Source organism: Fusobacterium sp. SYSU M8D902 (assembly GCF_040199715.1).
GTDB lineage: Bacteria > Fusobacteriota > Fusobacteriia > Fusobacteriales > Fusobacteriaceae > Fusobacterium_A.
Window position 1 is genome coordinate 240,974 of record NZ_JBEFNA010000001.1, and the last position, 45,681, is coordinate 286,654.

Below are 45,681 nucleotides of genomic sequence, written 5' to 3' on the forward strand. Positions count from 1 at the left end.
GTCCTTCATCTCCATCCATTTGGATTAAAAGTTCTGTAGCTACATCTCCAAATAATTGTAACATTCTTGCACCATCTACAAGATTTCCTCCATAGTGTGCATCGTGTGAACTCATTCTCATTCTAATCATTGACTTCATTTTTCTTCCTCCTGACTTTTTTTCAAATTAATCTACCAAAAAAATTAAAAAGTGCATGTTTAAATTTGTAAGGTATAATTGCAGCACAATATTTATGTAAAAAGAAAATAGCTCTCCACAAAAACTGTGACAGTGATCATATATTCATATAATCCCCAAGAAAAAAGTCAAATAAGCTTACTTTGTTTCTTTCGGCAATTATGCCCTTCGTATAAAACATTGGGAGCTTCTTCCCTTAACATTTTTATACTACCTCTCATAAATGCACCTCTATTTTTAAAATATTAAATTGTCAGTTAGCTTTTACCTTATTTATTTTACTATATATTTTTTAAATACATAGTATTAATAAACATTACTTTCAATATAAGTATATTACATACAATATTAATTGTCAAGAGATTATTTTTTTATATAAATTATATCACATTTATCAATTTTTATTGTTTTTTTTTAAAGTATCGTATTTTCTTATTTTACACCAACGTGCACTCTATAAAAAAATAATTTTTTAGAAAAAAATTATCATTTTGTAATTTTTTAGTTGAAATATTATCAAAATTGAACTATAATTAGCATATAGATTAAAGTGATATTCATTATTAATTGTTATCATCATCATTATTAATATTATCATTGTAATCATCAAACTAATTTTAAAATTTAATTTTACTAGTATTCACCTACTTAATTAAATTTAATTTTGGACCAAACAAAATATTTAGGAGGGTAAATTATATGGTCGAGTTTATTAAATTAATGCCAGTTTTTATTTTAGCTGCACTTATGATGTCAGGATTTGATGCTTTGCTTGCTGCACCTTTAGCAACAGTTGCTGCAGCAGTAGCTGCAATGGTTACAGAAAAAAGAAAATTTTCTGAAATCCTTGATGCTGCTTTAGCAAATGTTAGAGAGATTACTGTTGCTCTATTTATTCTAATGATGGCTTATGCTATGGCTGAGGTATTTATGGCTACTGGAGTTGGAGCTGCTATCATCAATGTGGCATTGAAGTTAGGTATTACAGGAAAAACTGTTGCATTAGTGGGAGCAATTGTTACTTCTATTCTTTCAATAGCTACTGGATCAAGCTGGGGTACTTTTGCTGCTTGTGCTCCAATATTCTTATGGTTAAATCATATTGTTGGGGGAAATATTATGTTAACTATGGGAGCTATAGCTGGAGGAGCTTGTTTTGGGGATAATATAGGACTTATTTCAGATACTACTATAGTTAGTTCTGGTATCCAAGGTGTTGAAGTTGTTAAAAGAATTAGACACCAAGGTGTTTGGTCAGCTTTAGTTTTAATCTCTGGTATTATCTGTTTTGGACTTGCTGGAATATTTATGGGATTACCATCAGTAGTTGGAGATGGAGCTGCTGCTATTAACGAAATTCCAGCTGAAGTTTGGACAAAACTTGCTGAAGAGAGAGAATCAGCTGTAACTCTATTAAACCAAGTTAGAGATGGGGTTCCAGTTTATATGATAATTCCTTTAATATTAGTTCTAGTATTTGCATTTAAAGGATATCAAACATTTATCTGCTTATTTATAGGTATTATTTCTTCTTATATCCTTGGATACTTTGCAGGAACTGTTACTAGCACAAAAGCTTTCCTTGAAGATCTAATCTTTGTTGGATTTGAAGGTGCAGGAGCTTGGGTTATAGTTATGATGATGTGGGTTTCAGCTTTTGGTGGAATAATGAAATTGATGGACGCATTCAAACCTTTATCAACATTACTAATTAAGATTTCTAAAAACGTAAAACAACTTATGTTCTGGAATGGAGCTTTATCAATATTTGGAAATATGGCTCTAGCTGATGAGATGGCACAAATAGTTACAATAGGACCAATCATTAGAAACCTTGTTGAGAAAAACGTAGAAGGTGCTCCAGAAGATATTGAAGTATTAAGACTTAGAAATGCTACATTCAGTGACGCTATGGGAGTTTTTGGATCTCAATTAATTCCTTGGCACGTATATATTGGATTCTATTTAGGAATTGCAACTACAGTATATCCATTAGAGGCATTCTCTCCAATAGATATTATCCAGTACAACTTTATAGCATTCATAGCTGTAATAAGTATGTTACTTCTAACTTTAACAGGTTTTGACAGATTCATTCCTAGATTTGCATTACCTAGAGAACCAAAAGTAAGATTGAGAAAATAATTAGATTTTAATGGTGAATACATAAAAAAGAGAGCAATATTGCTCTCTTTTTTATGTATATTTATGTTATAATATAATAAAAAATATGAGGTGACATATGATTAGATTTCAAAATTTCTACAAGAAAAATTTTAATACTTTAACCAAAACTGAAAAAAAAATCTTAGAATACCTGATTAAAAATCCTAAAAATATCATTACTCATTCAGCTTTAGAAATTGGAAAAGAACTCAACATCAGTGATGCTTCTGTTTTAAGATTTTCAAAAACTCTTGGTTTTGAAAAATTTAATGATTTAAAAATATATATCACTTCTAATTTAACCTCCTCTAATCCTAGCGAAAGAATTATTAAAAATTGGAATAATTTTAGTTCAGAAAATGATATGATTACTAAAATAGTTAATGCTGATATCACAAACATTAAAGAGTTTATTGAAACGTTAGATTTAAATCAATTAAACAAAGCAATACATATCTTAGAAAATTCTAATAAAATTTATTTTTTAGGTCTTGGATCAAGCAAAGGAATTTCACAGTTTATGTTTTGGTATATGAGACGTCTAGGATTCAATACTGAGTGTATTAATGAAGGTGGTCTCGGGCTTTATGAAACTTTATCACATATAAAGAGCAAAGATACTATTTTTATTTTTTCATTTCCTAGAATATTGGAAGATGAAATAAGAATACTTGAACTAGTAAAGAAAAAAGGAAGTAAAATCATCGCTATTACAAGCACAGAGTTTTCCGAAATCTCTCTACTCAGTGATATATTATTCCAAGTTGAGGTAGAAAATTTAGGTTTTTTCAACTCTTATGTTGTTCCTATTCAACTATGTAACTTAATATTGACAATGCTATTTGAAAAAAATAAAGATACTTTATATAAAGAAATTAAAGAAAATAGTTTTGTTCAAGATTTTCTATTCCATAATTTATAATTAATTTTATTAATACATTATTTATATTATAAATATACTAATCTATTGTATTTATATTTATGTTTTATAAATGATGTATTTTTATTTTTTTGATACATAAAATATAAATTTCATTACATATTTTATTGACTTTACTACATTTTAAGTGTATAATGTAGTATAAACTACAAAAGGGAGGATTTTTATGACTAAACCTATAATTGGGATTACATCTGCATATGAGATTGAAGATGGACTTCGTAATTACCATAGGACGACTGTTAGTATTGATTATTCTAAGTCAATTATAGCTGCTGGTGGTGTTCCTATAGTTTTGCCTGTAACATCTGATTTAGAAACTATTAAAAACCAATTATCACTTCTTGATGGTCTAATCTTAGCAGGAGGAGCTGATATAAACCCTTTATACTACAATCAAGATTTCAAAGAAAATATGGGAGTTATCTCTCCTGAGAGAGATGAAGGTGAATTAATTGTTTTAAGAGAATTTTTTAAAACTGGAAAACCTATTCTTGGTATATGTAGAGGACACCAACTTTTAAATGTATTTAGAGGTGGAACTTTATATCAAGACCTTAAATATTTTGGAAAACCTGTTCTAAAACATAGACAAGATTTTTATCCTGAATTAGCTATACACAATGTCAAAATAATTGATTCAGATAATATATTGTCACAATTATTTGGTAACAGTATTTTAACAAACTCTTTTCACCATCAATCTATTGATAAAATAGGGGACGGATTGACTACCATCGCAACTACTGAAGATGGAATCGTTGAAGCTATTCAGATGAAATCACATAAATTTTTGTACGGAATACAATGGCATCCAGAAATGATGACAGCTAGAGGAAATGAGGATATGAAAAAAATCTTTATTGAATTTATTAAACACTGTAATAAATAAAGTAAATTAAGTGGGGGGGATTTAAATGTTACAATATTTTGAAGCGTTAGTAAATTTTTTATGGGGATTACCTATAATAGTTATCATCCTTGGTACTGGAATATACTTTACAATAAAAACTAAGTTTTTCCAGGTATTTCATCTTAAACACATATTTTCTGAAACTATATTAAAAATTATAAGAAAGGGAAATAAAGCTGAAAGTAATGGTGAAGGCCTTATTACACCTTTTGAAGCTGTTGCTACTGCTATTGGCGGATCAGTAGGAGTAGGAAATATCGGTGGAGTTGCTACTGCTATGGCTGTTGGTGGTCCGGGCTCTTTATTTTGGTTATGGATTGCTGCTTTTGTTGGAATGATACTCAAAATGGCTGAAGTTTCATTAGGGGTTTATTACAGACAAAAAGATGAAAAAGGAGAGCTTTACGGTGGTCCTACTTATTATATGGAAAAAGGATTAGGAGAAGAAAAAGGACATAAATGGTGGATTATTCCTGCTGTTATTTTTGGAGGTGGTATTTTTTCTACATTTTTTATTACAGTTCAAAATTATACTGTCTCAGAAGCTGTAAGTTCTGCATTTGGAATAAAAATAATATATGCTAGTTTTATTTATATCCTTTGTAATTATATTTTAATTATAGGTGGTATTAAATCACTTGGTAAATTAGCTGGAAAAATAGTTCCTTTTATGTGTATATTTTATATTGGTGCTGCTTTATATATAATTTTAATCAATATTAATAACCTTCCTGAAACTTTCAAACTAATTTTTTCTGGTGCTTTTACAGGAACTGCTGCTGTTGGTGGATTTACTGGAGCTGCTTTTAGACAAGTTATGAGAATTGGTATGGCGAGATCTGTGTTCAGTAATGAAGCTGGTTGGGGAAGTTCTCCTATGATACATGCTTCTGCACAAACTGATCATCCTATAAAGCAAGGGCTTTGGGGAGCTTTTGAAGTATTTGTTGATACTGTTATTGTCTGTACTTTAACTTGTTTAGTTATTATTATTACTGGAGTATGGAATAGTGGTGCTACTGGGGCAACTTTAACTCTTAGTGCTTTCGAAACTGGGATGGGAACAGCCAGCAAAATATTCATAGCTACTGGTATTTTCTTATTTGGTGTTACTACTTCTTCTGGTTGGTATGCATACTATGAAATAATTTTAAGACATCTAATGAAATCTTCACCTAAATTAAAAGATGGTATTCTTAAGTTTTATAAAGTATTTTATCCTGTTCCTGGTTTTATAATGGTTGTAATGGCTACTACTATTGGAATGCCTGGCTCAACAGTCTGGCTATTTGCTGATTTTACTACTGCCGTGCCAACTTTTATAAATGTTGCTGTTATTCTTTATTTAAGTGGGACTTTCTTCAAATTATTTAAAGATTATAAAAATAAGTATATTTTAAAAAAGGAAATAAAACTAGAGGATAGAATCCCTATATTTTATGAAGATAAAAATAATTAAATAATTACTAAAAAGGAGAGCACACACCTGTACTCTCCTTTTTCATAGAATATCTATATCAATTATTTATTTTATCAATTCTTTTAATTCTTCCTCTAAAGCTTCCCATTCTTCCATAACTTCCATAATTTGTACATCATAATCTTCAAGCTCCTGTTGAATAGTCAGAAGTTTGTCCAAATCATTAATTTTTCCAGCTTCGTTATACTCCACTTCTTTTTTAGCTTTCTCACTCTCTAACTTTTCCAATCTCTCTTCAGATTTTACAATTTTTTTCTCTAGAGATGATATTTTATTTTTATTTTTCTTCTGTTCTTCATAACTTAATACAGCCTTATCTTTATTTTCATCCTTCTCTTTTACATTATCTCTCTGTTGTAAATAGCTATTATAATCTCCTTTAAACATAATAGCTCCCTCTTTTTTTACCTCATATATATTATTTACAACATAGTCTAAAAAGTTTCTATCATGTGATACTACTAAAATAGTTCCTGTATAATCCTCTAAAGCCTCTACCAATATCTCTCTTGAATATATATCCAAGTGGTTAGTTGGCTCGTCTAATATTAAAAAGTTAGGTTTTTCAAGCATAAGTTTCATAAAAGCAACTCTTGCCTTCTCTCCTCCACTCAAACTTTTTATCTCTTTATATACATCATCTTCACTAAATAAAAATCCACCACAAATATTTCTAGCTTCCTCTTCACTCAAAGTAAAATTATACATAAGCTCTTCAATTATAGTCCTATTTAAATTTAGTCCTTGATGATTTTGGTCATAGTAACCAATCTTTACTCTATCTCCTATTTTAAACTCTCCACTAGAAGCATTTTCCAAAGAGTTAACAATCTTCAATAAAGTTGATTTTCCAACTCCATTTTTTCCTATTATTCCTATTCTTTCTCCTCTATATACATCTAAGTTAATATTAGAAAATATCTTATGACCATCAAAAGACTTAGACAGATCTTTTATTCTTAAAACTAAATCCACACTCGTTACATCTGTTTCAAACTTAAGCTTCATATTCTTTCTACTTATTACTGGATTTTCCATCTTTTCCATTCTATTCAGAAGTTTCTCTCTTCCTCTTGCCTGTTTAGATTTTACCCCAGCTTTGTATCTTCTTATGAATTCCTCCATTTTTCTAATCTTATCTTGCTCTTTATCAAAAGCCTTTACAGCACCTGAAATATATGCTTCCTTTTGAATAGTAAAATCTGTATAGTTTCCATTATATGTTTTAAGTGTTTTTCCTTCTAATTCAAAAACTCTATTTACTACATTATCTAAAAAATATACGTCATGTGATATTACCATAACAGCTTTTTTATAATCTTTTAACATTTTTTCCAACCACTCTATAGCATTTAAATCTAAGTGGTTAGTTGGTTCGTCCAATATCAAAAGTTCGGGCTCTTCCAATAAAATTTTACCTAAAGCTACTCTAGACATCTGTCCCCCAGATAGATCTCCAACCTTATTATTCCATAACTCCTCTGCCAAACTCAAACCATTTAATATCTGTTTTACCTTGTACTCAATAGCATAACCTTCATTTTGCTCATATCTAGCTGTAACTTTTCCCAACTCTTCCATAGTTTTATCAAAGTCATCTAAATTTTCAGCTAGTATAATATTCAGTTCCTGTATTCTATGATAATCTTGTCTTACATTATCAAACACTGTCATCAATTCTTCAAAAATTGTATTTTCTTTGTTTAATTTAGGATTTTGTGAAAGATAACCTATCTTCAATCCACCTTTTTTAGCAATTGTACCTCTTTGATTAGTTGCTGGATCTACCTCATCATACTCCAATCCCAATAAGATTTTTATAAGTGTGGATTTTCCAGCACCATTTATCCCTATTACTCCTATTTTATCTTTTTCATCTACTGAAAAGCTTACATTTTTAAATAGTGTCTCTCCTGAAAACCCCATATATAAATCATTAACTTGTAATAATGCCATCTCTATATTTCCTTTCCTAAATTTTTTATACTTTTTTATTATACCATATTTTTCGTATCTGTAAAACTTTATAAAGCTTAAAATAAAAAGAGAGCCTTCATTCAGCTCTCCTTCTAATTATTAATAGTTATTTTGCTCCATTCTTTCTCTCATTATCATTGTCTTATTCTCTGCTCTTTTTAAAGCTATCTCTTGATTTAACTTCTCAATTTTATTCCAGTCTGGAGTATCTTTTAACATCTCTCTTCTTATCTCTAACTTTCTTTCAGAAATATCAATTCTATTTGCTTGAATCTCTTTGTTCCCTCTAAAGTTATCATAGTTATCACAGTATCCATGTCCATTATTGTTATTGTGGTGATATCCTCTGCTATAAGTTCTGTGGTGAGATGTAGTTTGCTCATTTCTTAAATTCTCTCCATCCATAGATCTTCCAAATGCTGCTGTTCCTACTAATAGTGTTATTGCTCCTGCTAATACGATTATTCTTTTCAAAATTATTCCTCCTGTTAAATTCATTTTTTCATCTCTTTTTCTTTACACAGTGATTATAACTTTGAATTATGACTTGAATATGTCATTGTAAAAATAATTTATTTTTTTTCTAATAAAACAACACAATATGATTTTACTCCAGATTCATCTCCTGTAAATCCTAATTTTTCTTCAGTAGTTGCCTTTACACTCACTTGCTCTACATCCAATTCCAATACCTCAGCAACTCTTTCTCTCATAGCCTCTATATATGGTTTTACTTTAGGTTTTTGTAACACAATAATAGAATCTAAATTTATAACTCTATATCCTCTATCTGCTATTAGCTCTTTGACTTTTTTTAATAGAATTGTACTATCTATATTTTCATACTTCATATCTGTATCAGGAAAATGTTGACCTATATCTCCCAAAGCCAAAGCTCCTAGCATAGCATCCATTATAGCATGTATCAATACATCTCCATCTGAATGTCCTAAAACTCCTCTTGTATGTGGAATCTCAATTCCACCTAATACCAATCTTCTTCCCTCAACTAATTTATGAACATCATATCCATTTCCTATTCTAAGCATGATGACACTCCCATCTCTCATATATTTGATTATAAAACTCTAAAATCTCCTCTTTAGTAACTGTTGATGTTCCCATTTTTCCAACTACAACTCCTGCAGCTGTATTAGCTATCTTAGCTGCCTCATGCCAATCTACTCCTGTGGCACTAGCCAATGTAAATACTGATATAACTGTATCTCCTGCTCCTGTAACATCATAAACTTCCTTAGCAAAAGTAGGAATATTTATAGTCTTATCTAAAAATAGACTCATTCCCTCTTCACTTCTTGTCAATAAAAGATTACTCAATTGAAGTTTCTCTTTTAACTCTTTTCCTAAAGTTTCAAAATCTACTACATCTGTTTTTCCTAAACACTCCATAGCCTCTTTTCTATTTGGAGTCATTGAAGTTGCACCTATATAATTTAAAGCATTTTTAGGTTTTGGATCAACTGTTACTATTTTACCTTTTTCTCTACACACTCTAACAATCTCTTTAGCAACTCTAGGAGTTAAAACTCCCTTATCATAGTCAGATAGAATAACTGCATCTAAGGAATCTATTTTTGAATTAAAATTCTCTAAAAGTGCATCTTCTAATTCAGTTGAGATAGGAGTTGCTTTCTCCCAATCTATTCTTAATAACTGTTGATTTCCTGCTAATATTCTTCTCTTTACTATTGTTGGAATATCCTTTGTTCTAATTATTCCACTTGAATTTATTCCTTTCTCATCAAATGTTTTAATAAGTCTGTTTCCGTTATCATCTTCACCAATAACACCAAAACAGATAGTTTTAGCTCCTAAAACAGATAGATTATTAACTACGTTAGCTGCTCCACCAAGTACAAATCTCTCCTCTTTAACATTAACTACAGGTACAGGAGCTTCTGGTGATATTCTATTTACAACACCAATTATATAATCATCTAACATTAAATCTCCTACTACACCTATTCTTACATTTTTAAAATTTTCTAAAATCCCTTGTAAATCAAATCTTTTTGTCATACTCTTCCTCTTCCTTAATAGATTTTTCTATTTATTATATTTTGTGCCCTCTGATGAATCTCTTCTTTTTCAAAGGTATCACTCTCATTATTAACTATATTTACTTTCATTTTAACATATATATCTGTTATTTCATGGCTTATATTTTGATTTTTAAATAAAAAATTGATCATTGGTAAAGTTCCGAAAAATGGGATCTTACTATCTAAATTATGAACTGTTGCTTTTTTCAGTCCCCCTATAAATATAGTCTCTCCATCTCTTATCTTTACAGTAGTTTCTATACTTCTTCCCACTTTCGAACCACCTTCAGAGTTATATGTTCCACTATCTTCAGATTCCTCTTTATCTATCTTCAACTTAAAATTACTAACCTCTATTACAACCTTTAAATTTATCCAACCATCTTTTCCTATATTAGGTGTTACCTTTAAAATAATTCCAGCCTCTTTAAAAATTGGTGTTGAGATAACTCTGTCATTATTGTCATTCTCTTCTCTCTCCTCACCAACAATTACCTCTTCTGTTACTTTAAAACTTCCCTCTTCTCCATTCAAAACTAAAATTGAAGGTCTAGCACTAACTACTAGGTCTTGAGTTGCCTCTAATAGATTTATTCCCAAATTCAAAACATCATTTCCACCATTAAATTGTTTAACCACATTAATAGAAGATGAATAGATATTTCCTAAGCCACCTAGACTAGATTTATCTAAAAATCCCATATTCCAGCCTTTATCCCCTTCTACCTTTCCATTATTGCTATATAGCCAATTAAATCCTAGTGTTTCAAATAGATTATCAGTTATATCCAGGATCTGTGCATCTACTCTTATCTGTTCTCTATCTTTATCCAACTCATCTACCAACTCTTTTGATGCTTTTACAACCTCACTTCTTCCAGATATCACTATCAAATTTCTCTTATTTAGTGTAGAAACACTTATTTCATCACCAAAGCTCTCTTTTAACAGTTTTTTTACCTCTTCACAATCTAAGTTATGCAGATAAATATTTTCAGTTAAATTTTCTAAACCATTTATCATTGATTTTTTTGAGTAACTTCCCCTCTCTTGTGAATGTAATTGAGGGTTTATGATAGTGTTATCTCTCTCTAATAAAACTGTAAGTGTGGAATTCCCTTGAGAAAGATTGATAATCTCCCCTTTGGTAACATACCCCTTCTTTTCAAATTTAGCCAAATAAACTCCTGGTTCTATATCTGAAAGTATAAAATTTCCACCATAATTAGAGTATACAGGCTGAAGAAAACTATTCAAAAGTGTTATTTTTACTCCGTCAACTCCTGAGTTAGAGGAGCTTGATAATACTTTTCCAGCAAATATACTATTTATTTTTTCTCCTCTTTTAGAGAGAATAAATACATTTCCACTCTTTGAGAGTTTAAGATTATACATCTCTATAAAAGAATTTAAAATATCTTCAACACTCTCTCCCTCCGAAAAATAAAGATCTAAATTAGTATCTTTGATCTCATCAGAGGAGAGTATAGTTACTCTATTCTCTTGCCCTATTATATTTAGAGCTTCTCCTAAAGTTACTCCTTGCAAATTCAAATCAGAAGTAAGCTTACTCTTTTTTAATAACGGATCATAAAACTGTCCATAAATATTATAGCAAATAAAAAATAATATTAAAAGTACTAGATTTCTTTTTGACATACTCTCTCCCTACTATTCTGTTAATTTTATAAATACTTCACTATTTTTTGTAATAATCTCATATTTTTTCCCTTGGAATATCACTATTTTCCCCTCAAAAAAGATCTCACTCTGTCCACTTACTTTTTTTAAAATTATATATTTTTTGTTATTGTAATTTAAAATTTTTATCTCTTTTACCATCTCTCTCACAACTCTACTCAGAGGAATTAACTCTTCATTTTCTACTTCTGTTACTATTTTTTTCTCTAAGACATTTGCTGAAAATTTACATATCAGTCGAGCCTTTTCCTCTTTAATCTCCAATGTTAACCCTGTTTCACTGAGACTTACCTTCTTTTCATTTGCCTCTTCTATCTCTTCCATAAATTCTAAAATTTTACCTATATCACCTGAAACTACATATGGAATATAAATTTTATCTGTCTCTTGTACTCTTTCTACCCTTCCAATAGTATCTAATAACAAAAAATTTTTCTGGCTCATCTCACTTATATACTCTTCAAATTTAACTATGTTCAAAAAACTGCTCTCTACTACCCTATTTTTAAATAATTCAACTCTCTCCTGCTCCTTTTCCAGCTCCTCTTCCAATCTTTTATATCTTTTTTCTCCAGCTTCTCCAATAGTCTTTTCCTTTCTTATATCTAAAATAAATTTTTCTACTTGCTGATTTTTTTCACTCCATTGAACATAAGGTTTATAAAATAAAAAATTAATAGCTAAAATTACAATTGAAAAGCCTATAAATATAACTATCTTCTCCTTATGATCACGGATATTAAACTCATTAATCTTTACCATAATCTATCTCAAACTCCATTTTAAATCTATATAGTTTTTCCTCTAATTTTATAAAATCCTGATTTATATTTTTAAAATATCCACTTGCCAATACTTTGTGTTGATAGTTGTATATCTCCTCCTCTGTCTCTGCTATCCCATCAACTCCAATAATTTTTTCACCATCATATTCCAACTTTTCAAATCTTATTCCATCTGAATTTTCAAATAAAAATGTATATATTTTTGATATTTTAATTTTTTTAAAATCTCTTTCTCTACTCTCCTCTCTAAGTTTTTTTATCTCATCCTCTAGCTCTCTTATATTTTCAGTTGTTGTTAAATTTTTATTCTTTAATTCCATATAGTTTTTTTGTAATTCACCCAATCTCTCTCTTTTCCTATCTGTTAAAAGATTAATGGTAATAAAAAATATAGTTCCTATAATTATAACTATTGAAAGCATAAACATTATAACTTTAACACTACTTAAATATTTCAACTCTTTTTTATAATCTTCTGGAAGATAATCATACTCCTCTTTTAAAAATGAGTTATACTCTCTCCAATCTCTTATCTCTAAATTCTCTATATATTCCCCAAGTTCACTTTGATCTGGATAGACAAATTTGAGAGAATTATCCTCTAAATACTCATCTATATAATTTGAATTGGATAATATCTCCTCTTTTTCCAGTTCAATATCTTGAAAATCTATAAGTTTATTATTTGAAAAACTAAATACTCTTGTTCTGTCGTCACCTATCTCCAGATAACTCTTAACTTTCCCATCACAATTAAAAAACTCCATAAAAAAAAGAGGATATATTCCTAAAAGTTTTATCCTTTTCGATTTTATATTCTCTAACAATGTGTAAACTCTATCTTTTTCTAACATTATAACAATAACTCTCTCAATTTCATCATCTTCATATAGAGTTATCTCCTTGCTCAAATAGTAAAAACTATCATATCCCTCTATCTCATCTTCTAATTTTTCATCTATCTCTAATTCTCGTTCTCTTTCATCATCCACCTTAGAAATACTTATTTTTACTATTTTAAACCATTGGCTCTCCAATAAAAGAACTCCCTCTTTTATATTTTCAACCTCATCTAACTCAAAAAATTTTACTTTTTTATTTTTCTTAATATTTAACTCCAACTTCAAAATCTTTTAATACCTCCTTATAAGGAGCCAAAGGATTGTTATTTCCATACTGATAATATAGATCAACTCTAGCCTTAAAATATATCTTCTCACCAGTCTCCTCATTCCTTATAATTTTTTCCAACTCCACTCCTACAATATTTAGTTGTTTCCCTATTGCTATTAATTCTCTCCTTATCAAATCTCTAAATATAACTTTCTCATCTTTTTTATAGGTATAAAATTTCCTCTTATTATTGAGTCTCATTCCTATCAACTCATAACCTGTCTCTGATCTTCGAGTTGTAGTATCTCCATACCATACCCTTTCAACCTCTAAATTTTTACCTATGTATTGAGCTCCATTTAGACAGTTTTTAGCTTTTATTTCTGAATTTATTCTCCTTAACTCACTATAAGCTAAAGTTTCCAAGTTAAATTTTATTTCATCTATCTCTCTTTTTCTCTCCAATTGCTCAATTTTTTCACCTTTTCTCATTATGATTCTATACCCTATTAATAGATTAAACAATAATACTATTGATAAGATTGTAGTTGCAATGAATAAAAAACCCCTATTTTTTTTAGAATATATTAAAATTCCCATATCCCTTTATCTCTTCTCTCTCCTTTAAACTCTTACTCTCTATGTTATACTCTATTGCTACTCCCCTCTTCTTCCTCTTAAATCTTCCTTCAATATTTTCATAAAGGGTATCTGAATTAGATATTTTAACTACTCCATTCACTATCTCTCCCTGTGTTACTATCAAACGATTTTCTATAAATTGAAAAAGTAATATTGTATTCTCAATCCTAGCTCCATTACTTCTAGGTATCTCTAAAAAAATTACATTACCCTCGTCTGAATTTTTCGACAAAAACTCCTCTGTTATATTAAAGGAGATTATCCGATTATCTTGCACTATAGCAACACCATTTTTTACATAATTCTTACCAGAATATAACTCTTTTATTGTATTTGCCTTCTCAATACTTCTCTCCATAATATTTAACATTCTAATTACATCTCTCTCTACTAGACTTCTTTCACTTATTTTTCTATTTAGATTATTAGAAAGCTTTAATGTGGGAAAGATAAGTACAGAAAAAATTGATAATAATCCTAGAGATATTACTACCTCTAAAAATGTCATTCCACTATTCTTTGATTTCATAAACTCCTCAGTCAAAATCTATATAATTTTCAGAAGAAATACTTTTATTATTGTCAGTATACATTATTTTCAAACATAAATAATGATAACTATCCACCTGAAACTTAAAATTTATCTTTTTTATCTCTATTTTTATTTTAGAGTTATCTTCTAATGGATAGGGAAGATATACTCCTCCTGTTAATCTATCCTTACCAAATTCTTGGGATAAATACTCTCTCACTCCTATATTATTTAATAAAATACTCTGCTCTGTACTTCTCAATTGTTTTTCCAAAGCTACAAAATTTTTATACTTCTTTTCTATTTGTAAAAATCTCCTATTTAGAGAGGTATTTTCAACTGTATATCTCATAAGTGGAATAAGAGAGATTAGAAATAAAGATATTGAAACTACAACCTCCATAATTGAAAATCCATATCTTTTCATATTCTAACCACCCACAAATAAAAAAAACTTATAATGAGATATGGGGAGAATGGTAGCTCTCTATTCCTATCTCTTTTGAATGTATATAAAACTAATCCGACAACAGAAGCTAATCCAAAGGAGATCATATAATATATGTATAACTCATAAAAATCACTATACCCTAAAATATAGCCTATGCTTAGCAAGAGCTTTATATCTCCAAAGCCAAATATCTCTTTTTTCATCAAATCTGATCCGTATCCATATATTAATAGAAGTGGAAGTGTATAAACTCCCATTCCAAGCAGACTATTTTCTATTGAGAAAAAACTACTCCCTTTGTTATATAGTGCTAATCCCATTAAAATTAAATTAACTCCATTTGGAATATACATTTTCTTAATATCTATATACATAATTATAAAAAGTATGATTATTATTAATACTCTATCCATTTATTTCCTTTTGTATCATAATCTTTTCCTACCTCTGGCTTAAACCAAATATACACTCCATCACCTTTTTTCCCTGTTTCAGGACTTTTAAATGTCAACTCTATTTCACCACCATAAATTATATTTGGATCAGCTTCATCTGCATCTGTTTTCTTTACTCTACTTCCACCTATTTCAAGTTTTCCATCTTTGATCTCATTAAAAGTTTTAATATCTAAATATGGTTCAAGCTCTGTTACTTTCCCCTCTATATTTATGTCAGCTTCTGGATTATCAGTCAATGGTTTTCCTGTCTCTAAATAGTATAGTTCACAAGCTGTTCTAATATTACTCAATATAGCTATCGCCTTAGTGTCCTTTCCTATAGCTAATTGCTTTCTAAATTTCGGCACACCTATTCCCATCATCAATCCAATTAAAGCTATTGCTACTGTAATCTCAATCAAACTAAACCCACCATTTTTCATTATTTCTCCTCCTTCATATTATTTGTGAAATATTGAATATAGGAAGATATAATCCTAAGATTATTATTCCCACTATAACCCCCAATATCAATAGCAAAACAGGCTCTAGTAATGATGTCATTTTAAAAAGATAGTACTCCAATTCACTCTCCATAGTAGTTGCTATCCAGCTAAAAGCTCTCTCTATACTTCCACTTTTCTCTCCTATTTCAATAAGATAAAGTTGTGTAGCATTAAAAAATCCTGTCTTATAAAAAGCCTCATATATTGTACTCCCCATCTTAATCTCTCTCTCAATATTAGCTAATTCTCTCTGCTGAAACAGATAGAGATCCCCTTTTTTCAAAATTTCAAATATCTCCAATACCTCCATTCCAGCTTCATTCATTATAGAAAAATTTTTACAAAACTCAATTATCAATCTTCTTTTTAAAATATCTCCATAAAATGGGATTGATAATCTCAAATTCTCTACTATCTCTCTATTAATTTTCTTAAAAGAAAAAAATATCCCTATTATAAAAATGGATATACCTAAAATAATAGTGATAAAATTTTGACTAATAGCAATTAAAACTCTTGTTAAAAATGGTAATTCTACCCCTGTATCTTTAAAAAATTCAATAAAATTTGGAAACACAAAAGTAAGTATGAATATGATCAGTAAAACAGTAAAAATAAGTATAATAGTTGGGTAAAGTGTTGCTTCTTTTATCTTTTTCTTAATTTTTTCTTCAAAAATCAATTTTTCATATATTTTTTCTAAATTCTCTATTAATCTCCCTGATTCCTCACCTGCCAATAACATATTTAAATAGCTCTCTCCAAATATATTTTTATAAATCGAAAAAGCTACATATAAACTATTTCCCTCTATAATTTTTAAATGTATATTATGAATAATATTAAACAATTTTCCATCTTTTTGTTTACTCATAATCTCCAAAGCTTGAGATATTCCTATTCCACTCTCCAGTAGTATCTTTAGATTTTGAGTAAAATTTATAATATCTTTTTTTAAAATTTTAATTTTTTTATTAATAACCCTATACTCAATTAAGATCATCTGATTTTTAATCAAATATTTTTGCAAGTCTGATAACTTTTCAAACTCCAAAATTAAGGTTGCTCTTTTTTTCTCTTTGGTATCCACTCTCACACTGTAGGTTTTCATCTCTATCCCTGCCTAATAATCTCATCTAATGAGGTTATTCCCAGAATACTTTTCTCTATTCCATCTTCAATAAGAGATTTCATTCCTTTCTCTTGTGCAACAGTTTTTAATTCATGTATAGATATTCCTCTATCTATTAGCTCTCTTATCTCTTCATCTACTATGAAAATCTCAAATATAGCTGTTCTTCCTACATAACCAGAGTTATTACAATGTTCACAACCTCTGCCTGTATAGAATATTTTATCACTATATTTCTCACTATCTATTCTCATAAGAGATAGTTTTCCTCTAAAGTGTTTATCTATCTCTTTACAATGAGGACAGAGCTTTCTAACCAGCCTTTGAGATATTATCCCTATAATTGAAGCTGACAACATATACTTCTCTATTCCTATATTTAGCAATCTATAAATACCGCTCACAGAGTCATTAGTATGTAGGGTAGAAAGAACTAGATGTCCTGTCAATGCCGATTTTACTGCTATTTCTGCTGTTTCATAATCCCTTATCTCTCCAATCATCAAAACATCAGGATCCTGTCTCAAATATGATTTTAGTATTGTTGCAAAATCTCTTCCTATCTCTTGATTATATTGTACCTGATTTATCCCGTCTAACTCATACTCAACAGGATCTTCTACTGTTGAAATATTTATACTCTCTGTATTTAACCTCTTTAGAATAGAGTAGATCAAACTACTTTTTCCCGAGCCCGTAGGTCCACAAGAGAGTAGTATCCCACTCTTTTTATTTATTAGCTGTACTATCTTGGCATAATCCTCTTCTAAAAATCCAATATTTTCAAGGTTGAAGTCTAAAATCTCTCTATCTAAAATTCTAATTACACCCTTTTCTCCATTTATTAATGGAACTATTGAAACTCTGAAGTCTATTACTTTTTTGTCAATCTCCATCTGAAATTTTCCATCTTGAGGAAGTTTTTTCTCCGTTATATCTAAATGAGAAATTATCTTGAGCCTTGATATTAAAGACATATGTAAATTGAGGTCCAATACCATCTCTTCATATAGTATTCCATCTACCCTATATCTGATTCTTGTCCTATCTCTCATTGGTTCAATATGAATATCACTAGCTTTTTTCTTAACTCCTTGAAGTATGATTGCACTCAATCCCTTCACCACAAGAGAGTTATCTGATTCTAGAGAGTTATCTATTTTTAAATCTGCTGTATTCCTACTCTTTTTAGGTAAATTATGCAACTCTTTAAAGATGTCCTTCAGCTTATCAGAATTATTTTTTATCATAAACTCTCCCTCACCACATAAATTTCATCTAAGTAATCATCACCAGAAATTACAACATAGGTAACATATTCTACCAATTTTACCATAATTCTCACTTTTACAATATTATCACTTGGAATATCTCCATAAGAAAACATAGAAATAAATAGAAACATAATTAAGAAGAGCCTCATTCTACCTCCCAATCACTTTTAACATTTTCCCAGTGATTATGATAATTTAAAATATCATCATATTTAGCACTTTTATCTTTTCTATTTCTATAAATATTTATTCTCATATACTTTATAATATCAAATCCATAAAAAGATATCCTATATCTTGCTATATCACTATAATCAAATATATAGATACTAAAAGATGGTGTAATATTCCCATTATTCGTTATTCTTCCTCTGAACACCTGAGTTGGTCCTTTATCATAAATTGTAATATAATTTAATTTTTTAGGAAGATATACTTTGTCCAGAATAACCATTGTATTCTCATAGATTCTAATATCTTTTCTCAAATAATTTAACTCTATATTTAAATTTTTCTTACTGTTAAAAGCCTCTGCTGAATAGGTTGCAAACACTTCATATATCTCTGTTTTTGCCCTTTTTATCTCTTGACTCTCAACATAGTTTCTCAACCAAACAAAACCTAGTGTTAGTGAAAATAGAACTAAACTTATCCCCACCAAAATATTCAATAGATAAAAACCTCTATTCTTACTCATCAACCCTCTCCTCTTATCCCAAGTATACCCCACACTGTGAAATTTATCTAGTAGTTCACTCTATATAACTTTTATATTATATATATTCATTGTAAAAATAAAACTACTTAATTTTTTGAAAAATTATAGTAAAAATATCTAATATGAGGTATAATTTATTTGAGAAATAAAGATATTTGGAGGATTTTATGATTTTAGCTAATAATAAAAAAGCTTTTTTTGACTATTTTATAGAAGATAAATTTGAAGCTGGAATAGAATTGGTAGGTAGTGAAGTTAAATCTGCTAAATCTGGTAAATTGAGTATAAAAGAATCATTTATTAGAATTATTAATGGTGAAATTTTTATTATGGGAATGTCAATTGTTCCTTGGAGTTTTGGAAGTGTCTATAATCCAGAGGAGAGAAGAGTTAGAAAACTTCTCCTTCATAAAAAAGAGATAAGAAAACTTCATGAAAAAGTTACTCAGAAAGGATATACTATAGTTCCTCTTGATGTACATCTTTCAAAAGGATATGTCAAAGTTACAATAGCTCTTGCTAGAGGTAAGAAAACATATGACAAGAGAGAATCAATAGCAAAAAGAGATGTTCAAAGAGATATTCAAAGAATGTCAAAAATTAGATAGAAAATTTTAAAAAAATATGATATACTATTATGTACAATTTAATAATGGGGATGCAAAGGTTTCGACGGGGTTATTAGGTTATAGGTAGCATGCCAGGGTGACCGCTGTGAGAGGTCAACTCATCGTTTAGATGGAAACAGAAATTACGCTTTAGCTGCTTAATTAGTCAGCTCATCTCTGGTTTCTCTCTTCTGTAGGAGAATCCAACCGAGATGTTACCAATATACAGATTACCTTTAGTGATTTCTCTAAGCTCAAAGGGACATTTTAGAGGATAGCTTTAGTCAGCCCTGTCTGTGGGAGTGACTATTGCGAAATCTAATAGCAGACTAAGCATTGTAGAAGCCTATGGCGCTGGTAGTTTCGGACACGGGTTCGATTCCCGTCATCTCCACCATTTCTATCCATATCCGCTGGGATATCACGAAGTCTGATTTCTACGTGGTTAGAGTAGATTATTATAGAGTCTATAAATGCTTCAATTATAGACTTTTTTATTTGAGGATTTTTGAAGTTATCTTTTAAATTTTTTAAATAAAGGGAGTTTTCAAACATTTTTGTTGAAAGCTCCCTTTTTAATATCAAAGTAGCTAAAAATAATAAAAATACTAAAGAAAAGAACAGAGAAAATATTAACTGTAAAATAGGTTTTTTCTTTATAATATGGTATAATAAATAATCATATATCCAATGAAAGGAGAGTAGTATAACTATGAAAAAAATACCTATTGCAGTGGAAGACTTTAAAGAAATTATAGAACAAGATTATTATTATATTGATAAAACAAAGTTTATAGAAGATATATTAAATGATGGAGCAAAGGTAAAATTATTTTGTCGTCCTAGAAGATTTGGAAAGACTCTTAATATGTCTACATTTAAATATTTCTTTGATATAAAAAATAAAGATGAGAATAGAAAGCTATTCAATGACTTATATATAGAAAACTCTCCATTGATAGATGAACAAGGAAAATATCCAGTAATATTTCTTAGCATGAAAGGAATAAGTAGCACTAATTTTGAAGATGCTCTTGATAAAATCAAAGAAAAAATAGTTAATATTTATGAAGATTATCTATATATTTTGAATAAATTAGATGAGAAAAGTAGAAATAGATATAATGCTATACTTGATGGTAATATAAATAGAGCTCAATTAGAAAGTTCATTGTTATTTTTAACAAAAGCTTTATATAAATATTACAGTCAAAAAGTAATTGTACTAATAGATGAATATGATTCTCCCATTATGAATGCCTATGAAAAAAGGTATTATACTGAAATGAAAGATTTTTTTAAAGCTTTCTATGGAGATACACTTAAAACTAATGATTACTTACAAATGGGAGTTCTTACTGGAATAATAAGGGTAGCTCAAGCAGGAATATTTTCTGATTTAAATAACTTTACAAACTATACAATATTGAATAATGAGTACAGTGATAGTTTTGGATTAGTAGAAAGTGAAGTAAAAGCTGTGCTTGATTATTATAATATTGGATATGATATGCCAGAGGTAAAAGCTTGGTATGATGGCTATAGTTTTGGAAAAAATGAAATATATAATCCTTGGAGTATTTTAAAATATGTACAATTTAAAGAAGAAAAATCTTACTGGGTAAATACTTCTGGAAATGCTCTGATTTTAAATATGTTATTAGCTTCAAATTCAACTGTATTTGACAACTTAAATGATTTGATAAATGGCAAGGATATAATGGTATATATCAATGAAAGTATAAGAATGGGAGATAATCTTTCTCCTAATAATATTTGGGAGATCATGTTATTCTCCGGATATTTAACAATTAAGGAAAAACTTAGTGAAACAATGTTTACTTTAAGAATACCCAATAAAGAGATACAGAAGTTATTTAAAGGATTATTTGTAGATGCTATTTTTAGAGAGAGTAATAATGTTGGAAGTTTGATTCAAGCTTTAGTTACTAAGAATATATCTCAAATAATAAAAAGTTTAGAAGATGTAGTTGTTAATGCTATTAGTTTCTATGATACAAGTAAAAAGTATGAGAATCCTTATCAAACATTATTAGGTGGATTTTTATATGCCTTAGATGATTATTATATAATGCATCCCAATATGGAAAGTGGTTATGGTAGAGCTGATATAATTTTAGAACCAAGAAATAAAACTTGGGCTGGATATATTTTGGAACTAAAAAGATCTAATACCAATGATATAGAAAAAGAAGCGGAAAAAGCTTTTGATCAAATAGAAGATAAAAAATATGAAACTCTATTAAAGAAAAATGGAGTAAAAGATATAGTAAAAATTGGCTTAGTTTTTGATGGTAAGAAGGTAATAAGTAACTATATTGAATAATGGATAAAATGGTGGAGAGTAAAATCTTCACTATTTTTTATTTTCCAAAAATTTAATATTTTGTTTTTCAAAAAAATAGGTTATAATAAAGTATATCATTTTGATAAACAATTTTTATGATTACTTAAACTAGTTTAAATTATTTCAGGAGGAACATATGATTAATACCGAATTATTCATTGGTGCTGTATATTCAGCTGGATTATTCTCTTTCTTTTCTCCCTGTATATTTCCTCTACTACCAGTTTATTTAGGAATTTTGAGCACAGGAGGAAAAAGATCTATTACAAAGACAATTCTCTTTGTCTTTGGACTTTCAATAAGTTTTGTAATTCTTGGTTTTGGTGCAGGAATTATAGGTTCTATTTTAATAAGTGATCCATTTAGAATAGCAAGTGCTTTAATTATTATAATCTTTGGAATTATTCAAACAGGAATTATTAAAATACCTATTTTAGAAAGGACTAAACTTATTAATGTTGAGATTAGTGAGAGTCTTTGGGGAGCTTTTTTATTAGGGTTTACCTTCAGCTTAGGTTGGACTCCCTGTATAGGTCCAATATTGACCTCTATCCTCTTCATATCAAGTGGTGGTGGAGATCCTATATATGGAGCAACTATGATGTTTATATATGTCTTAGGTCTAGCTACCCCCTTTGTTGTACTATCTTTTTCATCTAAATATTTTTTAAATAAAGTTTCAAAAGTAAAAAGCTATTTAGGTATCTTAAAAAAGATAGGAGGAGTTCTTCTAATTTTAATGGGAATACTGCTTTTAACTAACAATTTAAATATTTTTTTATATTACTAAGGAGGTTAAATATGAAGAGTTTTAAAACTTTTTTCTTACTGACGTTATTTTTTATAATTGGAATGGTATCTTACTCAAGAGAGGTCAATCTATCTAAGCTCAAATTAAAAGATATAGATGGGCAAACATACTCTTTTACAGATACAAAAAATGAAAAATATGTTAAGCTTTGGGCTTCTTGGTGTCCTGTATGTCTCTACGGATTAGATGAATTGGAGGAGATGGGAGCCGAAAAGAGAGATTATGATATTATCACTGTTGTTTCTCCTGGTATAGTTGGTGAAAAAAATACTGAAGATTTTAAAGAGTGGTATAACTCTTTGGGATACAAAAATATTAAAGTGCTCTTAGATGAAAAAGGTGAGATCAACAAAATAGTTAAAAATCGTGTTTATCCCACATCTGTTATTTTAGATGAAAATGGAAATATTAAACAGGTTATTCCTGGACATTTAGATAAAATACAGATAGACTCTCTATTTTCTTCTAATTCAGATAAAAAAAAAGAGGTGAAATAGTAAAGATGAATAATATTGGTGAAATTTATCTAGCTGGTGGTTGTTTCTGGGGAATAGAAGCTTTTATGGAAAGAATACCTGGTGTTATTGATGCTGTCTCTGGATATGCAAATGGAAACACAGAAAATCCAAAATATGAGGACTTAATTTACAGAAATTCGGGACATGCTGAAACTGTCTATGTAAAATATGATAAGGATAAGATCAAACTTTCAACACTATTAAAATATTACTTTAAAGTCATTGATCCTACTAGTTTAAACAAGCAAGGTAACGACAGAGGAACACAATATAGAACTGGGATTTATTATACATCTGAAGATGATATCCCAACTATCAACGCAATTATAGAAGAGGAACAGAAAAAATATAGTAAAAAAATAGTAGTTGAAGTTTTACCATTAGATAAGTTTTATTTAGCTGAAGAGTATCATCAAGATTATTTAAAAAAGAATCCTAATGGTTACTGTCATATCAACCTTTCAAAAGCTAAAGAGGTCATAGTAGATGAAACTCTTTACCCTCTTATCTCTAAAGATGAGTTAAGAAAAAAATTAAATGTTCAACAGTATGAAGTAACACAAAATGGAGATACTGAAAGAGCTTATGAAAATGAATACTGGGATTTTTTTGAAAAAGGTATATATGTTGATATTACAACAGGAGAGCCACTATTTTCTTCAGAGGATAAATACCCTTCTCAATGTGGTTGGCCTAGTTTTGTTAAAGCTATTGTTCCAGAAGTTGTAACTTACCATGAAGATTTCAGTTACAACATGAATCGTATAGAAGTTAGAAGTAGAAGTGGAAAAGCTCATCTAGGTCATGTTTTTGATGATGGGCCAAGAGAAAGAGGTGGAAAAAGATATTGCATTAACAGTGCTTCTATTAAATTTATACCTTATGAAAAAATGGAAGAGCTAGGTTATGGATATCTTAAATCCCTTTTTGAATAGTGAATTTAAAATACCGAATTTTTAATTAAAATCTTTTTATACAAAAGGAAAAAATTACTATATAAATCTGTATAAAATCAGTTCTTGAGTAATTTTTTCCTTTTTCTATTATGGTAATCTAACAAGATAACATCTTTGATAAAAACTCATATTTTTTTATTGTATCTATAACTTTTTTTACTGAATTTGTAGAGTTTAATGTATCTAAAAATTTATGATTATCTACTAGCTCTAAAAATGAGTTGAGAGCATCTAAATAATCTTTAGATTCAGTTGTACAAAAAGCTAGAAGATATTTAACTTTTCTATTCTCAGGAAATAGAACAGCTCTATCCAGTGTAACTAAAGCCATTCCAGAGTTCTTTACACCAACAGATATATCTCCATGTGGAATTGCCAAAAGATCAGTTATAACTATGTAAGATCCATACTGCTTTATTTTATCTACCATAGTTTCTATATATTCCTCTTCTATATTTCCACACTCTAACAGTATTTTTCCAGATTTTCTAATTGCTTCCTCCCAAGTTGTAGCAGAGAGTTTTAACTTTATATTATCCACATTTAAAAAATCTGAGAGTTTTTTTCCTTCCACACTTAAATCATCAATTACCTTTCCTTCTAATATAGTTTTAAACTCCTCAATCAACTTAGCTCTATCCCTTATCTCACAATTTGAGCTGACACTTTTAAACAAGGTTGATAAGAGTATTCTATTTGAATGTTTTGGTAAGTTATAGCCATCTAAAATCTCAATATCCTCATTTTTCAAAATTGGATGTACTGATACTATTGGAATCTCTGTATTCAATTCTAACTTTATCAAAGTAGTAATTATGAGATCTATATTATCAGATAATGTTATATTACTCAATTGATTTAAAGGGATAACCTCTAAAATATTTATATTGTAACGCTCCTTTAACTGTTGTTCTAAAAGCTTAGATGTTCCATAGCCATAGCCACATATTAAAATAACATTTTTACTCTCTTTTTTTATAACTTTATTTCTATCAATAGCCCCTTTAAAGTGTAGTGCTATAAAAGCTATCTCATCATCTGTAATCTCTATTCCTATAAACTCTTCTAGTATTTTTAAGTCCTCTCCAACATCTCCTAATAGTTCAGGATAGTTTTCTAATACCTCATCATAGACAGAATTTTCCAGCTTAATCCCATTCTTTATTCTATGAATAGTTGGCTTAATATGATTAACCAAACCATTAACTAAACTTGTATCTCCATTTAAATCAACTCCATATATCTTTTTGAAATGAAGTATTATTTTTTTTACAATTATCTCTATCTCGAGCCACTCTTTATATGCAGAATTATTAAGAGAGAGATTACTGCAACCTAAGAAATAATCTGTTAATTTAACCAATTCAAAATCAGAGATCTCTATCATAAAATTAGCCTCTAAAAATGAGATTCCCTTCTGTGAACCTCTCCCACTTAAATTTACTTCGTAATTTTTGAAGTGGGAGCTTCTTCTTGGGAAATAGTTGCTTTTGTTAGCCAACTATATTTACCAAGCTATCCCCGTAGTTCCTACGGTTCTTTTTATTTTTAGACAACTTGTCTTATTCTTAGTCCTTCAGCTAGTATATTTTTACTTGCATTTATATCTCTATCGTGGTGTGTATTACAAATTGGACAAGTCCACTCTCTTATATCAAGAGTTTTCTTGCAAGCTCTATGACCACATACAGAGCATATTTGACTTGATGGATATAGTCTATCTATTTTTATTAGTTCTTTGCCATACCATTTCGCCTTATACTCAAGTTTATTTACAAAACTAGCCCAAGATACATCTGCGATAGATTTTGCTAATTTATGATTATGAAGTAATCCTTTTGTATTTAAGTTTTCAATACAAATAATATCGTGGCTTTTGATAATATATGTACTTAACTTATTTAAGAAATCTATTCTCATATTCATAATTTTTTCGTGTATCTTAGCTACTTTAATTCTTTGTTTTTGATAGTTTTTACTTTCTCTTAATTTTCTATTTTCTTTCTTAGCTAATAAAGCTCTTCTTGAAAGTTTTCTCTGTTCTTTTCTTAATTTATCTTCTAGTTGCTTTCTAAATTTAAGATTTTTTATTTTCTCTCCAGTAGATAAAATAGCCATATCTTTAATACCTAAATCAATTCCTACTGCTGAATTTGTTTTAGGTAGTTCTTCTATATCTGTTTCACACAAAAGAGAGATAAAATATTTTCCACTTCCTTTGCGTGAAATAGTAGCAGATTTTACTTTGCCTTTTATTTCTCTCTGCACTTTTACTTTTATTAATTCTTTCAATTTTGGAAGTTTTAACCAATTTTCAAAAATATTTACAGTTCCATTTTGATTATTAGTCGTATAACTTTGTACAGGATTTTTCTTGGATTTGAATTTAGGAAAGCCTACTGACTTATCTCTAAAAAAGTTTTTATATGCTTTATCTAGATTCATTTGAGCATTAGCAAGAGCAAGACTATCAACTTCTTTTAGAAATTCATATTCTTTTTTATATTTTGCAGGGGTAGGATATTTTATTTTTTTATCAACATTACCCTTACTCTCCTCATATGCTTTAAGTCTATCATTTAGCATAAGATTATAGATAAGGCGAACACAACCAAAAGTTTTACTAAAAAATATTTTTTGTTCTTCGCTTGGATAAATTCTAAATTTATATGCTTTTAGCTGTTTCATTAGTCTACCTCCTTCAAAATTATTTACTCTTTTGTCCTTGTTCCTCTATATACTTTTTTATGACTTCAACTGGAGCTCCTCCAGTGGTCAACAAACAAAAACTTTTAGATCAAAACATTTCTTTCCAAAGATATTTTTTTGTATATGGAAATTCTTTTTTTATTATTAATACAGCAAAAATACTGAATGACAATTACTATCTAATTCCATTGCTTTCACTCCTATTTTTATATACCTACTGATTATGTTATATCACTTTATCTTCTAAAAGGCAATAGAGCAATTCATCGCACCACCTATAGAGGTGGGTGACTTCTTGCTCGTTAAGTTAACCCTTCTAAATAAGAGAGATAATAAGATTATAGAAAACTTCATATATTTTGAAGAGAGTGGAGATGATGGAGATACATATGATTACTCTCCACCTATTATTGATAATAGGGCAATTACACAGATCTCTGATGAAGATGTTGAAATAAAAAATGGAACTCTTGTCAAGTTGATGAAACTTAAAGGAGTTATACATTCAAGTAACTCTTTAGAGGAAAGAGAGAAATATATATTCAATGGAAAAACTCCATATGAATTGAGAATTGAATTAGATAACTCAAACAACATCAAATTTCATATTGAGATAGAAAACAATAGTAAGGATCATAGAATAAGAGTCATAGCAAATACTGGTTTAACTTCTAACACTTCCATAGCTGATACTCCGTTTGGAACTATCGAAAGAGAGAGCAATCCTATCAGTTTAAAAAATTGGAAGGAGTTAAAATGGAAGGAGGAGCCTACTCCTATATATCCTTTTATCAACTTTGTATCACTTAGATCTAAAGAGGGAGCTATGAGTATCTTAGCTAAGGGAATTAAAGAGTATGAGATAATTGAAAATAATAAGATCTCCCTAACTCTATTTAGAAGTATTGGATTCTTAGGTAAGCCTGATTTAATCAGAAGACCTGGAGTAGCTTCTGGACAGGAGTTTAAATATATTGAGACACCTGATAGTCAACTTTTGAAAAAAATGATTTTTAAGTTTGCAATTAGATTTGATAAAGAATATAATAGTAATATAATTAAAAGAGAGTATCAAAAATATGCTGTGTCAACATTGGACTACCAAATTCAAGAGTTAAATAGATTTACAAATACATTAAAATATTTTGTTATGCACCCTCTAAAAACTAAACTTAATAGATTTAACAATCTAATCAACTTAGATAGTAGTAGTTTAAGTTTTTCAGCTATTGTTCCTATTGATGAAAATAGTTATGTTTTAAGATTGGTAAATACTTGTGAAAGAATAGAGACTACAACAATAAATATAGAGTTTGGAAGCAACTATGAAAGAGTGAATATGCTCTATGAAAAGATAGGTGAAAACTCTAAAATTAAAGCTGGAAAGATAGCTTTAAAAGATATTAAACCTGGTGAAGTGATTAACTTAAAAATTTATAGATAAAGGAGTAAGGTTATGATTAAATTTAAAGAGAATTTTTATTTTGGAAGTGCCTCTTCTGCCACTCAAAGTGAAGGAGCTTGGAAAGAAGATGGAAAGGGAGAGAATATTTGGGACTACTGGTATGAGACAGAAACATTTAGATTTCATAATGGTGTAGGTCCAGCTGATGCCTCAACATTTTATAAAAACTATAAAAAAGATATTCAACTTTTAAAAGAAACAGGACATAACTCTTTTAGATTTTCTATAAGTTGGTCAAGAATGTTTCCTAATGGATTTGGAGAGGTAAATCCTAAGGCTATTGAGTTTTATAACAATGTTATCAATGAACTACTAGCTAATGGTATTGAACCTTTTGTAAATCTATTCCACTTTGATATGCCTATGTGTATGCAAAATATAGGTGGTTGGGAAAATAGAGAGGTTGTTGACCACTATGCTAACTTTGCAAAAACTTGTTTTATAAATTTTGGTGACAGAGTTAAAAGATGGTTTACTTTTAATGAGCCAATAGTTCACGTTGAGTGTGGTTACCTATTAGGTTATCACTACCCTTATAAGGTAGATTCTAAAGCTGCTGTACAAGTTGCTTATCACACTGCTTTAGCAAGTGCCTTAGCAATAAAAAATTACAGAGAATTGAAGCTTGAAGGAAAAGTTGGTATTATCTTAAATCTTTCTCCTTGCTATCCTAGAAGTGAAAACAAATGGGATGTAAAGGCAGGATTTATAGCTGACCTATTTGCTAATAGAAGTTTCTTAGATCCAGCAGTTAAAGGTAAATTTCCAACTGAATTGATAGAGATCATTAAAGAGCATGATTTGATGCCTGAATATACTTCTGAAGATTTAGAGATCATTGAAAAAAATACTGTTGATTTCTTAGGTGTAAACTACTATCAACCTAGAAGAGTTGCAGCTAGAGCCTCTCTTCCAAATCCAGAAGCACCATTTATGCCTGAATACTATTATGATCACTATGCTATGCCTGGAAGAAAGATGAATCCACACAGAGGTTGGGAGATCTATGAAAAAGGAATTTATGATATAGGAATCAACATCAGAGATAACTACAATAATATTGAGTGGCTTATCACTGAAAACGGTATGGGAGTAGAGGGAGAAGATAGATTCTTAGTAGATGGTATAATTCAAGATGATTATAGAATAGAGTTCTATAAAGATCATTTAACATGGTTACACAGAGCAATTGAAGAGGGATCTAACTGTATAGGATACCAAGTTTGGACATTTATTGATAACTGGTCATGGTTGAATGCATATAAAAATAGATATGGTTTAGTTTCTCTAAATCTTGCTACTCAAGAGAGAACTATCAAAAAGAGTGGAAGATGGTTCAAACAACTTTCTGATAATAAGGGGTTTTAATGATGGAAAATTACTTAGTTTTTGATATGGGTGGAAGTTCTATAAAATATGGAATTTTAAATGGTAATGGAGATATCCTAAATAACTCCTCTTTTAAAACTCCAGCAACTTTAGATGAATTATATTCAAAAATTTTAGAGATTAAAAATAACTGTGAAAAGTATAATATCTGTGGTGTGGCTCTTAGTTGTCCTGGAGCTGTAAACAGTGATATAGGTACAATAGATGGTGTCAGTGCTATACCATATATTCACGGTCCAAATCTTAAAATTGATTTAGAATCACTATTGAATTTAAAAGTTGAGCTTGAAAATGATGCTAACTGTGCTGCTCTTGCTGAAGTTTGGATAGGTGAAGCTAAAGAAAATAAAGATGTAGTTTTTATTGTTATTGGAACAGGAATAGGTGGAGCAATTGTTAAGGATAAAAAAATACATAAGGGAAAACACCTCTATGCTGGAGAGTTTGGAATTATGTATTTTGAAAATGAACCAGGAATACCAGGAGTATGGGGTTATAACTCAATGGGACAGTTAGTACTTAGACTTTCTAAAAAACTCAATAAAGAGGTAGATGGTGTAGAGATATTTAGACTTGCTGAAATTGAGAAAAATCCCGTTGTTTTAGAAGAGTTAGATAGATGGTATAGTAACTTAGCTAAGGGTATTTTCTCTATTCAATATATCTATGATCCAGAAAAAATAGTAATTGGTGGGGGAATTAGTAGCAATCTAAAAATTCTATCTGGAATTAGAAATAAAATGAATGAGCTAATATCTAAGATTGAAGTTGCTCAAATAGTTCCTGATATTCAAGTTTGTAAATTTAATAACAATGCAAATTTAATAGGTGCACTGTATAATTTTTTAGAGCATAGAAAGTAATTATGGAGGGTTAAAATGAGAGAGTTAGGAATTTCTATATATCCAGGTCACTCTAAAATAGAGGAGGATAAGGAATATATAAAATTAGCAGCAAAATATGGATTTACAAGAATTTTTACCTGCTTACTATCAGTTGAAGGTGACAAAGAAAAAATTATAGAAAACTTCAAAGAAACAATAAACTATGCAAACTCATTTGGATTTAAAGTTGTTGCAGATATAAATCCAAAGGTATTTACAGAATTAAACATTTCATACAATGATTTAAGCTTTTTTAAGGAGCTGGGAGTCTATGGAATCCGTTTAGATAATGGATTTACAGGAAATGAAGAATCTCTTATGAGTTACAATGAATATAACTTAAAAATTGAGATAAATATGAGTAACAGTACTAGATACCTAGATACTATTATGGACTATAAGCCTAATAAATATAATCTATTAGGTTGCCATAACTTCTATCCACATCTTTATACAGGATTAGGTAGAGAGTATTTTAGAGTATGCAATCAAAACTTTATGAAATATGGTCTAGTAACCTCTGCTTTTGTCAACTCTCAAAATGCAACTTTTGGACCTTGGCCTGTAAAAGAGGGAATGTGTACATTAGAGGAGCATAGAGATATGCCTATTGAAGTAGCTGCTAAGGATCTATTTAAAGAGGGAATAAATACTGTAATCATCTCTAACTGCTATGCTAGTGAAGAGGAGTTAAAAAAATTAGGTGAATTGAAAAGAGATCTACTCGATCTATCAGTTATCTTAGTTGACAATATTCCAGCTATTGAAAAGGAGATAGTATTAAATACTCTCCACTACAATAGAGGAGATGTGAGTGATCTAGTTATTAGATCTAGCCAACCAAGAGTTAAGTATAAAGATCATCACTTCCAATTATTTAATCCTGTAGACATAAAAAGAGGGGATATTATAATTGATAGCTCTCTTTATGGAACATATGCTGGAGAACTACAAATAGCTAAAAAGGATATTAAAAATACAGGGAAAACAAATGTTGTAGGAAGAGTTAGGGAGGAAGAGATCTATCTTTTAGACAGTATTGCTCCTTGGGAAAAATTCATATTAAAAGAGATTAAGTAAAAATAGAATAGTTTCAATATATAAGAGAAAAATTTACTTTTAGTTGCTAGTATTTACAATATGCATTGGAGTAAGTTTTTCTCTTTTCTTTTCTCCCTAAAATTGAATCTCCTCTTTTTATATAAATACTTGAAGATATTTTTATAAATTTTTGATATAATATATGTAGAATGACCTAGAAAGTGAGGAGAATTTATGCAATATAAAAGTAAAGATATAGCAAAAGTATCTGTGGAGATGGCTATGAGTAGTCGTGAAGAGGAGCAGGAGCTAAAAGAAAAATATATAAAAAAGGGAATTAAAACTGCAGCTGTGGATATTGGTGGAAATGTTGTAGAATCTATTCCCAAAATACTTGAAAGAACCTTGGTGGCAGCTAAAAGAAATGGTCTTATAAGTGAGTCTCATGTATATGAGGGGGCTGTTACTGGAGCAACTAGAGAGGCTATTGATCAGATTCTAGATAAATCAGTAGGATTTAATGTAGGGGGAAAAATAGGTATAGCAAGATGTCAAGAGCATCTATCTGTCTGTATTTTTTTAACAATAGGAATGTTTAGACTTGATGAAGTGGTAATTGGACTTGGACACAGAGCCGTACCTTGTGAGTCATAAATATTGTTAAATTAAATTTGACAAAACTATTTTATAAGTGTATGATTGAGTATAGTATTAATTGTTAATTTAAGGAGGAAATATAATGTCAAATTGTAGTACTTGTCCTTCAGGTAGCACTTGTACAAAGGACAAAGAAAGTTGTGGGATTGTTAATAATCCATTAAATCATATAAAAAATGTAATCGGTATTATGAGTGGTAAGGGTGGAGTAGGAAAATCTACTGTTACAACTCTATTTGCTAAAGAATTAGCTAAAAAAGGGTATAAAGTAGGAATAATGGATGCTGATATTACAGGTCCTAGTATCCCTAGATTGATGGGAGTTAGTGGTCAAATGGCTACTGGAGATGGAACTAATATCATTCCTGTTACTTCTAAAGAGGGTATAAAAATAATATCTCTAAATCTATTACTACAAGATGAGAGCCAACCTGTTGTTTGGAGAGGTTCTATCATAAGTAGTGCTGTTAAACAGTTCTGGGAAGAGGTACTATGGGGAGAATTAGATTATCTTCTAATCGATATGCCTCCAGGAACAGGTGATGTTGCTCTTACTGTTATGCAATCTACACCTATCAATGGAATAGTAATGGTATCTGTTCCTCAAGATATGGTATCTATGATAGTTGCAAAAGCCGTTAATATGACTAAAAAACTAAATGTTCCTGTTATTGGAGTTGTAGAAAATATGAGTTACATTGTTTGTCCAGGTTGTGAAACTAAGATCAGTTTCCACGAAGAGAGTGGAGCTCACGATTTCCTAAAAGAGATGGGATTAACTCTTCTTGGAGAACTTCCAATGACTAAAGGTTTTGCAAGAATGACTACAGGTCAAGAGTGTGAAGATTCAGCTAAATTATTCGCACCTATAACTGATAAAATTCTTGAAGAGATCTCTAAATTATAGTAAAAACAAGAGGATAGATTGAAGTTTGAACTTCTCTCTATCCTTTTTTATTATTTATTCAGTTTAAAAATTTACATAGTATCCATGCTCTTTAAATAGGCTGACAACCTCTGTTACATTTTCACTCTTTATCAAAAGATGAAAATCCTCTCCCTTCAACATAAGTGGTTTAAATCTCTCATCTTTTGTAATAGTCTTTATAAGCTCTTTATCATTTTTTAGTTTTAATACTACAAATTGATTATCAGCTTTTATTGCACTACTTTTCTCCAAAAGATCTCCAAAGAATTCCACCCATATTTGAGAAGGTTCTGGAGTAATCTTAGAATAAAACTCATTTATTCTATCTTGAATCTCTTTGGAACTACTTATTCCCTTTAAGAAACTCTCCTTATTAAATTTAAACTTATTTACAGCTATTTTTTGTGAAACTCTCTCTAAGAACATTGTCTTTACTGGAGCATCTCCAACAACAGTTGCTATCAATCTATCCTCGTCTAAAATAACCTCTCCATCTTCTTTGGCATTTTTAAAGTCATACTCCTCTATTCTATCAAAGCAGTACTCTCCTAGTTCTGTAAATTTGATATATTTTATCCCATCAAACTTACTTAAATATCCATTTTTTAAGTACAATGAATTATTTATAGATGGATAGTCATAGTATATCTCTAAAACTCCTAAAACTCCTAAGATAAACAGTACAGATTTGATAAATGGAATTACAACATACATCTGATATTTCTCATAATTCAGAATCTTTGTTCTCTCATAGTTAGCTTCATTGATATAGATATAGTCATATGCATCTTTCACATCTATTATCTCTATAAACTCATCTCTATATAGTATTGATTTAATAATGTTATCTACACTTACAACTTTTCCATTAGGTATCTCATTAAGTATATTTTTGATTGTAGCTAATCCTCTTTTTATCTCCTCTTTAGATTTCCAAATATTCTTTACACCCTTTAGGTAATTAAGATAAAGTGATGTATAGTGATAATTTTCCTCTTTTATCAACTCTCCACTCAAGAAATCATTTACTATATTTTTTATATTTGAAATCTTAAAATAGTTTTCATCAATATATCTCTCTTTAACTAAGAAGAAGAAAAGAGCGATTGTTTCTGTCTTAAGATAGTCTAAATCCTTTGAATCTTCGTAATACTCACTTATGTTACAATATTTTTTCATATTTAACTTAGACTCTTTCAAGATCTTAGCACTACTTGATAATTTTATCCCACCTTGAGAATAAAACTCAAAATACATTTTAAAATTTTCTATTAACTCTTTCTCATTGTTGTTTACTAAAGCAGCATCTACACTATTTTGAGCTATAATGTTGTACTCTTGAGGTTTATTTCTCATAAATTTTCTTATAACTCTCAATATATCATAATCTAAATAGAGGTACTCCCCTTTTTTATTATCTCTCTCTGCCTTAAAAAATAGGAATTTATCTTGTAAATCTTTATTTAAATCATAATTATTTTCCAACTTTAAATATCTTTCTTTATTAGAGATGTAGAACTTTCCTTTCCAAACTACCTCTTCAAAAACCTCTTTAACATCGCTGTCCAATCTCTCATAGATAGTACAGAATATCTCCTCTTTCAAATAAAATTGCTCCAACAAATCTAAAAAAGTTTGTTTATTACTATTTTCACTTATTAAAGATATCTCAAATAATCCAAGGTTACTCCCTATATACCCCTCAGCTATCCAATCTAAAAAATACTTTGTATAAAGTTTAAATAAAATTTCTTTAGAATAAAACTCATTTAAAGCTTCCCTAAACCTATCTTTACTTATCGCCATTTTTTCTCCCTAAAATTTATTCTCCTAAGATAAACTCAATATCCTTTTCAGTTAAACTCTTTAAAGTAGCACTATCTTCAGATATTAGATTATCTAGCAGTTTGATTTTTGATTCTTGTAGTTGAAGGATCTTCTCTTCAATTGTATCCTTCAGTATCAATTTATATGAAAAAACTGTTCTATCTTGCCCCAATCTATAGGCTCTATCTATTGCTTGATTTTCTACTGTCTTGTTCCACCAAGGATCATAGATAAAAATCGTATCAGCGGCAGTTAGATTTAATCCAACTCCACCTGTTTTCAATGTCATAACAAAAACCTTATACTTGTTATCTTTTTGGAATTTATCTACTAATAGCTGTCTGTCCTTTGTACTTCCACTCATAGAAAGATATTTAATATCATATTTTTTCAAATCTTCACAGATGTTGTTTATAGAGTTAATATAGTTTGTAAAAACTAAAACTTTATGTCCATTCTCCACAGCTTCAACAATATTATTTATTAAAACCTCTCTTTTACTTGAAGTTACTCCTACACTTTTTGCCTCTGGACAGCTCGTTATCTGTCTTAATTCATTTAAAGCTTGTAATATAAAGAACTGTGTCTTCCCTATTCCATTCTCCTTTATTTGAGAGTGTACCATCTTATAATAATAATTTCTTCTCTCATCATAAAGTTTTTTCTGTTCAGGATTCATCTCTATATACATAGTTTTTTCTATCTTATCTGGTAGATCCTTTAAAACCTCTTTCTTTATTCTTCTTAAAATAAATGGATATACCTTCTTCTTTAACTCCTCTATTGCCTCTCTATCATTCTCCCTTTGGATTGGAATTGCATAATAGTTGTTAAACTCCTCTAAAGTTCCAAACATAGAGGGATTTAAAAATCTAAATAGAGAGTATAACTCACTTAAGTTATTCTCAATAGGTGTTCCACTTAGAGCAATTCTATGTCTTGTATTCAAAAGCATTATAGCTTTCGTTGTTTGAGCATTTACATTTTTTATATTCTGAGATTCATCTAAAATCACTGCATCAAAAAAATACTCTTTTATTGTTTCAATATCATTTCTAATCGTTCCATAAGTAGTTAAAATAACACTATTTTTCTTTATAATATCTCTATTTCTAAAGTTTCCATAGTATATTCCAACCTTTAACTTAGGACTAAATTTCTTTATCTCGCTCTCCCAGTTATACACCAAAGATTTAGGCATTACTACCAAACTTTTCGTCCCCTTCTTCTCATGCAATCTCGTTAAAACTGCTATTGCTTGAAGAGTCTTCCCAAGTCCCATATCATCTGCAAGACACCCTCCTAAATTGTTGTCCATCAAATATGATAACCATTTGTAACCATACTCTTGATACTCTCTCAATTGTGCTTTTATCTTCGGCGTCTCTATTGCATAGTTATTTATATTATTAATCCCTTTAAAAAACTCTCTGCTTCTATTCATCTCCTCAGAGAATATCTTATCTTCAATTAACTCCTCTACTAGTGGTAGATCAAAAAATGAGAGTTTTACTTTTTGTTTATTGTTATCTTTAAAAATTCTCTCTAACTTCTCTATATATTTCTTATTAATTAAGGCACTTGTTCCATCACTTAACATAATATATGAATCCTTCTTGTAAGATGAAAGAACATCTAAAATAGAAAACTTTTCTCCCTCAATCTCAAGCTCTATCTCTCCCTCTAAGAAATCTATTGAGTGGCTGAAATTTCCTATTACCTTTGGCTTTACAGCCTTTATATTATACTTTCTAAGCTTATCTGTACCTACTACCTTGTACTTAGATGCCAATTGTAATAGATCCTTCATAATAAACTCTTTAGCTAATTTTTCCTGCATTATAATCAAATTACTCTCATCTAAGTAATAACTCGATCTCACTTTTAAATTCTTTTGATCCTTAGCTAACAATTTTACAATATCCTCTATCGCTTCAGATATTCTGCTTATATCTATCTCACATATAGATATTTTTCTCTCCAAATCATTGACTATCGCTACTTGCTTAATATCGTGATCTTTCAAGAAATCGTAGTGCATACTTGATACCATCAATGTCACTTGTAAATATAGACTATTGTCATGAGAGATCTTTTCTATTACTAGTTGTGGACTAGGAATATGCTTCTCTCCAGCCATTATCTTATAATCTTTATACTCTATCTCTATATTCTTAAAATACTTAATCGTCAAAGTTAGAAAATTTTCTAATCCTGATTCATCAATTGTTCCAACTAACTCCTTCAAAGTATGAAAATCATTACTCTCCATATCTATTATATAAAAAGTATTATCAGCTAAAATAAGATCCTCATTGATTATCATAAACTCTGTAATAGAATCATTTAATAAAAGTTCTGTTGTAAGGGCAGTACTACTATTTTCCTTCTCTTTTATAATCAACGATAAATTATTATCCCTTTTTATCCATTTGAGTACTTCCATCTTTTCATTTACAAACTTAGGATTATCAATTAAATATTCTATTAGATCTGAGTGTTCATTCAGATATGCCTCTTCATACTCCTTCTCCCAATCTATGAAAAAACTATCCTCTTTCACTCCCTTAATATATGTTAAAATCTGACTAGTTACATCTTCAGAATCTTCATCTACTTCTAAATTTTCTGCTATGCTTCCATCAGCATATACTGGAAGAACATAGGCTCCTTTTTCATCTATTTTTAACATAAAAAAGATATTTTCCAGCAAATTGTCCATTTTTTTTAAGCTCATAATCTATCTACCCTTACCATTTTTATTTTTATTCAGAGTATATTATATCAAAAAATACGTGTTTTATCAACATTTATTTAATTCGATGACAGCTTTAAAAATGTTATAGTACAATATTTTTTGAGACTATGATACAATATTATTGTAATTAAATTTTAGTCAAGGAAAGGAAATAATATGATAAAATCTCAAATTATAAAAAATGAAATAGTTCAACCTAATACCAGAGAGCTTGAAAAATTAAGAGAAATTTTACCTCAATATTTTGATAAAGAGGGAAGTTTTAAGCTTGATAGTTTTAATGAGATGTTAAAATCAAATGAAATTAAAATAGAAAAAGAAGGATATGAGTTAAAGTTCTTGGGGAAAAATTATAGTAAGTTTCAAAGTGGTTTAGAAACAGAAACAGTAATCGTACCTGATATTGAACATAACTTAAAAGAAGAAAATATCAATTCTGAAAATATGTATATAGTAGGTGATAATTTAGATGCTTTAAAACATTTATTAAAATCTTACTCAAATAAAATAAAATGTATCTATATTGATCCACCATATAATACAGGATCAGATGGATTTATATATAATGATAATTTTTCTTTTACTCCTGAAGTTTTATCAGAAAAGATGGGGATTGATGAAGAAGAAGCAAATAAAATAATAAATTTAAAAGGAAAATCAAGCCATTCTGCATGGTTAACCTTTATGTATTCTCGTTTATTGTTGGCTCAAAATTTATTGTCTGATGATGGAGTTATTTTTATTTCCATTGATGAAAACGAACAAGCTAATTTGAAATTAATTTGTGATGAAATATTTGGAGAAGAAAATTTTATAGAAACTTTGATCTGGAAAAGAAGAGCAACTCCACCAAATGATAGAGTTATTGGAAAAAATCATGAATATATATTCGTAATCGCCAAAAATTATAATACCCATAAACTAAATTTACAAAAAAGAACATTAAAATTAAATAAAGATTATATAAATAGAGATAATGATCCAAGAGGAGAATGGAACTATGGAGACTTATCAGGAAATGGAAAAGGTGGAAGAATTGTAGAGAGTTGTATCTATCCTATTTTAGATCCCTTAACAGGAAAGGAACACTATCCACCTGAAAATAAATGTTGGTTATATAATAGAGAAAAAATGCAAGAAATGATTGAAGATAATAGAATTGTTTTTAGAGGAGAGAAAAGAACTCCATATCAAAAAAAATTTCTATCAGAAGTAAGAAACGGAAGTACCTTACCTACTTTGATTGAAGATGTTAATTATTCTATTGACATTGAAAATTCTGGAACCTCTCAAACTTCTTCTAAAGAAATTAAGGAATTATTTGGTGCTGATGTTTTTGAATTTCCTAAACCTATAAAATTATTATCAAAAGTTATAATAGCTGGTTGTGATAAAGATTCAATTATTTTAGATTTTTTCTCTGGTTCTGCAACCACAGCTCATACTGTTATGGAAATTAATAAAGAGGATGATGGTAATAGAAAATATATAATGGTTCAGTTACCAGAAGAAATAAAGGAAGATAAAATTGCATACAAAGAAGGGTATAGAACTATTGATGAAATAGGAAGAGAACGTATAAAAAGAGTTGGAGAAAAAATAAAGAAAGACTATCCAAATATAGATTGTGGATTTAAATTATTTAGGCTAAAAGAAGTAGAACAAAATATGCTAGATAAAATAATTGAATTTAATCCCGAAACTCAACTCTTTTATATGGAAGATTATGTAGAAGCTTTTAAATATGAAAATATTTCTGGAAAAGATACTATACTTACAACATGGTTAAATGAAGATGGATACGGATTAATAACTAAATCGAAAAAAATTAAATTAATTAATTATGAAATTGATGTTTGTAATAATAGTGCCTATATTATTAATTTAGGAATTACAACTGAAGATGCTATAAGACTGATAGAAATGATTGAAGATAATAAATTGCTTATAAATAGAATAGTAATCTATCCTTATTCTATTCCATTTAATATAATTCATGAATTAAGAAATAATTTAAAACAATTACATAAAGATATAGAGTTAATTGAGAGGTATTAATATGGAATTAAAATTAAGTATTTTACCACACCAAACAAAAGTTTTAGATATAGTGAATGAAATTTTTAAAAATGTTCAAATCAAAGCAAATACTATTTATAAAAATCCAGAAATAAATTTTGATGATGAAAGACTCTATCAAAATATAAAAGCAATTCAAAATGGAAGTTATGATGAAATTTCAAGTATAAACAAAGAATATAGAGCTTTCGTTGAAAATGAACCTTTTGGAATAGACATAAAAATGGAAACGGGTACTGGAAAAACATATTGTTATACTAGACTTATGTATGAATTAAACAAAAATTATGGATTTAATAAATTTATAATTTTAGTTCCTTCTACTCCTATTAAAGAAGGGACTAAAATGTTTATAGAATCTGAATATGCAAAACATCATTTTTATGACTTATACCCAACTTCTTTTTTAAGATTAGATGTATTAAATGCTCAAAAGACAAGTAAAAAGGGAAGAAAGATGTTTCCTCAAGCTATTTCCAATTTTATTAGAAATACAACTTTAGAGAAAAATAAGATAAATTGTCTTTTAATGACTGATAAAATGTTAATATCTAAAAAAACAATGGAAACAGAATATGACCAAACTTTATTAGGAGGAATAAGTATTCCTTATAAAGCACTTGAAGAAGTAAGACCAATAGTTATAATAGATGAACCACACCGTTTTAAAAGAGAAAACGAAGCATATAAACGTCTTGTTGAAAAAATAAATCCTCAAATGATAATTCGTTTTGGTGCTACTTTCAATAAAAATGAAAAAACTGGTATAAGAGATTATAATAATTTAGTATATAACCTTAATTCTGTAACTGCTTTTAACGAAGGTCTAATAAAAGGTGTTATTGTTGAAACTCTTGGGGAAATAAAAGAAGAAGATATAAAATTAAAACTTTTAAAAATTGATAATTCTAAACCTAAAAAAGCTATTTTAAGAAATGAAAAAACAGGAAAAGTTTTTGAACTTAGAGTTGGAGAATATCTATCTGAAATTTCAGAAGAATTTTCAAAAATTTCCATACAAGATATAGGAAAATATGGTGCTAATAATTCTAGTAGTGGAATATTATTGTCTAATGATCAAATTTTATTAGTAGGGGACAGTATTTTTTCTAGTATCTACACCGAAACTTATCAAAAACTTATGTTAAAACAAGCTATAAAAAATCATCTCGAACAGGAAAGAATAAATTTTTTAAGAAAAAGGAAAATTAAAACTCTGTCTTTGTTTTTTATAGATAGTATTTTTTCATATAGAGGAGAAAAAAATAATGGAGATTTAAAAATAATGTTTGAATCTCTTTTAGAAGAAGAATTAAAAGAAAGAATAAAAAAAATAAAAGAACATATTTCTACTGATTTAGAAAAAGATTACTTAGCTTTTCTTGAATATTCTTTAAAAAATCTATCAGCAACTAATGGTGGATATTTTTCAAATGATAATTCTACAAATGATGAAGATATACAAAATGAAATAGATTTAATTTTAAGAGATAAAGAAAATTTATTATCTTTTAAAGATAAAGATGGAAATTGGAATATCATGAGATTTATTTTTTCTAAATGGACTTTAAGAGAAGGATGGGATAATCCGAATGTATTCCAAATAGCAAAACTAAGATCTAGTGGTAGTGAAAACAGTAAGCTTCAGGAAGTTGGAAGAGGATTACGTTTACCAGTTGATGAATATGGAAATCGTATTTCAAATGAAGAATTTTACTTAACTTATTTAATTGATTTTTCAGAAAAAGAATTTGCTAAACAATTAATATCAGAAGTTAACTCTGATATTATCCAATCCTTTAATATTAAAACTCTTCTTGAAAAAGTTGCTACTGAAAGAGGAATTACTTCTAAAAAATTATTTATTGATTTATTATCAAAAGATTATGTAGACGAAGATAAAAATATTATAAAAGAAAATTCTACTGCTTTTTTTGAAGAATATCCTGAATTTAATCAAGGTATTAAAAATGGAAAAATCAAAGATGGGAAAGATAAAAAGAAAAATTATATAACTATAAGAAAAGAGAATTTTAATAAATTAAAACCTTTATGGGAAGCTATTAATAAAAAATATTACTTAAAATTAGAAAGTTTATCTGATGACGAAATATCAAAAGCCATTAATCAGATTTTTGAAGATATATACTCTGAACAATTTATTAATATAAAAAGAGAAAAAATAGTAGTAGCTGATGATAAATTTATGATAAGAGAAAACTCTATAATAAAGGATAAAATAAAAAATAAAATTCCATACAATGATTTTTTAAAAAAATTGAACAAATATACTGGTTTTTCACTTCCTTTACTTCATAAAGGATTTATAGAACTCAATCAAAAAATGAAATTTCCAGAAGATTTTTTTAATACTAACACTTTAAATAATATATTCACTAAGTATCAAGAATGGTTAGAAAAAACGTATATTAATAGATTTTCTTATCGAAAAATGAATACTTCTACCTGTGAAACTGCCTTAACAGATTTTACTGGAAATGTTAAAAACAGTATTCTCCAAGGAACAATTGGTGTTTATAAAGATGATAATTTTAATGTATCAGATAAATTTTTATATGATACATTGATCTATGATTCTCCTTTAGAAGGAGAAAATATAAAAAATAGTCATATTGATGAAGTCGTTGTATTTGGAAAAATTCCTAGAAGAAGTATAAAAGTTCCTCTTTATTTTGGTGGAACAACAAGTCCAGACTTTATGTATGTATTAAAAAAAGAAAATGGTAGTTTAGAAATGAATCTAATTCTTGAAACAAAAGATATAAAAAAAATGAGTCAATTAAGAGAAGAAGAAAAACTTAGAATTGAAAGTGCTAGAAAATTCTTTGAAGCTTTAAAAAAAGAAGGAATTAATGTTAAATTTAAAAAGCAACTAAACAAAGAAGATATTATTGAAATTATACATAAAACTTTAAAATAAAATTATACCCCTTAAAGCTAAGGGGTATAATTTTATTCTTACTAATACAATCCCTATTTCAGATTCATAGTAAAGTTATATTTCTCTTCTGCCCAAGCTTCAAGAATATTCGTATTGTAGCAACTATTTAAAATTCTATATATTTCTAGTTGCTTTTTATTAAACAAATTAGGATTAATATAAATATATCCTTCTGGAGTCCTACTAGAAATTAGTATACAATTAAAATCAAATAGAACCTCTTTAAATTCAATATCCTTATTATTCTGTAAAATAAAATTAATTTTTTTTACATTATTCCATTCTTCTAAGTATAAACCACTATAAGACCCTCCTTTTTTCAAATATAAAATAGTGAAAAAAGCTAAATAAAAATCTCTATTTTTTTTATATTTTGTTTTAGCTTCAAAGAAAAAGTCTTCATCTTTTAAATTTTTAATAATATCACTTAAGAGTGTCATATTTTTTATTATAAAAAATGTTTTTATAAATAATAATTCTATTTTTTCATTTTTATTTAAAAATTCCTCTCTAATAAAATATAATATCAAAACTATCATAATAGGATAACAAGCTCTCTCTTCACTTGATAAAGAAGAAAGTAGTATTTTAAACTTCTTAAAAGATTTAATAAAATTTCTTGGAGAAACAATAAAACTATCACAATTTGAAACAAAAGCATCTAAAAATATAGATTCATATATCTTAGTTGTATCTTCTGAAATATTTTGTTCATCTACTCCATAAGTTTCAAGTTGATTATAATTATCGTACTCTATTCTAATAAAATCTTCATATTCAAGCTTTGGCAAGTTAAATTGAATATCAAAGAATTTTTCAAAATATTCAGAACACTCATCATCTTGTAAATATGAAGTTGAAACAATACTTTGTAATTGTTTTTTATTTACTAAAAAAACAAAGATAATATTTTTCACACCAAAAAAATGTTTTATTGTTTCTAGTAGCTCAATAGCATAACTAGGCTTACATCTATCTAGCTCATCAATTACTATGACTTTTAAGTCTTTCTCAAGAGATAAACACTCCTTAAATTTATCCACAAGCTCTTTATATTTCTTATAGTCCTCCAATTCAGAAGTATTTACTCCATTAAAAAGAGATCTCAATTGCTCTATATCTTCATTTTTTAAGTTAAATTTTGTTAAAACTAATTTTAATAAAAATTTTCCTCCAACTTTAAAAACATTCTTCATTATTTCTTCTATGGCTGTTTGAGTTTCAGAGTTAATCAAGTTATAACTATTAAGCTCTCCAATGATAGATTTCATAGGGTCAGAAAAGTAGTCTGTTTCCCAAGCATTAATATTTATATAGCTTATTTTTTTATTATTTTCCTTATTCTTATTTTCTTCTTCTATTTTTTCTTTTAAAGCTTTGGAGAAAAAAGTTTTCCCCATTCCCCAAGGTGCATCTATAAAAATTCTTTGAATATAGTCAGAATTATTTTCAAGTTCTTCAATTATTTTAGTTGGCTCTAAATCTTTCAGTTTTTCTTGTTCCTCAAATTGAGCATTTATTAAATTATAAAGTTGATTTATAAAAGCTTCTCTCTTTGAAGTTAATTTACTATAATATAATGTGCTGATTTTTTCTTTTTTATTTAAAATATTAGTTTCATCCATAATTTTACCTCATTTTTAAATTTTATTATCTGAAATTATATTACAAATTATCTTACAATTAATTTTTACAAAGATAAAAACCTCTCAAATTAATTCTAAGAGGTTTTAAATTTTTTATTAAATTTAGTCTATTTTCATTGAATCTATCATAAATTATTCTCTCTCTAATGAAACTTTTATTCCTATTTAAATTAGTAGCATTTAATTAATATTTATCTACTGCTCTCTCCCTCTAACTCCACCTCAAATTCAAATCTATCTCCTCTTACAGAGCTTATTGTATACTCGATTATCTCTAATCCCACATAAGTCCATCTTTGAAGATTTATAACTGGTGTATTTTGAGGTATCAAAAGAGAGGCTGAAACCTTTTTATCTGAAATCCCTACTGAAAATCTCTCTGTTGCTTTTGTAAAAACCATCTTATATCTACTTTGAAGAATACCATATAAAGAGTTATCAATTAAATCTTTCTTTGTTAAATCTGGAAATTTCTTATATGGAAGATATGTTTTCTCATACATTATCTCTTCACCATCTGCAAGTCTTAATCTCACTAACTCAAGAACCTTTTCTCCCTTCTCCAAGTTAAGCTCTTTTAAGATCTTCTCATTTCCCTCTATTGTTTTCAAAGAAAGTATCTCTGACTCTGGATTTTTCCCCTGTTTTTTCATCTCTTCACTAAAGCTATAAAACTTTAATAGCTTTTGCTTAAGACGTCTTGCTGAAACAAAAGTTCCACTTCCTTGTATCTTATATACATATCCTTTTTTCTCTAGATAATTTATTGCTTGTCTAACTGTGGCTCTACTCAACTTATATTTTTCACAATACTCTTTTTCAGTGGATAATTGATCATTCTCTTTTAATCCTTTACTCTCTATCTCGTTTATTATTATCTCAGCTAATTGACAATAGAGAGGAACTTTCTCTTTTCCTAATAACATTTTTTCCGTTGCCAAAAATCTATAAAAATATAGAAATTTGTTTATTTCCTTCTTCTCAGAGTCTGATTTTGCCGTAGCTACTTTCGTTTTATATAACTCTCCAAAGGCTTAAATTCGGATACAACGAATCCTACATATTAG

Annotated in this window: 39 protein-coding genes, 1 other RNA gene, 2 pseudogenes and 1 riboswitch; of the genes and pseudogenes, 18 read left to right on the plus strand and 24 right to left on the minus strand. The window is 28.7% G+C overall.

Annotation, left to right across the window (positions count from 1 at the left end; translation table 11 throughout):
* Positions 1-139: pseudogene (locus tag ABNK64_RS01135) on the minus strand (3-aminobutyryl-CoA ammonia lyase); the annotation flags it as partial.
* A gap of 100 nt (positions 140-239) precedes the next feature.
* Positions 240-420: riboswitch (Lysine riboswitch) on the minus strand.
* Between the two features lie 457 nt (positions 421-877).
* Between ABNK64_RS01135 and ABNK64_RS01140 the strand changes: the two are divergent.
* The 4 genes from ABNK64_RS01140 to ABNK64_RS01155 all read left to right on the plus strand — a co-directional run bounded on the left by ABNK64_RS01140 (position 878) and on the right by ABNK64_RS01155 (position 5,656).
* Positions 878-2,323: a Na+/H+ antiporter NhaC family protein gene (locus ABNK64_RS01140; RefSeq protein ID WP_349763202.1), complete on the plus strand. Its 1,446-nt coding sequence runs from the start codon at positions 878-880 to the stop codon at positions 2,321-2,323.
* Between the two features lie 97 nt (positions 2,324-2,420).
* On the plus strand, positions 2,421-3,266 hold the full coding sequence (locus ABNK64_RS01145; RefSeq protein ID WP_300343117.1) for a MurR/RpiR family transcriptional regulator: 846 nt from the start codon (positions 2,421-2,423) through the stop codon (positions 3,264-3,266).
* Positions 3,267-3,450: 184 nt separating this feature from the next.
* Positions 3,451-4,176: a gamma-glutamyl-gamma-aminobutyrate hydrolase family protein gene (locus ABNK64_RS01150; RefSeq protein ID WP_300389390.1), complete on the plus strand. Its 726-nt coding sequence runs from the start codon at positions 3,451-3,453 to the stop codon at positions 4,174-4,176.
* Positions 4,177-4,201: 25 nt separating this feature from the next.
* On the plus strand, positions 4,202-5,656 hold the full coding sequence (locus ABNK64_RS01155; protein WP_349763204.1) for an alanine/glycine:cation symporter family protein: 1,455 nt from the start codon (positions 4,202-4,204) through the stop codon (positions 5,654-5,656).
* A 66-nt stretch (positions 5,657-5,722) separates the two neighbouring features.
* On the opposite strand, the gene ABNK64_RS01160 is transcribed toward ABNK64_RS01155, so the two are convergent.
* The 16 genes from ABNK64_RS01160 to ABNK64_RS01235 form a co-directional block, all read right to left on the minus strand.
* The gene (locus tag ABNK64_RS01160; protein WP_349763205.1) at positions 5,723-7,633 is read right to left on the minus strand and encodes an ABC-F family ATP-binding cassette domain-containing protein; all 1,911 of its coding nucleotides are present in this window, start codon (positions 7,631-7,633) and stop codon (positions 5,723-5,725) included.
* Between the two features lie 120 nt (positions 7,634-7,753).
* Complete coding sequence (locus ABNK64_RS01165) at positions 7,754-8,128, minus strand: hypothetical protein (RefSeq protein WP_349763206.1); 375 nt, start codon at positions 8,126-8,128, stop codon at positions 7,754-7,756.
* A 98-nt stretch (positions 8,129-8,226) separates the two neighbouring features.
* Positions 8,227-8,703, minus strand: a complete 477-nt coding sequence (ispF, locus tag ABNK64_RS01170; RefSeq protein ID WP_349763207.1) for a 2-C-methyl-D-erythritol 2,4-cyclodiphosphate synthase — start codon at positions 8,701-8,703, stop codon at positions 8,227-8,229.
* Positions 8,696-9,694 carry a D-glycero-beta-D-manno-heptose-7-phosphate kinase gene (gene rfaE1 / locus ABNK64_RS01175; protein ID WP_300341632.1) on the minus strand — a complete coding sequence of 333 codons (999 nt, stop codon included), beginning with the start codon at positions 9,692-9,694 and terminating at the stop codon, positions 8,696-8,698. The genes ispF and rfaE1 overlap by 8 nt, the downstream gene beginning before the upstream one ends.
* A 14-nt stretch (positions 9,695-9,708) precedes the next feature.
* On the minus strand, positions 9,709-11,376 hold the full coding sequence (locus ABNK64_RS01180; RefSeq protein ID WP_349763208.1) for a secretin GspD/PilQ domain-containing protein: 1,668 nt from the start codon (positions 11,374-11,376) through the stop codon (positions 9,709-9,711).
* A 12-nt stretch (positions 11,377-11,388) separates the two neighbouring features.
* The gene (locus tag ABNK64_RS01185) at positions 11,389-12,180 is read right to left on the minus strand and encodes a hypothetical protein (protein WP_349763209.1); all 792 of its coding nucleotides are present in this window, start codon (positions 12,178-12,180) and stop codon (positions 11,389-11,391) included.
* Positions 12,167-13,330 (minus strand): PilN family protein, encoded by a 1,164-nt coding sequence (locus ABNK64_RS01190; protein ID WP_349763210.1) that lies wholly within the window; start codon positions 13,328-13,330, stop codon positions 12,167-12,169. The genes ABNK64_RS01185 and ABNK64_RS01190 overlap by 14 nt, the downstream gene beginning before the upstream one ends.
* Entirely contained in the window at positions 13,308-13,916 is a 609-nt protein-coding gene (locus ABNK64_RS01195) for a hypothetical protein (RefSeq protein ID WP_349763211.1), read from the minus strand. Before ABNK64_RS01195 ends, ABNK64_RS01190 begins: the two co-directional genes overlap by 23 nt.
* A complete protein-coding gene (locus ABNK64_RS01200; protein ID WP_300341625.1) occupies positions 13,894-14,487 on the minus strand; it encodes a PulJ/GspJ family protein in 594 nt (197 codons plus the stop codon). Before ABNK64_RS01200 ends, ABNK64_RS01195 begins: the two co-directional genes overlap by 23 nt.
* Before the next feature lie 7 nt (positions 14,488-14,494).
* Positions 14,495-14,917: a hypothetical protein gene (locus tag ABNK64_RS01205; protein ID WP_349763212.1), complete on the minus strand. Its 423-nt coding sequence runs from the start codon at positions 14,915-14,917 to the stop codon at positions 14,495-14,497.
* On the minus strand, positions 14,914-15,354 hold the full coding sequence (locus ABNK64_RS01210; protein ID WP_349763214.1) for a prepilin peptidase: 441 nt from the start codon (positions 15,352-15,354) through the stop codon (positions 14,914-14,916). Before ABNK64_RS01210 ends, ABNK64_RS01205 begins: the two co-directional genes overlap by 4 nt.
* Positions 15,339-15,821, minus strand: coding sequence for a prepilin-type N-terminal cleavage/methylation domain-containing protein (locus ABNK64_RS01215; protein ID WP_349763215.1), 483 nt, complete (start codon positions 15,819-15,821; stop codon positions 15,339-15,341). Before ABNK64_RS01215 ends, ABNK64_RS01210 begins: the two co-directional genes overlap by 16 nt.
* Before the next feature lie 13 nt (positions 15,822-15,834).
* Positions 15,835-16,995 (minus strand): type II secretion system F family protein, encoded by a 1,161-nt coding sequence (locus tag ABNK64_RS01220; protein ID WP_349763216.1) that lies wholly within the window; start codon positions 16,993-16,995, stop codon positions 15,835-15,837.
* Between the two features lie 2 nt (positions 16,996-16,997).
* A complete protein-coding gene (locus tag ABNK64_RS01225; RefSeq protein WP_349763217.1) occupies positions 16,998-18,266 on the minus strand; it encodes a GspE/PulE family protein in 1,269 nt (422 codons plus the stop codon).
* Positions 18,263-18,439, minus strand: a complete 177-nt coding sequence (locus ABNK64_RS01230) for a hypothetical protein (RefSeq protein WP_291256155.1) — start codon at positions 18,437-18,439, stop codon at positions 18,263-18,265. The genes ABNK64_RS01225 and ABNK64_RS01230 overlap by 4 nt, the downstream gene beginning before the upstream one ends.
* Positions 18,436-18,987 (minus strand): type II secretion system protein, encoded by a 552-nt coding sequence (locus tag ABNK64_RS01235; RefSeq protein ID WP_300341615.1) that lies wholly within the window; start codon positions 18,985-18,987, stop codon positions 18,436-18,438. The genes ABNK64_RS01230 and ABNK64_RS01235 overlap by 4 nt, the downstream gene beginning before the upstream one ends.
* Before the next feature lie 188 nt (positions 18,988-19,175).
* On the opposite strand from ABNK64_RS01235, the gene smpB reads away from it, so the two are divergent.
* The 6 genes from smpB (at position 19,176) to msrB (ending at position 24,248) form a co-directional block, all read left to right on the plus strand.
* Entirely contained in the window at positions 19,176-19,616 is a 441-nt protein-coding gene (gene smpB / locus ABNK64_RS01240) for an SsrA-binding protein SmpB (protein ID WP_291256153.1), read from the plus strand.
* A 46-nt stretch (positions 19,617-19,662) separates the two neighbouring features.
* Positions 19,663-20,013: a transfer-messenger RNA gene (gene ssrA / locus ABNK64_RS01245) on the plus strand.
* A 315-nt stretch (positions 20,014-20,328) separates the two neighbouring features.
* Entirely contained in the window at positions 20,329-21,963 is a 1,635-nt protein-coding gene (locus ABNK64_RS01250) for an AAA family ATPase (RefSeq protein WP_349763219.1), read from the plus strand.
* 157 nt (positions 21,964-22,120) lie between these two features.
* Entirely contained in the window at positions 22,121-22,774 is a 654-nt protein-coding gene (locus tag ABNK64_RS01255; RefSeq protein WP_291256151.1) for a cytochrome c biogenesis CcdA family protein, read from the plus strand.
* An 11-nt stretch (positions 22,775-22,785) separates the two neighbouring features.
* Positions 22,786-23,292: a redoxin family protein gene (locus ABNK64_RS01260; RefSeq protein ID WP_291256150.1), complete on the plus strand. Its 507-nt coding sequence runs from the start codon at positions 22,786-22,788 to the stop codon at positions 23,290-23,292.
* A 65-nt stretch (positions 23,293-23,357) separates the two neighbouring features.
* The gene (gene msrB / locus ABNK64_RS01265) at positions 23,358-24,248 is read left to right on the plus strand and encodes a peptide-methionine (R)-S-oxide reductase MsrB (RefSeq protein ID WP_349763238.1); all 891 of its coding nucleotides are present in this window, start codon (positions 23,358-23,360) and stop codon (positions 24,246-24,248) included.
* Positions 24,249-24,366: 118 nt separating this feature from the next.
* Here msrB and ABNK64_RS01270 read toward each other — a convergent pair whose 3' ends face one another.
* From ABNK64_RS01270 to ABNK64_RS01280, 3 genes and pseudogenes are all read right to left on the minus strand, one after another.
* On the minus strand, positions 24,367-25,770 hold the full coding sequence (locus ABNK64_RS01270) for a BglG family transcription antiterminator (protein WP_349763220.1): 1,404 nt from the start codon (positions 25,768-25,770) through the stop codon (positions 24,367-24,369).
* A gap of 47 nt (positions 25,771-25,817) precedes the next feature.
* Positions 25,818-26,957 (minus strand): IS200/IS605 family element RNA-guided endonuclease TnpB, encoded by a 1,140-nt coding sequence (gene tnpB, locus ABNK64_RS01275; protein WP_349763221.1) that lies wholly within the window; start codon positions 26,955-26,957, stop codon positions 25,818-25,820.
* Between the two features lie 19 nt (positions 26,958-26,976).
* Positions 26,977-27,123, minus strand: a pseudogene (locus ABNK64_RS01280) (transposase); the annotation flags it as partial.
* A 150-nt stretch (positions 27,124-27,273) separates the two neighbouring features.
* Here ABNK64_RS01280 and ABNK64_RS01285 point away from each other — a divergent pair.
* From ABNK64_RS01285 to ABNK64_RS01310, 6 genes are all read left to right on the plus strand, one after another.
* Positions 27,274-28,422 (plus strand): glycoside hydrolase family 38 C-terminal domain-containing protein, encoded by a 1,149-nt coding sequence (locus ABNK64_RS01285; protein WP_349763222.1) that lies wholly within the window; start codon positions 27,274-27,276, stop codon positions 28,420-28,422.
* A gap of 12 nt (positions 28,423-28,434) precedes the next feature.
* On the plus strand, positions 28,435-29,811 hold the full coding sequence (gene gmuD / locus ABNK64_RS01290; protein WP_291256145.1) for a 6-phospho-beta-glucosidase GmuD: 1,377 nt from the start codon (positions 28,435-28,437) through the stop codon (positions 29,809-29,811).
* Positions 29,812-29,813: 2 nt separating this feature from the next.
* Positions 29,814-30,695: an ROK family protein gene (locus ABNK64_RS01295; protein ID WP_349763223.1), complete on the plus strand. Its 882-nt coding sequence runs from the start codon at positions 29,814-29,816 to the stop codon at positions 30,693-30,695.
* Between the two features lie 15 nt (positions 30,696-30,710).
* Entirely contained in the window at positions 30,711-31,796 is a 1,086-nt protein-coding gene (locus ABNK64_RS01300; protein WP_349763224.1) for a DUF871 domain-containing protein, read from the plus strand.
* A gap of 195 nt (positions 31,797-31,991) precedes the next feature.
* Positions 31,992-32,411, plus strand: a complete 420-nt coding sequence (locus ABNK64_RS01305) for a HutP family protein (RefSeq protein ID WP_291258839.1) — start codon at positions 31,992-31,994, stop codon at positions 32,409-32,411.
* An 85-nt stretch (positions 32,412-32,496) separates the two neighbouring features.
* A complete protein-coding gene (locus ABNK64_RS01310) occupies positions 32,497-33,321 on the plus strand; it encodes an Mrp/NBP35 family ATP-binding protein (RefSeq protein ID WP_291256130.1) in 825 nt (274 codons plus the stop codon).
* A 63-nt stretch (positions 33,322-33,384) separates the two neighbouring features.
* Here ABNK64_RS01310 and ABNK64_RS01315 read toward each other — a convergent pair whose 3' ends face one another.
* A complete protein-coding gene (locus tag ABNK64_RS01315) occupies positions 33,385-35,148 on the minus strand; it encodes a hypothetical protein (RefSeq protein ID WP_349763225.1) in 1,764 nt (587 codons plus the stop codon).
* A gap of 16 nt (positions 35,149-35,164) precedes the next feature.
* Positions 35,165-37,906: a DEAD/DEAH box helicase gene (locus ABNK64_RS01320; protein ID WP_349763226.1), complete on the minus strand. Its 2,742-nt coding sequence runs from the start codon at positions 37,904-37,906 to the stop codon at positions 35,165-35,167.
* 177 nt (positions 37,907-38,083) lie between these two features.
* Here ABNK64_RS01320 and ABNK64_RS01325 point away from each other — a divergent pair, with 177 nt between their 5' ends.
* Both ABNK64_RS01325 and ABNK64_RS01330 read left to right on the plus strand, forming a co-directional pair.
* Positions 38,084-39,985 carry a site-specific DNA-methyltransferase gene (locus ABNK64_RS01325; RefSeq protein WP_349763227.1) on the plus strand — a complete coding sequence of 634 codons (1,902 nt, stop codon included), beginning with the start codon at positions 38,084-38,086 and terminating at the stop codon, positions 39,983-39,985.
* A 1-nt stretch (position 39,986) separates the two neighbouring features.
* Positions 39,987-42,947 carry a type III restriction-modification system endonuclease gene (locus tag ABNK64_RS01330; RefSeq protein WP_349763228.1) on the plus strand — a complete coding sequence of 987 codons (2,961 nt, stop codon included), beginning with the start codon at positions 39,987-39,989 and terminating at the stop codon, positions 42,945-42,947.
* Positions 42,948-43,000: 53 nt separating this feature from the next.
* On the opposite strand, the gene ABNK64_RS01335 is transcribed toward ABNK64_RS01330, so the two are convergent.
* The gene (locus ABNK64_RS01335; RefSeq protein WP_349763230.1) at positions 43,001-44,593 is read right to left on the minus strand and encodes a KAP family P-loop NTPase fold protein; all 1,593 of its coding nucleotides are present in this window, start codon (positions 44,591-44,593) and stop codon (positions 43,001-43,003) included.
* A 212-nt stretch (positions 44,594-44,805) separates the two neighbouring features.
* The gene (locus ABNK64_RS01340; RefSeq protein WP_291256127.1) at positions 44,806-45,540 is read right to left on the minus strand and encodes a GntR family transcriptional regulator; all 735 of its coding nucleotides are present in this window, start codon (positions 45,538-45,540) and stop codon (positions 44,806-44,808) included.
* Positions 45,541-45,681: the final 141 nt, after the last annotated feature.

What these genes read in the sequence shown, in the direction of transcription:
- ABNK64_RS01140 (WP_349763202.1), top strand. Translation starts at nt 878, where the DNA reads ATGGTCGAGTTTATTAAATTAATGCCAGTTTTTATTTTAGCTGCACTT.
- ABNK64_RS01145 (WP_300343117.1), top strand. Translation starts at nt 2,421, where the DNA reads ATGATTAGATTTCAAAATTTCTACAAGAAAAATTTTAATACTTTAACC.
- ABNK64_RS01150 (WP_300389390.1), top strand. Translation starts at nt 3,451, where the DNA reads ATGACTAAACCTATAATTGGGATTACATCTGCATATGAGATTGAAGAT.
- ABNK64_RS01155 (WP_349763204.1), top strand. Translation starts at nt 4,202, where the DNA reads ATGTTACAATATTTTGAAGCGTTAGTAAATTTTTTATGGGGATTACCT.
- ABNK64_RS01160 (WP_349763205.1), bottom strand. Translation starts at nt 7,633, where the DNA reads ATGGCATTATTACAAGTTAATGATTTATATATGGGGTTTTCAGGAGAG.
- ispF (WP_349763207.1), bottom strand. Translation starts at nt 8,703, where the DNA reads ATGCTTAGAATAGGAAATGGATATGATGTTCATAAATTAGTTGAGGGA.
- rfaE1 (WP_300341632.1), bottom strand. Translation starts at nt 9,694, where the DNA reads ATGACAAAAAGATTTGATTTACAAGGGATTTTAGAAAATTTTAAAAAT.
- ABNK64_RS01180 (WP_349763208.1), bottom strand. Translation starts at nt 11,376, where the DNA reads ATGTCAAAAAGAAATCTAGTACTTTTAATATTATTTTTTATTTGCTAT.
- ABNK64_RS01185 (WP_349763209.1), bottom strand. Translation starts at nt 12,180, where the DNA reads ATGGTAAAGATTAATGAGTTTAATATCCGTGATCATAAGGAGAAGATA.
- ABNK64_RS01195 (WP_349763211.1), bottom strand. Translation starts at nt 13,916, where the DNA reads ATGGGAATTTTAATATATTCTAAAAAAAATAGGGGTTTTTTATTCATT.
- ABNK64_RS01200 (WP_300341625.1), bottom strand. Translation starts at nt 14,487, where the DNA reads ATGAAATCAAAGAATAGTGGAATGACATTTTTAGAGGTAGTAATATCT.
- ABNK64_RS01205 (WP_349763212.1), bottom strand. Translation starts at nt 14,917, where the DNA reads ATGAAAAGATATGGATTTTCAATTATGGAGGTTGTAGTTTCAATATCT.
- ABNK64_RS01210 (WP_349763214.1), bottom strand. Translation starts at nt 15,354, where the DNA reads ATGGATAGAGTATTAATAATAATCATACTTTTTATAATTATGTATATA.
- ABNK64_RS01215 (WP_349763215.1), bottom strand. Translation starts at nt 15,821, where the DNA reads ATGAAAAATGGTGGGTTTAGTTTGATTGAGATTACAGTAGCAATAGCT.
- ABNK64_RS01220 (WP_349763216.1), bottom strand. Translation starts at nt 16,995, where the DNA reads ATGAAAACCTACAGTGTGAGAGTGGATACCAAAGAGAAAAAAAGAGCA.
- ABNK64_RS01225 (WP_349763217.1), bottom strand. Translation starts at nt 18,266, where the DNA reads ATGATAAAAAATAATTCTGATAAGCTGAAGGACATCTTTAAAGAGTTG.
- ABNK64_RS01230 (WP_291256155.1), bottom strand. Translation starts at nt 18,439, where the DNA reads ATGAGGCTCTTCTTAATTATGTTTCTATTTATTTCTATGTTTTCTTAT.
- ABNK64_RS01235 (WP_300341615.1), bottom strand. Translation starts at nt 18,987, where the DNA reads ATGAGTAAGAATAGAGGTTTTTATCTATTGAATATTTTGGTGGGGATA.
- smpB (WP_291256153.1), top strand. Translation starts at nt 19,176, where the DNA reads ATGATTTTAGCTAATAATAAAAAAGCTTTTTTTGACTATTTTATAGAA.
- ABNK64_RS01250 (WP_349763219.1), top strand. Translation starts at nt 20,329, where the DNA reads ATGAAAAAAATACCTATTGCAGTGGAAGACTTTAAAGAAATTATAGAA.
- ABNK64_RS01255 (WP_291256151.1), top strand. Translation starts at nt 22,121, where the DNA reads ATGATTAATACCGAATTATTCATTGGTGCTGTATATTCAGCTGGATTA.
- ABNK64_RS01260 (WP_291256150.1), top strand. Translation starts at nt 22,786, where the DNA reads ATGAAGAGTTTTAAAACTTTTTTCTTACTGACGTTATTTTTTATAATT.
- msrB (WP_349763238.1), top strand. Translation starts at nt 23,358, where the DNA reads ATGGAAAGAATACCTGGTGTTATTGATGCTGTCTCTGGATATGCAAAT.
- tnpB (WP_349763221.1), bottom strand. Translation starts at nt 26,957, where the DNA reads ATGAAACAGCTAAAAGCATATAAATTTAGAATTTATCCAAGCGAAGAA.
- gmuD (WP_291256145.1), top strand. Translation starts at nt 28,435, where the DNA reads ATGATTAAATTTAAAGAGAATTTTTATTTTGGAAGTGCCTCTTCTGCC.
- ABNK64_RS01295 (WP_349763223.1), top strand. Translation starts at nt 29,814, where the DNA reads ATGGAAAATTACTTAGTTTTTGATATGGGTGGAAGTTCTATAAAATAT.
- ABNK64_RS01300 (WP_349763224.1), top strand. Translation starts at nt 30,711, where the DNA reads ATGAGAGAGTTAGGAATTTCTATATATCCAGGTCACTCTAAAATAGAG.
- ABNK64_RS01305 (WP_291258839.1), top strand. Translation starts at nt 31,992, where the DNA reads ATGCAATATAAAAGTAAAGATATAGCAAAAGTATCTGTGGAGATGGCT.
- ABNK64_RS01310 (WP_291256130.1), top strand. Translation starts at nt 32,497, where the DNA reads ATGTCAAATTGTAGTACTTGTCCTTCAGGTAGCACTTGTACAAAGGAC.
- ABNK64_RS01315 (WP_349763225.1), bottom strand. Translation starts at nt 35,148, where the DNA reads ATGGCGATAAGTAAAGATAGGTTTAGGGAAGCTTTAAATGAGTTTTAT.
- ABNK64_RS01320 (WP_349763226.1), bottom strand. Translation starts at nt 37,906, where the DNA reads ATGAGCTTAAAAAAAATGGACAATTTGCTGGAAAATATCTTTTTTATG.
- ABNK64_RS01325 (WP_349763227.1), top strand. Translation starts at nt 38,084, where the DNA reads ATGATAAAATCTCAAATTATAAAAAATGAAATAGTTCAACCTAATACC.
- ABNK64_RS01330 (WP_349763228.1), top strand. Translation starts at nt 39,987, where the DNA reads ATGGAATTAAAATTAAGTATTTTACCACACCAAACAAAAGTTTTAGAT.
- ABNK64_RS01335 (WP_349763230.1), bottom strand. Translation starts at nt 44,593, where the DNA reads ATGGATGAAACTAATATTTTAAATAAAAAAGAAAAAATCAGCACATTA.
- ABNK64_RS01340 (WP_291256127.1), bottom strand. Translation starts at nt 45,540, where the DNA reads ATGTTATTAGGAAAAGAGAAAGTTCCTCTCTATTGTCAATTAGCTGAG.